This is a genomic window from Arthrobacter sp. PAMC 25486 (genome assembly GCF_000785535.1).
Lineage (GTDB): Bacteria > Actinomycetota > Actinomycetes > Actinomycetales > Micrococcaceae > Specibacter.
This window is the reverse complement of sequence record NZ_CP007595.1, coordinates 4085518-4143188: the sequence shown is the minus strand read 5'-3', so window position 1 is coordinate 4143188 and position 57671 is coordinate 4085518. Positions and strand designations below refer to the sequence as shown.

Here is a 57671-nt window from a genome sequence, read left to right as displayed (position 1 = left end):
GTTCCTGAACACGCTGAAGATCATCCGGCCCTCACTGCTGGCGCCGGGCATGCGCGGGCTCGTGGGCGGTGCGCTAGTGGTGCTCATGGTGGCCACGAGCGGTTCACTGGGCTACGGCGCCCTCCTGATCAATTCCGGGCGTAACGCCATTTCCAGTATTTTTCAGGCTGGCCCGGACATGGATCCCGTAGACGGACGCTACAACTTCCTGGTGATGGGCGGCGACGCCGGGGAGGACCGCAGCGGACGGCGGCCCGACTCCATCATCGTGGTCAGTGTTGATGCAAAATCCGGTGAGGCTGCCACCATCAGCATCCCGCGCAACCTGCAAAATGCGCAGTTCTCGACGGGTTCGCCGCTGTGGGGCGTGTATCCGGAAGGGTACAACTGTGGCGACGACTGCATCATCAACTCGCTGTACACGGACGTGACCAACAACCACGCCGACCTGTATCCGAACGAGCAGGATCCGGGCGCCTCCGCCATGATGGATGCCGCCGGCGGTGTGCTGGGGCTGGAGATCCAAGGCTATGTGCTCATTGACATGGCCGGCTTCGCCACACTCATTGACGCCTTGGGCGGGGTCAAGGTCAATGTGGGCGGCTGGGTGCCCATCAGCGGCAACGACGTCGGCAACGGCCTGCACCTGCCTCCCACGGGCTGGATTTCCCCAGGTGTGCAGACCTTGAACGGCTATCACGCACTGTGGTTTGCCCGCTCCCGAGAATGGGCCACCGACTACGCCCGCAGCGAGCGCCAGCAGTGCATCCAGTCCGCCATCCTGGCCCAGATGGACCCCGCCACCGTGCTGACCAAGTTCAACGCGATTGCCGCGGCCGGCTCCAAGCTCATGGAGTCAGACCTGCCGGCCGGGCAATTGGGCAGCTTCGCCTCCCTGGCACTGAAGGCCAAGTCCCACGACCTGGCCCGGCTGACCATCGGCCCGCCGGACTTCTCACAGGACATGCCCACGTACCCCGACTTTGAGGTCATCCACCAGCGTGTGCAGGAACTGCTGAACCCGGCGGCACCCGCACCGGCACCGGCGCCCGAGTCCGAGTCCGTTCCCGGTGAAACTCAGCCGGACGCGCCAGCACCCGAGGTGACCGAGGCCCCGGAGGTTCCGGCAGCGCCGTCGCCGGACCTTACGGCGGAGTATCTGCAACAATTGGCCATCAACGGGGACGATGCGACGTTGGGTCTCTTGCTGGCCAACAACGGCACGTGCTCACCGGGCTAACCGGTCCGGTCGGTGGCCCCAACCAGGATCTGCCCCAGCCCGGGGTTGCCCCCGTCCAGGGTTGCCCCCAACCAATAAATGGGGGGGGTGCCCGCCCTTTCATTTCACCAGCAGTTTGTCTTGGACCAGAAGGAACGATTCCAATGTTTGCACTGACCAACGTCACCCGCGACTACGCCTGGGGCTCTCCCACCGCCATCGCCACGCTGCTGGGGACCCCGCCCAGCGGCCGTCCCGAAGCTGAATTGTGGATGGGTGCGCACCCGGATTCGCCCTCTGTCGCCGGCACCCCCGAAGGTCCTGTGGCACTGGACCGGCTGATTGCCGAGCACCCCGACACCACACTGGGCGAAGAAGTGCATGCCGCCTTTGGTGCAAGGCTGCCGTTTCTGGCCAAGCTGCTCGCCGCCGAGACGGCCCTGTCCCTGCAGGTCCACCCCACCCGGGAGCGTGCCAGGGAACGTTTCGCCGAGGAGGAGGCTGCCGGGGTACCCCGCAGTGCGGCGAACCGCAATTACAAGGACGAGAACCACAAGCCGGAGATGATCCTGGCCCTGACACCGTTCGAGGCACTGTGCGGGTTCCGCCCATGCGCGGAAGCCGCGGAGCTGTTCCGCACCGTGGGCTCGGCCATTGCCGCCACGGGGGCACCCGTGCCGAAGCTGCTGGGCCGTGTTGAAATGACACTCAATTCACGCATGGCGGCCCCCATGGTGGTCCGCAAGGCCTTTGAAACATTGATTGGCGGCGGCACCGAAACCACCGAACTGGTGGAACTGGCCGCGCCTGCGTTGGTGGCCTCCGCCGCGGCAGGCGCCGAGCTCTCCCCCGCCCTGCTGAGCGTGATTGAACTGGCCAGGCAGTACCCCGGCGACTCGGGCGTCCTGGTGTCGCTGCTGCTCAACCGTGTCTCGTTGGCACCCGGCGATGCCATCTACCTGCCCGCCGGAAACATCCACGCCTATTTGAACGGGCTGGGCCTGGAGGTCATGGCGTCCTCGGACAACGTGATGCGCGGTGGGCTGACCGGCAAGCACGTGGACGTGCCCGAGCTGCTGGAAACAGTCGACTTCGCCCCGAGCGACGTCCCCGTGGTCCCCACCAGAACCACCGCTTTGGGCCAGCAGGTGTGGGAGCCGCCCTTCGCCGAGTTCGCCCTGCAAAGGGTGGAAATCGGCGCGTCCGACGACCCTGTTCCGCTCGTTCAAAACGGGCCGATGATTGTGCTTGCCATCTCCGGATCGGTGCTGCTGGATTCACCCCGCGGCGACCTGCAGCTGGGCCGGGGCGGTTCCGTCTTTGTCCCGGCCGTGGAAAACCCCGTCATGGTCCACCCGCATGCCGACGCGGCCGAGGAAACCTCCGTACTGTTCGCCATCACCTGTGGGGCATTTAACTCGTGAACACCATCTTGCAAACACCCGTCTGGGCCCGCTTCCAACGGCGCCTGGGCAAAACCGTCCACGAAAGGTCCGGCCCCGGCTGGAGTTTTCTGGCCGTGGAGGAAAAAACACCCCTGGGCATGTACCTTTACGCGCCGTACGGACCGTGTGCCGACAATGTCGCTGCATTGGACGGCGCCCTGGCTGCCCTGACCGAGCTGGCGAAGGCCAAGAAGGCGCACTATGTGCGGGTGGAACCGGTGGCCGCAGGCTTGGGATCGGATGCCGCACGCACCCTCGCCGCCAGGGGCCTGGTGAAAGCCCCCACGGATGTCCAGCCGCACCTGAGTTGGAAGGTTGACCTGTCCCAGGATGAGGGCGAGCTGCTCAAGGGGATGCGCAGCACCAGCCGGAACCTGTACCGGAACATCCACAAAAAGGGTGTCACCTTCGATATTTCCACCGATCCGGCGGAGCTGCCGATCCTGTTGGGCTTCCTGGAAAAAGTCTCCGGCCGTGCAGAATTCACCGCCCAGTCCAGCAACTACCTGACGCGGGCGGCTGAGGTGCTCATGCCGGAAGGTGCGGCGAAGCTGTTCATCGCCCGCCTCGACGGGGCGCCCATCGCAGCAGCGTTGTCCTATGACACCGCCGATACCCGCGTCTACGCACATGCGGCCGCCGACGACGCACACCGCAAACTCAACGCCGGGATCCCGCTCTTGGTGACGATGATGCTGGATGCCAAGGCGGACGGCATCACCGAGTTCGACATGTGGGGTGTCAGCCCCGAAGACGAACCCGACCACGCCTGGGCAGGTTTCTCCCGTTTCAAGCGTTCCTTTGGCGGGGCAGAAGTGGAGTATCCGGGCACCTGGGACCTGCCGGTGAACACACTCATGTACAACACCTATGGGGCCAGCCGCAAGGCGCGGACGCTCCTGCGCGGTGCCCTGAAAACTGCACGCACCACGGTTGGAAGCCTTCGGGGCAAGCTAGGCAGGGGCTAGTTTCTGATCGGTCGCCTGGTCCCGCTGCAGGGCCCGCCGCTAGAACGGGGCCAGGTTGCACGGCGCGGCACCTCGCTCGCCGGCACGGGCCTGCCAACAGCGGACCTTCTGATCGAGACTGCAGATATGGCGATGATTTAGCTGAAATCATCGCCATATCTGCGGTTTGGAACCCCACCAGCACTCAAACCGGGTCCGGTATCGCCATATCTGCTATTTGGAACCCGGCCAGGGGGTCAGCTGCCCGGGGCGGCTCCGTCCGGCGGTCAGCGGCGGGCGTAGGTTTCCCACTTGGCGGCCTGGTGCTCGCCCTCAACGAAGCGGATGGTGCCTGACTTGGAGCGCATCACGATCGACTGGGTCAGCACCCGGCCCTTGTCGTAGCGCACACCCTTGAGCAGGTCGCCGTCGGTGATGCCGGTGGCGGCGAAGTAGCAGTTGTCGCTCGTGACCAAATCGTTGGTGGAGAGGACCCGGTCGAGGTCGTGTCCGGCGTCGATCGCTTTCTGCTTTTCGTCATCGTCGGTGGGCCAGAGCCGGCCCTGGATGACGCCTCCGAGGGTCTTGATGGCGCAGGCTGCCACGATTCCCTCGGGTGTGCCGCCGATGCCCATCAGCGCGTCTACGCCGGTGCCGGTGCGGACGGCCGCAATGGCGCCGGCCACGTCGCCGTCGAGGATGATCTTGGTGCGGGCGCCGGCCTCGCGGATTTCCGCGATGAGAGGCTGGTGGCGGTCACGATCCAGCACCATGACGGTCAGCTGGTTGATTTTCACGCCCTTGGCCTTGGCGATCAGGTGCAGGTTCTGCTTCACCGGCAGGCGCAGGTCCACCATGTCGGCCGCCTCGGGGCCGGTCACCAGTTTTTCCATGTAGAACACGGCGGAGGGGTCGAACATGGTGCCGCGTTCGGCCACGGCCAGCACGGCAATCGCGTTGTTGATGCCCATGGCGGTCAGGCGGGTGCCATCGATGGGGTCCACGGCGACGTCGCATTCGGGGCCGGAGCCGTCGCCCACAACTTCGCCGTTGAACAGCATGGGGGCTTCATCCTTTTCGCCCTCACCAATGACCACGACACCGTTGAAGTGCACTGTTGACAAGAGGGAGCGCATGGCATCCACGGCTGCGCCGTCGGCCAGGTTTTTCTCGCCGAAGCCCACCCAGTGCCCGCCGGCAATGGCGGCAGCTTCGGTGACACGCACCAGTTCAAGGGCCAGGTTGCGGTCTGGTTCGTCATCACCCACGGCCAGGGACCGGGACAATTGCGAATAATCAAGTTGTGCTTTTTCAGCCACGTATAAACCCCATTGTTCAGGTAGGTACAGTTTCTATGTGCGCAGCGGTGCGCACCACTGACGTTATTACCTACTTGGACAATCATAGGCGAGAGCACCGCCGAATACGGCGTGAGCTGCGCCACCAGCAGGGGCCGGGGTAATTTTGCCGCCGGCAAATCTGGGAAGATGGTCAGGTGAGCGACTCTAACCCCACCCCTGCCGTGAAGCCCGTTATTGCTGCCGGCGCCGCCAAGCGGGCCAACGCCTCCGTGATGGGCATGTTGCTGGCCATGCTCTCAACCGTGGCCATTGTGCTGACAGTTGTATGGCTCAACCCGGAGCCCAAGGCGGACACCTACCGTACGAACATCGATGTGGCCACGGTGGCAGGACATGCCGCCGACACGGCAGGGTTCCACCCCGTTGCCCCGGAGCTGCCCGAGGGCTGGTCGGCGAACTACGCGCGGTGGAATCCCCCGGGCGCCGATGGTGTGGCGTATTGGGACGTCGGTTATGTGACAGCCAATGACACATTCATTGCCCTGCGAGAATCCATTACGGCCAACCCCACATGGGTTGCCGTCCAGGCCCAGCAGGCCCCGGTCACGGGCACCCGCACCATCGACGGCCATGATTGGGAACTGCGTGATGCGCCCAAGGGTGAGCGCAGCCTGGTGCTGACCAGCGGAGAAACGACTATCGTTCTGACAGGCGCAGCCGACTTTACGGACTTTGACATTCTGGCCGGCGGGTCAAGCGCCCTGCTCGGTGAAAACAGCACCCCAACAGCAAAGGACAGCAAATAATGAGCGGCGGAGAAGACGGCAACATCAACGCAATTTCGGCTCATCCCCATACCCCGGCGGAGGCCTGGGCCACACTGATGGCCGGCAACACCCGGTTTGTGGAAGGCACTTCCAACCACCCCAACCAGGATGCCGCGCGCCGTGCGTCCCTGCTGTCCACCCAGCACCCCTTTGTCATGATCTTTGGCTGCTCGGACTCGCGCCTGGCCGCCGAAATCATCTTTGACCTTGGACTGGGCGACGCCTTCGTGGTCCGCACCGCCGGCCACGTTGTTGACAACACGGCGCTCGGCTCGCTGGAGTACGGCGTGGAATACCTCGACGTGCCGCTGATTGTGGTCCTGGGCCATGACAGCTGCGGGGCCGTCACGGCCACCAAGTCCGCCGTCGCCACCGGCAAAATGCCCGCCGGATTCGTCCGCGACCTCGTCGAGCGCATCACCCCCTCGGTGCTGGCCTCACTGCGCAAGGATTCGGACAGCTCCGTCAACGACATGGTGGAGGAGCACGTGAAGCAGACGGCCGCCCGCCTCGTGGAAAACTCCCCCATCATCGCCAACGCCGTCGCCCGTCAGCGCACCGCCGTGGTGGGCCTGACCTACCGCCTTAACGACGGCACCGCAGACCTCGTATACAGCAACGGCCACATCGGGGCCTGAGCAGCTCAAACTTTGGCAAGCCCGACGGCGGAACTTGAGTCCCGCCGTCGGGCTTGCCTTGTTTATGGCCGGGAGGGCTAAAACCGGGCCGCCGGTTTTCGGTCCCGGGCGCGGCGGCGATATGGTGGAAGCATGACTGATACTGCCGCGGGCACCGCACAAGAATTCCGTATTGAACATGACACGATGGGCGAGGTCCGGGTTCCGGTCAACGCCTTGTACAGCGCCCAGACCCAGCGCGCCGTCGAGAACTTCCCGATTTCGGGCATGACACTGGAGTCGGCCCACATTGGCGCACTGGCGCGCATCAAGAAGGCTGCCGCCACCACCAACGCCGAATTGGGTGTGCTCGACGCCGAGTTGGCCCGCGCCATCGAGGGTGCAGCCGATCTCGTGGCTTCCGGCCGGTTCGACGGCGACTTCCCCATCGACGTGTTCCAGACCGGTTCCGGAACCTCCTCGAACATGAACATGAACGAGGTCCTGGCAACCCTGGCCAACCGCGCGCTCGTTGCTGCCGGCTCGGAGAAGGTGGTCCACCCGAACGACCACGTCAACGCCTCGCAGTCCTCCAACGACGTGTTCCCCACCTCGGTCCACGTGGCAGCCACCTCCGCCCTGATCAATGACCTGATCCCGGCACTGGCCTACCTGGCCGAGTCGCTGGAGCGCAAGGAAGCCGAGTTCGCCACCGTGGTGAAGTCCGGGCGCACCCACTTGATGGATGCCACCCCCGTCACGCTCGGCCAGGAATTTGGTGGCTACGCTGCGCAGATCCGCTACGGCATCGAGCGCGTCGAATCTTCCATTGCCCGCGTGGCAGAGGTCCCCCTGGGCGGCACCGCCGTCGGCACCGGCATCAACACCCCGGCCGGCTTCCCGCAGCGCGTCATCGCCCTGCTCGCCCAGGACACCGGCCTGCCGCTGACCGAAGCCCGCAACCACTTCGAGGCCCAGGCCAACCGCGACGGCCTCATCGAAGCCTCCGGCCAGCTGCGCACCATCGCGTACTCGATCATGAAGATCAACAACGACCTGCGCTGGTTGGGCTCCGGCCCCAACACCGGCCTGGGCGAGATCAACATCCCCGACCTGCAGCCCGGCTCCTCGATCATGCCCGGCAAGGTCAACCCGGTCATCGCCGAGGCAGCCATCATGGTGGCCGCCCAGGTCATCGGCAACGACACCACGATCGCACTGTCCTCCACGAACGGCGCGTTCGAGCTGAACGTGGGCATCCCGGTCATGGCCTCGAACCTGCTGCAGTCCATCCGCCTGCTCACCAACACGAGCCGCGTCATGGCCGACAAGATGATCGACGGCCTCACCGCCAACGTCGAGCGCGCCCGCTTCCTGGCCGAGGCCTCACCGTCGATCGTGACGCCGCTGAACAAGTACATCGGCTACGAAAACGGCTCCAAGATCGCCAAGCACGCCATCGCCGAGGGCCTGACCATCCGTGAAGCCGTGCTGGCCCTGGGCTTCGTGGACCGCGGCGAAATCACGTTGGAGCAGCTGGATTCCGGGCTCGACGTGCTCGCGATGACCCGCGCCCCGAAATAACCTGCGGCCGCGTCCGGATAAGAGCGCTGCCGAGGGTCCCGCTGCGAGCTTGCGAGCAGTGAGCGGCAGCGAACCGTGAGCTAAGGCGACTTTCGAGGGTTGAAAGTCGCCTAGTGCGTATCCGGTTAGCTCAGGTTGACTGGATGTCCATCCGAAGTTGCGCCAACCATGGACGTTTCAGGAGCGCCAGAATGGGTTCTGCGACGAATAAGACTGATTCGAGCTCGCTTGACGGCTGCCGCTGACCCAACCTGAGCAAACCGGATACGCATTAGTCGCCTTATCTCACGCCTCGCGGAGCTTCTGCCACAGTACGACGGCGGGAGGACACCTTTTTTGACAAAAAGGCGGCCTCCCGCCGTCGTACTTTAAGGTCGCGGGGGTAGTTGTTACCAATCGCCCACGGTCTACCGGGTGCGAAGGGTAACAACTACCCCCGCGCTTGCCGTTGTAGGTGCGAATGGTAACAACTACCCCCGCACCGGCTTGTGCAGCACCACAGCGCGTGTGAGGAAGACCACCTCCACATAATTTTGCACTCCGGCAGAAATAGTGCAAACTTTTACTTTGTGACTGATAGTGCAAACTCCTGCCGGGCCAAAGGCCTGCGTGCCCGCAAGCGCGAGGCGACCCGTTCCGCCATTACTGCCGCGGCGCGGCTTTTTACTGCGCAAAAGGGCCTGAACGGCTTCACCATCGAGCAATTGTGTGAAGAAGTTGGGGTGTCCCGGCGGACGTTCTTCAACTACTTCCCGTCCAAGGAAGACGCCATCATCGGCCATCTGCTGGACGAGTTCCCGGCAGATGCCACCGCCGACTTCCTGGCCGGCGGGGGCCCGGACGTGGACCGCGGCCCACTGGGGCTCAGCGTTACACTCCTGGCGGACCTGCACACCCTGACCTGCGCCATGGTTGAGGAACTGAATTTCACCCGGGAACATTTTCATGAGTTGCTCGCGGCCATGAAGAAGGAACCGGCGCTCATGATGAAGGTCATGGGCAGCGCCCATACTCGCGAGCTGGAATTTTCCGAGCTGATTGCCCTGCGTGAGGCGCTCCCCCCTGATGATCCCGTGGCGGGCATGGCGGCCGCGCTGTTCGGCATGTGCTCCCAGCGCGCCAGCAAGGTGTTCTTCTCGGAGGAAAATACCGCCCCGTATGGGGATCTGCTGGCTGCCAATCTTCTCTCGGCCCAAAAACTTTTCAACTTTTCACACTTAACCTTTGAAGGGACTCCATGAGCACCGCACTCAAGGCAGGCGAACCGCTCCTGCTGACCCAGAAGAGAATCTGGATCATCTTCTCCGCCTTGATTGCGGGAATGATGCTCTCGAGCCTCGACCAGACCATCGTCTCCACCGCCATGCCCACCATCGTGGGAAAGCTTGGCGGAGTGGAGCACCAGACCTGGATCACCACCGCCTACCTGCTGGCCGTCACCATTGTGATGCCGGTGTACGGCAAGTTCGGTGACATCCTGGGCCGACGGAACCTGTTCCTGGCCGCCATTGCCATCTTCACGCTCGCCTCCATCGGCTGCGCCTTCGCCACCGACTTCTGGGGCTTCGTGATCTTCCGTGCCATCCAGGGCCTGGGCGGCGGCGGTTTAATGATCCTCTCGCAGGCCATCATCGCCGACATTGTTCCCGCCAATGAGCGCGGCAAGTACATGGGCCCCCTGGGCGCCATCTTCGGCCTCTCCGCCGTTGCCGGCCCCCTCCTGGGCGGCTACTTCGTTGACCACCTGACGTGGGAATGGGCCTTCTACATCAACATCCCGATCGGCATCATCGCCTTCGTGATCGCCTACTTCACCCTCACCCTGCCTTCGAAGAAGGTGGAGCAGAAGATTGACGTCATGGGCGTGGTCTTCCTGTCCGTCGCCACCACGTGTTTGATCTTCTTCACCGACTTTGGCGGCAAGACCGACGGCTGGACTTCCCTGACCACCTGGGCGTGGGGTGCCGGTTTGCTCGCGTCCGTCGCACTGTTCATCTTCACCGAGGCCCGCGCCGAAGACCCCATCATCCCGCTCTCACTGTTCAAGAACCCGATCTTCCTGAACTCCACAGCCATTGGCTTTGTGCTGGGCATGGGCATGTTCGCCGCCCTGGCGTTCGTGCCCACGTTCTTGCAGATGTCCTCCGGCACGTCCGCCGCAGAATCCGGGCTGCTCATGCTGCCCATGATGGTGGGCCTGATGGGCACGTCCATCTGGTCCGGTATCCGCATGACGAAGACCGGCAAGTACAAGGCGTTCCCCATCGCGGGTTCGGTGCTGACCATCATCGCCATGCTCTGGATGACCACCCTGTCCGCCGACACCCCGATCTGGGTCATTTGCGCGCAACTGTTCGTCTTCGGCGCCGGCCTGGGCCTGATCATGCAGATCGTGGTCATCGTGGTGCAGAACTCCGTTCCAGCCAACCAGTTGGGTACGGCCACGAGCACGAACAACTACTTCCGCGAGGTCGGCTCGGCCCTGGGCGTGGCAGTGTTTGGTGCCATGTTCACCACCCGCCTGGCCAACTCCCTGACCGAGGTCTTCACGGCTTCCGGCGCCAGCCCCGAGCAGGCCGGCAGTGCCATGGCGTCCCTCGACCCGCAGGCCATGGCGAAACTGCCCCCGGCCGTCAAGGACGGCATCATCAACGCCTACGCCGATTCCCTGGCACCGGTGTTCTGGTACCTGATCCCGTTCATGGTGCTCGCCCTGGTGCTGGCCATCTTCATGAAGGTCATCCCGCTCTCGGACACCGCCGGAATGGTGGCCCGCGGTGAGGCCGTCGGCGGCGAGGAAGCCCTCCGCCTCGAGGCCGAGCGTACAGCCGGCAAGGCGGGAACTTCTGCGGAAGCCGCTTCCGGGACCGCCACCGAATCTTCCGCCCAGGGCACGGACACGCTCCTGCTGCCCAAGGATGCGGCCGAGGAAACCCCGGACACACCGTAAGATTGCGCCGAAAAGGCGCGTGCCGCCGTCGTACTGCTCCACGTACGACGGCGGCACGCGCCTTTTGTGCTTAACCCGCCATCCACGGTGGTTTCGGATGGCGGTTGCGGTTGAGGCCGGTGCTGGGCGAACCGCCGAATGCGCACCCGCTGTCCCGTGTGTTTGACTCGTCAGTGGGCCACACGGCCCGGATAAGGGGGCCCATGGACTACGACAACCTGGAACTCGTGGTGGGTGCGGTACTTGTACTGGTGCCCATCGTGGCCGTTTCAGCAATCGGCATGTGGTGCCTGAGGCAAGCACAGCGGCGCATGCCGTGGTTCTTTTTTCTGGCGCCGCTGGGCTCGATTATTTACGCCTGGCTGGCGGGCGGGCTCGCCGTGAAAGTGTTCCCGCCACCCTATGACGAGTATTTCGCCTCCGGGAGCGGCCTGGACCTGCGGGGCATGATCATCATCCTCGGAGCCATGCTGGGCGGCGGTGCCGGGGTAGTGACGGCAGCGGTGATTTGCGCGGGGAACCTTATCCTCAGCCTGGTGCAGCAGCGCAGGGAGGCCAGGACACGGCTTCCGGGCCGCATCCCCGGCGTGCACTGACCCTGGCTCAGCGTTGGAAGTGGGGTTCGCCGTCAAACGTGAGGGCGCGGTGGATGCAGTCGAGGTGGCCGGGGCGCAGGGGCGGCAGCTCGTCGATGGCGAACCAGCCGACGGCGAGGGATTCGTCGTCGTTCACGCGGGCGGTGCCGCTAACCCGCCTGGCAATGAATTCGATGTTCAGGAAGTCGCAGACGTCGCCGTTGGGGAACGTCACCGGGCCCACGGCGGCGACGCCCAGCAGGTGCTCAATCCGTGCGACGACGGCCGTCTCCTCGAAGATTTCGCGCAGCATGCCGGGGCCGGGCTCCTCCCCCGGGTCCAGGATGCCGGTGATGAGCGCCCAGCCGCCGGTGTCGGAGCGTTCGCCGAGCAGGACCCGGCCGGCGTCGTCGAACACCACAGCGCGCACGCCCGGGAGCCAGAGCGGGTCGTGGCCGATCTTTTCGCGCAGCTTGAGAATGAAGTCCGGTGATCCCATGGTTTCAGCTTATCGGGCCGCGGAACCACGGACCGCTGCTGTTTCCCAACACCACGAAGTAGCCCGCAGTAGACCCCAACCGCTCCCCCAACTCGTCCCTCGATGGGGCCCTCGCGGTCGTGGCCCGGCGACAATATGCGTTTTGACGCTATCGTCGCCGTCTACTGCGGGCTAGTTTGGGTGTTGCCGTGTCTAGCCGAAGGGGATGACGCCGATGCCGATGGCCACGGCCAGCATGACCAGCGAGACCACCAGTGCCCGCCACAGCACCTTCTTGTGGTGGTCGCCCAGGTCAACGCGGGAGAGCGAGACGAGCAGCAGGATGGCGGGCACCAGCGGGCTTTGCATGTGGACCGGCTGGCCGGCGATGGAGGCGCGGGCCATGGCGGCCGGGTCAATGCCAAAGTGTGCTGCCGTTTCACTGAGCACCGGCAGCACGCCGAAGTAGAACGCGTCGTTGCTCATGAAGAACGTCATGGGGATGCTCAGCAGGCCGGTAATGACGGCCATGTAGGGGCCCATGGAGGTGGGGATGACGCTGACCAGCCAGGCGGCCATGGCGTCCACCATGCCGGTGCCACTGAGCACGCCGGTGAGCACGGCGGCGGCCATCACCATGGACACGACGGCGACGATGCTGCCGGCGTGCGAAACCAGCGCCTTGGCCTGGTCCTTGACCTTGGGAAAGTTGACCACGAGGGCGATGGCCGAACCGATCATGAACACATACGGCAGGGGCAGGACATCCATGACCAGCACCACCATGAGCGTCACGGTCAGGACCAGGTTGAACCAAAAGAGTTTGGGCCGCAGGGTGTCCCTATTCGGGTCCAGCTGCGAATCGGCGAGCGAGGCGTTGACGCTCTCCGCATCATCGTTGGCCACGGCCAGGACTTGCTGATCGAAACGTTCCTGTGCGGCGGAGCGGGGCTTCACCTCCAGCAGCAGGGCAGCGGATCCCGCGGGTGATCCCGCGCCGGCCGCACCGGACCCGCCCGCGGCCTGGCCCGCAGCAGCCCTGCCGGCCCGCGCCTTGGTGCCGGTGCCGCCCGAGGGGGTGCCGCCGTCGTGCTTGGCAGTGGCATCTGCAGCGGAGGGGGCATCCCCGGCCCACAGGCGCCCGGCCAGCGCCAGGCGGCGGCGTTCGCGGATGCCCAGGTGCCAGGCGAAGAAGAAGATGACAATCATGCCGGCAATCAGTGACGGGATCATGGGGACGAAGACTTCGCTGGGCGAGACCTTCAGTGCGGCGGCGGCGCGGGCGGTGGGGCCGCCCCACGGCAGGATGTTCATGGTGCCGTTGGCCAGGCCGGCCACGCAGGTCAGCACCACCGGGCTCAGGCCCAGGCGCAGGTAGATGGGCAGCATGGCCGCCGTGGTCAGGATGAAGGTGGTGGATCCGTCGCCGTCGAGTGAGACGACGGCGGCCAGCACCGCGGTGCCGACAACCACCTTGGCGGGGTCGTTGCCCAGGGTGCGCAGGATCAGTTTCACGAGCGGGTCGAAGAGGCCGACGTCGATCATCATGCCGAAGAAGACGATCGCGAACATGAGCAGGGCTGCCGTTGAAGTCAGGGACTTCATGGAGTCCATGACCATGTCGCCAATGCCAAGGCCGGCCCCGGCGAACAGTCCGAAGATGGTGGGGACAACTATGAGCGCCACCACGGGCGTCAGTTTCTTTGTCATGATGAGCGCCATGAACACCGCTATCATGGCGAATCCGAGGATTACCAACATGTGAACTCCTTTGTACAGAGGCCGCATATGTGACCCGCTTCAATGACCGTATAGTGAGCTGGATCACTGCTGGGGTTAAGTCCACTTGACCCAACTAGTGCCCATTGAATAGCTTTAGCCCATATAACCCATCCATTTTGGGGTGGGCACACGAGACTCGGCACGACGGCCGGGCACAGAGGAGTCCTTCGTTGAAGCAGGCACGTTCCGGCCCCAGGCTGCGTTTCTCCACACGCGTGCTGCTGGTGCAACTGGCCGTGGTGTTCGCGGTAGTGCTCCTCACGGCCGGGACGTTTGCCGCCCTCACTTATCAGTGGCTCGGCGAGCAGGCCGAGGCGCGGGCACTCTCCGTGGCACGCACCGTGGCCTCCTCGGAGGACGTGCGACGCGAAACTGCCGTCCTGGCCGCCGGGCCGGAATCGGCCCTGACGCCCGCCAACCTGGCCGGCGGTACGCTGCAGCAAGATGCGGAGTCGGCCCGGGAGCGCACCGGCGCCCTGTTCGTCGTGGTCACTGACGACGCCGGCCTGCGGCTTGCGCATCCCAACCCGGCCCTGTTGGGGCAAAAGGTGTCTACGGACCCCTCGGTTGCCTTGGGCGGGGGCGAGGACACCTCCCAGGAGCACGGCACCTTGGGCCGTTCGGCCCGGGCCAAGGTGCCGGTGTACGCGCCGGGCGCGGGTTCGGGTACGGGCGCGGGTACGGGCGTGGGCGTGGTCGGGGAAGTGAGCGTGGGCTTTTCCACTGACGACATCGTTGCCGGGATGCTGCGCAATGTTGTGCCTGTTGCCCTGATTGCTGGGTTGTCACTGGCGCTGGGGGCACTGGCATCAGCGCTGATCGGGGCGCGGCTGCGGCGGCTCACACTCGGGCTGGAACCGGAGGAGATTGCCGGGCTGGCGCAGGACCAGGAGGCCGTGCTGCGCGGTGTTGATGAAGGCGTGATCGGGGTGGCGGAGAGTGGCACCATCACCGTTTTCAATGAAGGGGCCCGCCGTCTGCTGGCCCCCGGATCCACTGGCGAATACGGTGGCCTGCCCCTGGCGGAAAGCGGCCTGCCCGCATTTCTCGCCGCCGCAGCGCAGACGGCAGAAGGGGAATACGGCCCGTCCGAGCATGTGCTGGGCGATCGGGTGGTGATTGTCACGGCCCGTCCCGTGCGGCTCGACGGCGGTGTGCACGGACTGGGCAGGGTCATCATGGTCAGGGACCGGACCGAGGTGCAGGCACTCACCCGCCAGCTCGACGCCGTCAACGCGCTCGGCACGGCCCTGCGGGCGCAGCGGCACGAATTCGCCAACCGGCTCCACACCGTGGCGGGCCTGCTGGACCTTGACCGGGGTGCCGAGGCCCGCAGCTACCTTGCTGAGATCATGGACAACGGACCGCTCCAATACCCAACCCGGGACCTGGGCCTTCTCTCCGACCCGTATCTGGAGGCCTTTGTCGGCGCCAAGAGCATAGAGGCGCATGAACGCGGCGTCGACGTGCGGCTCGGTGCCCACACCTTGATCCGGGGACACATCACTGACCCGCAGGACGTCACAGCGGTGCTGGGCAACCTCATGGACAACGCCATCAGGGCGGCGGTGGCGGCGGGTACGTCCCCGCACAAATGGGTGGAAGTGGAGCTCCTGGATGAACACACGGCCGCGGGCGGAACGCTGCACGTGGTGGTGGCCGATTCCGGCGACGGGCTGCCGGAAACTGCAGGGAGCCCCGGAGGGTCCGGCACTTCCGGGATCCCCGCCGCCCACCTCCGGGAACTGATTTTCACGGCCGGCTATTCAACGGCCGCCGCCGAGCCGCCGGAGGCCGCCGCCGTGGCCGGCCACGGGGTCGGCCTGGCGCTCATCCGGCATTTGGCCCGCCGCCGCGGCGGTGAGGTGTGGGTTGCCGATGCGGGCCGGCCCCAGTCCCACGGCGCAGTGTTTTGCGCCCGACTGCCTGGCGTTGTTGCACTTTCGCACCCTTTCAAGGAGAAACCATGACCGATGATTTCAGTGTCCTCATCATTGAGGACGACTTTCATGTGGGACGCCTGCATGCCGGCTATGTTGACGCGGTGCCGGGTTTCCGGGCGCTGCCGCCGGCTCCCACGGCCGCCCAGGGGCACAAGGCCATCCACGCGGAACGCCCAGATCTGGTCCTGCTCGACGTGTACCTCCCCGATGCCTCCGGCCTGGACCTACTGCGGAGCATCGACGTGGATGCGATGATGCTCAGTGCCGCCTCCGATCCTGCGACCATCCGGACGGCGTTGCGCCGCGGAGCGTTGGCGTACCTGATCAAGCCGTTCTCCGCCGGCCTGTTGGAATCGCGGCTGCGCGGCTACGCCCGGTACCGGCGCCTGCTGTCCGAAACCGGCTCCGTTGGCCAGGACCGGCTTGAAACTGCCTGGCAGGCCCTGCACCCCACCAACCCTGCAGCCGGTCCCAGCGCCGTGTCCGCCACGGAAACTGCGGTTTTGGCGGCCTTGGGCACCCGCGGTGATCAGTCGACCGCGGATGTCGCGGCCGCCGTCGGAATTTCCCGGACCACCGCCCAGCGGTATCTTTCCGGCCTGGCCGACGACGGGGCTGTCGCCATCTCCCTGCGCTACGGCAGCACCGGCCGGCCCGAGCACCGTTATAGCGTGGCCCCGCGGTAGCATTACCGGGCGCGTCCCCGGCCGGGGCCATCTGCCGGGCCATCCCCTCAAGCCGGGAGCAACAGCATGACTGCCAGCGTCCCGGCCAGCATGGACGGTCCGAATGGGATGGCTGATTTGGCGGTGGCGCGGCGGCTGATGATGAGCACCACGCCCCACAGCCCGCCCACCACGAATCCGGCGGCCATGCCGAACACCACATGCTGCCAGCCAAGGAAACCCAGGAACAAGCCCAGCACGCCGGCCAGCTTCACATCCCCGAAGCCCATACCTGCCGGATACACCGCCCACAAAGCCCAGTACAGGGCGGCCATGACCAGTGCACCGCCGGCAGCCACGGCAGCGTATTTGGGCGAACCGGCCGTGAGCGACGCGGCCAGCAGCAGCGCCCCGGCAATGGGGTACGCCGGCAGGACGTAGCGGTTGGGCAGGGTGTGGGTGCGGATGTCGATGACGCTCAGGGACACGGAGAGCCACAGCAGGTAGAAGCACGCCACCACGGCAAGCAGCAGTGCTGGAATGCTGCTCTCCCAGAACTCCATCAGTCGCGTGACCATAGCGCGATGCTACCAGCGCCCGGGCACTATTTCGCGGCCCCGGGACTAAGCTGTGGATATGAGCGCATCCCCCTACACCGCCGACACTTTCCGGCACATCGCCCGTTCCTCACCGTGGCGCTGGCAGACGGTTCGCTTTGAGCTGCACCGGAAGTTTCCCACCGCGTACGACGGCGGTCCCGGCCGTTCGTGGGTGCCGGCGGCTGGCGCCGTGGCCGGCCCCGGCAACGCCGCACGGGCGGGTGCCGGGGCGGCATCGCTTGCGGAGGAAGCCGACCCCACGTTGTCCCTGAATTGTTGGGTGCGCCGTCCCGGTGCCCTGCGTGTGGAGACCCTTGACGGGAAGCTGCTGGCCAGCACCACCAAGATCAACGAGTCGCGGGATTCACTGTTTATCAGCGGCAACCGCAAGCCGTGGTTGTTGCCGCCGTCGCTGGTCAACCCGGTGAAGGACGCCGACGGTTTCGTGGTGCGACGCCCCGAGGCACTCTATGGCGAACCGGCCTACGGTTCCGGGAGGGCTGCCGCCTCGCTTGATCCGGTAGAGCTGGCCGGTGACCGCCCCGTTCCGCTGGAAGCACCGTTTGCCAACGTCGCCGAGATTGAGGACATCGCTGTGGTGTCCCACCATGGGCGGACCGCGGTGGAGGCTGTGCTGACACCCAATTCCAGCTATCACCCGCTGTTTCCCGACGCGCCCTTGTTGTTTCAGGGCCGCACGGCGGTGCGCATCGACCTTGAGACGGGAATCTGCGTGGCGTCCCAGTCCCTGGATGGCGACACCGCCGGCGCGGGGCACTGGATGGTGCTGCTGGGCGTCGACGAGTACATGCTCGACGACCTCTTTGAGGAAGTGAGCATGGGCCTGACAGATGTGCGGGCCCACATCCCGTGGGATCTGGGCCCCAACGCCTGAGCTCACTTCCTGCCACACCCTCTGTGTGGCAGGAGCGTGGCAGGCTAGATTTCGGCCCGTTCCAGCATCTCAGTGACCAGCGCGGCGATCGGCGAACGCTCCGACCGGGTCAGCGTCACGTGGCCAAAGAGGGGGTGCCCCTTGAGCGTTTCCACCACGGCCGCCACCCCGTCGTGCCTGCCAACACGGAGGTTGTCGCGCTGGGCAACGTCGTGGGTCAGCACAATCTTCGAACGCTGGCCGATCCGGCTCATGACCGTCAGCAGGACATTCTTCTCGAGGGACTGGGCCTCGTCCACAATGACAAAGGAATCATGCAGGGAGCGCCCCCGGATGTGTGTCAGCGGCAGGACTTCAAGCATGCCGCGCTCCATAATTTCATCCATGAGCGTCTCGGAAACCACCGAGCCAAGGGTGTCAAAGACGGCCTGCGCCCACGGGTTCATCTTCTCGCTTTCGGATCCCGGCAGGTAGCCCAGCTCCTGCCCGCCCACGGCGTACAGCGGCCGGAACACCACCACCTTGCGGTGCTCGTTGCGTTCCAGCACGGCCTCCAGCCCTGCGCACAGGGCCAGCGCGCTCTTGCCGGTGCCGGCCCTGCCTCCCAGTGAGACGATGCCGACTTCCGGGTCAGAGAGCAGGTCGAGGGCAAGGCGTTGTTCAGCCGAGCGGCCGTGCAGGCCAAACACCTCCCTGTCCCCGCGCACCAGCCGCACCTGCTGGTCTGCGCCCACCCTGCCCAGTGCTGAGCCCCTGTTGCTGCTGATGATCAGCGAGGTGTTGACGGGCAGCACCGCAGCGTCCGGAATCGGCACGGGCTCGTGGTTGTACAGGGCGGTGATCTCAGCCTCCGTGGCATCCACTTCCGCCACGCCCGTCCACCCGGAATCCGGCACGAGCTCGTTCCGGTACTCCTGTGCCACCAGCCCCAGCGCGGAAGCCTTGACCCGCATGGGCACGTCCTTGGACACGACGGTCACCTCGTGACCGTCCCGGGCCAGGTTCTTCGCCACGGCAAGAATGCGCGAGTCGTTGTCCATGCCGCGCATGCCCGCCGGAAGCACCTCAAGCGAAACGTGGTTGAGCTCCACACGCAAAGTACCGCCGTCGTGCCCCAGGGGAACAGGCGAGGCCAGCCCACCATGCTCGCGACTCAAATCATCCAGCAGGCGCAGGGCGACGCGGGCAAAATAGCCCAGCTCGGGATCGTGGCGCTTGGCCTCCAACTCCGAGACGACAACGATGGGCAGAACCACATGGTGTTCGGCAAAGCGGGTGATGGCGCGCGGGTCAGAGAGCAAAACGGAGGTGTCAAGGACGTAAGTGCGCAATTTCGCGCCTGCTTGCTGATTGGGGGCTTGCTGGTTGGGGGAATGCTGCTCGGTGTGCAATGTTTCAACCACGTCGGCTCCAGCCCTTCCGGCCGCTGGGAACAACCGGAACTCTTCTCGGTACGTCGGGCGGAGTTGCCCTCCGTTATGCCCAAACTACGCCGGTTTTCGGGGCTGCGTGGGCGCCACGCCACAACCGTCTGTGAACGTTGGATGAACGTGATGCGACGCTACAAGATGACGCGGGTGGAGCCCAGGCGGCGCGGACTTCTGCGCAGCCAGCCGTTGAAGACCACCGACAGCACCAGCACTCCCACAGCGATCCACAGTGCGTTCAGGTTCAGCGCAAGGTAGGCCAGCCCGCCAATGATCGAGCCCGTGGTGAGCGAGAGCCACAGCAGCAGGTACCGCCGCCACAGCCGTTTTTCTCCGCCGGTCAGCGCATTGGCAATGTGCTGGCCCATCTTCACCAGCGTGCCGGTCATGTACGTCAGGCCGATGCTGACCTCGCCGTCGCGCTCAAAAATGACGTTCTCGGCCCCCATCGCCACCGCCATCATGGCCGGGGCCAGCCAGCTTCCCACACCCAAATCAAAGAGTACGACGGCGGACGCGAGTGCCAGCGTCACGTACAGTAATACCGCCATCCGTTTGCGGGACGGGACGAGCCGTCGCAGGATCGCGGCGCTGACAACGCCGAAAAAGAACGCTGCGACCAGGCCAAACGCGAGGGCGAAGCCCATCCAGTTCCCCTCGGCCAGGGCCGTGCCGCCGCGGGTGGAGTTCCCGCTCATGAAGGAGACAAAGTAGCCGCCCAAGTGGATGAAGCCTACGGCATCAACGAATCCGGCCGCGCTGGAGAGCACACAGGCAAGGATCATCTCGGAGCGGAGGTGGCTTTGCAATGCGGCGTGGGCCTAGCTACCGAAGCGGCGGCTGCGCCCGGCGTAGTCGCGCAGGGCCCGGAGGAAGTCGATTTTTCGGAAGGCCGGCCAGAGGGCCTCACAAAAGTAAAACTCACTGTAGGCGCTTTGCCACATCAAGAATCCCGAGAGGCGCTGTTCCCCGGAGGTGCGGATTACCAGGTCCGGATCTGGCTGGCCGCGCGTGTACAGGAACTTGGAGATGTCATCGACGGTAAGGCTGTCGGCAACGTCTGCCATGGTGCGCCCCGCGGAGTCCGCGTCATGCAGGAGTTCGCGGACGGCGTCGACAATTTCACGCCGGCCGCCATAGCCGATCGCCATGTTGACGTGGATGCGCTCCTTGGCCGGGACGCGGGCTGTCAGCGATGACAGCCGTGCAGCCAGATAGTCCGGGAGCAGCTCCGGGGCGCCCATGGCGTGGACGCTGATGTCTGTGTCGGCGTCGAGCAAATCAAGGGTGTTGGCGATGATGCCCATGAGCTCGTCAAGTTCTTCGGCCGAGCGGCTCATGTTGTCGGTGGAGAGCATGTACAACGTGACAACCTTGATGCCCAAGTCCTGGCACCAGCCCAGAAACTCCAAGATTTTGTCGGCCCCGGCCTGGTGTCCCTGGCTTGTGGGGGCGTTGAACTGTTTGGCCCAGCGTCGGTTGCCGTCAACCATGACCCCGATGTGGGCGGGGACGCTGGACAGGTCAAGGGATCTGGCCAGGCGGCGTTCATAGAAGTTGTACAACAGCTTTGGCATCCGCACGGAGGCGGTGGACAACCGCATATAAGTGCACCGGACCTTTGCGAATAATGGCCCTGCGGCCGTACGAATGTTGCTAGCTCAAGAGTACCCGCACGGGCAGGGAATTCTTATCAGGCTGATCCCGGCACCTTGCTACCTGAAAGTAACTTATTTACGGTTGCGCTAGGCTTTCACCATGACCAGCCCCCTTGAACTCAAGCCGACATGGCGCGGCTGGCTGCACGCAGGCACAGCACCCCTGGTGCTCATTGCGGGCACCCTCCTGGTGGCATTTGCCCCCAGTACGGGTGCCAAAGTCAGCTGCGCCATCTACGCCATTACCGGTGTCTTGCTTTTTGGCACAAGTGCGCTTTATCACCGTGGGAACTGGTCACCCACTGCCAAGGCCACGCTCAAGCGCCTGGACCACAGCAACATCATGATGGTCATTGCCGGCTCTTACACGCCGCTCTCCTACCTGATGCTTCCCCGGCCCACGGCTACCTTGCTGCTGTGGATGATCTGGTCCGGCGCCATCGCCGGGGTCATCTTCCGCGTGGTGTGGGTGGGCGCCCCACGCTGGCTGTACGTGCCGATCTACGTCCTGTTGGGCATCACGGCGTTGTTCTTCCTGCCGCAGTTCTGGGCGGCCGGCGCTCTCCCCACCGTCCTGATCTGTCTGGGCGGCGCCTTGTACATTGCCGGAGCCGTCATCTACGGAATCAAGAAGCCCAACTTCAGCCACCGCCACTTTGGCTTCCACGAGATGTTCCATGCACTGACCGTGGCCGCCTTCGCCACGCACTTCCTGGCGATCGTGCTCGTCGTCTTCGGCTGACTGACTGGCTAACTATTGGGCTGGACCGCTGGCTGTCTGGCTGCCTGGCTGTCCAGCTGTCTGGCTGTCTGGCTGTCTGGCTGTCTGGCTGTCTGGCTGTCCAAACTTTGGGCCTGCGGACGGGTTGCTGTCAACCGTGCGCCACTCATGGAGCGGCGCACGGTTGAGGCCAAACCGTGCGCCGGTGCAAATCAGTTGCGGCGACTCGGGCCCTGAGACTGTCCCGCTCCGGGTGTCTTCATCGAGCGCTGCCTGGAGCCTTACGGTGCAGCTATTTTAGGCCTGCAAGCTGCGGCTCCAGAGAGCTTTGGTGGGCAGAGGAACACAACAGAAGCCCAACGTTCACGTAACACTTGGGCAGGCGGCACAGCCGCCGTGGTCTCATCAGATGCCCCAAACCACTCCTCCCGCAGCACCTCAATTCAAAATCTACGAGGGCGCTGCGCCGTCCGAAGTTTGGGCTGATGTGAGAACTGTTTTCACTGCTGCGTTCTCTGCTGCCCCCTACTTAGAGGATCCGGCCGAGCTGGACACCATTGCCAGTTGGGGCCCTGAACAACTGGCGCAGCGGGGCGGAAGGCTTGTGGTTGCCTACATGGCCGGAGTGGTGGCGGGTATCGCCCTGTCCCATGGAATTGTTGACGACCAGCCATGGCAAAAGATTCTGTGGGAAACAACTGGGCCCGGCCGTGACGTCCGAGCCATGTCCACTCCGCCGGAAAATCTGGTGGTCATTCAAGAACTTGCTGTGTCGGCGGAGCATCGCGGCCGAGGCATCGCCAAGGAATGCATGCGCAGGCTGCTGGCCGACCGCCCTGAAACGCACGCGGTCTTGGGCGTCTACGGCCAAGCCGACGCAGCTTACGCAATGTACCGCAAGTGGGACTTCCAAGAACTCGGCACGGTGGAACCACGTGACGGCTCAACCACCGTGCGCGTATTGGGATCGCCGTTGCCTTGGCCGGCCCGCAGAGGAAACCACCGAACGCCCTGACAGCAGCGATAGCTCGCCACCAGGCGCTGTCACACGCCTGGTGGCGTCCGCCAAAACGCACCGGGATCTGCAGGAGCGTCCGCCAAAATACCCCGTTATCTGCAGGAGCGTCCTGAAAAATACCCCGTTATCTGCAGGAGCGTCTTGAAAAACACGCCGTTATCTGCAGGAGCGTTTGAAGGTTGGGGTTTGAACGCGGAGTTTGACGCAGGGGCTAGAAGCGGATGGCGTCGATGACCTTGACACGGATGGCCACGAGCGCCGGAATGGCGCCCGCGAGGGCACCCACCAGCACGGCCGCGCCGAGGCCGAGCAGCGCGGCCTCCACAGGGAATGCCGGGTAGATGTCCAGCCCCGGCGCCACCTTGGATTCCACCCAGGGGTTCTTCACGACGGCCACGGCCAGCATGACGCCGAGCGCACCCGCAACCGTGGTGGCGACGACGGACTCCATCATGACGCCGGTGAAGATGCGTCCCGAGGTGGCACCAAAACTGCGTCTGATGCCGATCTCACGCACCCTGTACTTCACCGTGACCATGGAGATGTTCAACAGCCCCACCGCACCCAGCAGCAGGATCAGGGCCGCAATGCCGCCCACCATTAGCTGGATCATGGCGAACGGGTCGCCGTAGGCCGCGTAGTCGCTGCGGTAAACACTGACGGACGATTCGGGCAGCTGTTGGGCAAGGTCGGTATTGAGCACCTGCATCAGCTCATCCGCGGTCCCGGCGGGAACCCAAATCCGCAGTTCTTGGCCCATGCCGCCACCCCAAGGATCGTCGCTGATGCCGACGGCTGCCGCCGACTCGGTCAGCATGTACGCCCGCGCCATCTCTTCGGGGTACCGGTTGGGCATAACCCCGATCATGACCGCGGTGGTCCTGTTGGCACCCAAAACGGTGAGCTGCGGGTTGGTGGTGAGGTCGGGCCGTCCCGCGGCCGCATAAAATGCTTCATTGACGACGACGGCGGGAGCCAGCCGGTCGGCGTCGTCCGCTGCAAACCAGCCGCCTTGGGAGACGTCGACCCGGGTGATGTCACCGTAGGACGGGTCCACCACCGCCAACTCAACGGTCTGAACTCCGTCGGGGAACTGGAAGCGCCCCTGCGCCTGTTTGTACTGAGAGGCGTGGGTGAAGCCAAACCGTTCGATGGTGGCGTCGAGGATTTTGGAGGTCTCGGCCTGGTCCACGGCCTGACTGCCGTCGCCGCCGGGGTAGATGGACACGGACAGGGTGGCCTCGCGTCCGCCGTTGCGCTCGGAGTCCAGGCGCATGCCTTCCCGGGCAAGATTCCCCACGCCCACCACCGTGGTCAGGACGGCCACCGAAAGGGCGACGCCCACGAGGGCCAGCAGCACACGGGTCTTGTGGATGCGCAGCTCTGACCACGCCTCCACCATGGTGGAGATGAACGCCGTCATGCGCCCACCCCCGCCAGCATCGGATCGGCCAGGGCGCCGTCGGTGGCCGTGAGCACACCCGCGTCCAGCCGGTAGCGGGTGCGGGCACGCGCTGCAACATTGTGGTCGTGCGTGATGGTCACCAGGGCCGCGCCGGATTCAGTGGCAATGGTGTCCAGCAGGTCCATGACGGCCTGCCCGGTTTCCACGTCCAGGGCACCGGTGGGCTCATCGGCGAGGATCAGCCGCGGCCGCCGCACGAGGGCGCGGGCAATGGCCACGCGCTGCTGCTCGCCGCCGGAGAGCATGTGCGGCTGCGTGGCGGCGCGGGCGGCAAGTCCCACCCGGTCAAGCATGTCCATGGCGATCGTGTTGCGGCGCCAAAACTCCTTCCCGCTGCCGTACATGAGCGGTGTCATGACGTTTTCCAGGGCGGTGCGGCCCGGGAGGAGGTTGAATTGCTGGAACACGAAGCCGATGCTGGCCCCGCGCAGCTTGGCGCGCGCGTTGTTACGCAGCTTCGTCACGGGTGTTCCCTCAAAGTGCATGGTTCCGGTGCTGGGGGAATCCAGCAGGCCCAGGATGTTCAACAGCGTTGACTTGCCGCAGCCGGAGCGGCCCACGATTGCTGTGTGGTCGCCCACCCGGATCTGCAGGTCGATGCCGCGCAGGATGTGCAGTTCCTCATCATCGGGCAGGAGAACTGTCCGGGTGACGTTGTTCAGGTCAACCAGGGGTGGGTTTGCGCCGTCGGAGTCGTGGGTCCGCTGTGCGGCTGCCGCGCCCTCCCTGTCTTCAGGAAATATGCCAGTCATGGCTATCCGCCCATCATGCCGAAGCCGGCCATCTGCCCGTCAGGCAGCACGGCATCCACGCCAGGGACGAATTCGAGCACCGGTTCACCTTCGGCCAGGCCCTCGACAATCTCAACCTGCTCGCCGTCGTTCAGGCCAAGGACCACCTTGCGTTCCTCGGACGTTCCGCTGCCATCGGCCGCGGGGATCCACACGAGGCCGTTCTGGACGCTGCCCTTCACGGCCGTCAGCGGCAGGGTCAGCACATTCTGCGACTCCCCCGCGACCAGTGTGATCGTGGCACCGAGTCCTGGAAAGACGGTTACATCCGCTGGCACGGCGCAGCTGACCTGGCCGGATCCTTCGCCCTGCGCCACCGGAGCCACGGCGCCCATGCCGGGATCGGAATTCCGCCCGCTGTCGGCGGTTGTTTCCTTGTTGCTGAGCTGTACGTTTTGGCAGGCGAACGGTGCCGGGCCGTTCGTGACGGTTCCCGTGGCCGTGGCGGGCTTGCCCAGCAGGCGGAACTGCTGCGCCGTGGTCAGGGATCCCGTGATGGAAAAGCTGCCCGGGGCGACGGTTCCGGCGTTCTCGCCGACGCTGACTTCCTGATCCAGCAGCACCGTCAAGGTGCCGAGTGTGCCGGCGGCCGGGGCGAGTACATCGGTGTAGCTGTAGACCGGGGCAGGGGGTGCGGACTGCGCGGTCGGTGCATCCTTGCCGTCTTCGGAGTCAGGCTCCGGCACAAAGGCCGTGGGTTCAGGGGCAACTTCGGCGCGGACCTGGAACAGCCTGTCACCGGAGGCAACCTGGGCGCCCTCTTCCACGAAGAAGTACACTACTTTCCCGGCTGCCGTCGACCGGACCGGCACGGCGGCGTCGCTCTGTACGGCCCCGGTCAGCTCCACCGTGTTCGTCACGGTGCCGCGGGCGGTTTCAATGACGGGCACCTGGATGCTGGCTCCGGGAACCATATGTTCGCCCTGGTCTTTCAGCCCGTCAAAGAAGGCCAGTTTGACCAGTGCTGCGGCGATGATGCTGAAGAGCAACAACCACAAAATTGGAAAAACAATTCGGCGCAAAACTCGCATGCTTGATTCCTTCCGGATTTTCCCCACAAGTCCCCGGACGGAGAAGTGCATCTGATCAATCTAGTCGATAAACACCGTCGCGGAGGGTAAGCAGCAACACAATTAGCGCAACAATTGCCGCAACTCCGTCACGGTCGCCACGGGGCGGGCGCACACCATGTTCCGGCAGACGTAGGCCAACGGCTCCGTTCCGGCCTCGAAACGTTCGGCCAGCAACCGTCCTTCAAGCAGCGTCACGGGCGCAGCGCCGAGCCCGTCCCACACCGCCACAACCAGGCCGGGTTTCGACGCGGCCCACGCCTGACGCACCAGGACGTCCCGCTCCGCACCAGCTGGCCCAACAATGGCAATCTCCAGGGGACCTGCAGCCAGTGCCAGCGCAGCACCGAGCAGCCCGCCGGCCGAGCGCGGCGCCCGCCGGGCAAGCTCCGGAACACTCGCCAGCATGGCCGCCGCCATGGCCCGGTGCCGCCCGGAACCCGTGTAGGCCGACCACGAGATGAAGGCCTCCGCCAGCATGGCCACCCCGCTTGCCGTTGCATTGTCGAAAGGATCGGCGGTGCGCGAACCAGGCACGGCCCCGTCCGAACCATCCGTGACTCCCCGGTTCAGGACCACGCCGTCGGCGATGAACTCCTGCTCGATGGCCCGGACAAGTTCCCCGGCAAACTCAAACCAGCGGGCATCCCCCGTGGCCGCATACAGACTCAAATAGCCGTTGGCACTGGCAGCATAATCCTCCAGCAGGCCCTTGATGCCGCGTGTCTGCCCGGCGTGGGACACCCGGTGCAGCAGCTGCCCGTCCCAATGCACCGACCGCAAATACTCACCCAGTTCGACGGCGGCCGCCAGCCACTCCGGCTCCTGGCGCACCATGGCGGCTTCGGCAAGCGCGGCCATGAGCATGGCGTTCCAGGCCGCCACGACCTTCTCGTCCCGGGCGGGCATGATTCTGCGGGCCCGCATGGCCAGCAGGGCCGGCTTGATGCGCGCCCACTGGGCTTGTTCTGCCGCGGAAAGTTCCCGGCCCGGATGCAACGGACTGGCCTGCCCCGCACCGATCCCCATGAATCCGGCCACCTGGGCCGCGAGTTCCCGGTCAGCGGCTTCCAGCTCGGCAACCGTCCACTGGTAGCTGGCACCCTCATGGTGCACGCCGTCAATGACGGTGTCGGCATCCAGCGACGACGCAAACGCCCCGCCCGGCAACCGCATCTCCGCCATGAGCCAGCCGATGGTCGCAGCCACGGCGTCCGCTGCCTCGGCGGCACCCAGCGGCGCGGGACCGCCGGTGGAGGTGCCGCCGTCGGGCATGTCCTGGGAGGTCTCACCGGCCAGCCGGATCCAGTGCACCAGCACGCGCAACAGCCCGGCGTTGTCATACAGCATTTTCTCGTAGTGCGGCTCGGACCAGTCCGCCGTGACCGAGTAGCGGGCAAATCCGCCACCCAACCGGTCAAACAGGGCCGATCGCACCATGGCGCCCAGCGTCCGGCCGGCCAAACCGCGCGCCTCTGACGACGGGACGGCGGCGGCGTGCCGCAGCAGGAACTCGAGCCCGGGCGTGGGCGGAAACTTCGGAGCCTGCCCCAACCCGCCATGCACGGGATCCTCGGCCCGCAGCATGGCGGCAACAGCCAGCCGGGCCGCCTCCGTCCAGCTGTTTTCCGGCCCTGCCTGAAGTTCGACGGCGGATGGTGCCTGCACTGTTTGGGCCGCCGTTGTGCGCACCTGCCACAGCGGCTGTGCCAGCGTCTCGGCGAGGGAAGCGGCTGTTTGGAGCACCTGATCCCGTCGCTCACGCCAGGCCTCGGTGACAGCCTCAAGCACCTGCCGGAATGAGGGGCGGCCGGTGCCGGGGCGGGGCGGAAAATATGTGCCGGCGTAAAACGCGTTCCCGTCGGGTGTCAGGAAAACGGTCATGGGCCAGCCGCCCTCGCCGCTCAGGGCCTGGGTGGCCGCCATGTAGGCGTCGTCCACGTCGGGGCGTTCCTCACGGTCCACCTTGATGGAGACAAAGTGCTCGTTCAGGTATGCGGCAATGGCGGGATCCTGGAAGGACTCCCCCGCCATGACATGACACCAATGGCACGCAGCGTAGCCCACGGAAAGAAAAATGGGAACATCGCGTGCCATGGCGTCGGCAAAGGCCGCCCCGTCATAGGGCTGCCAATCGACAGGGTTTGTTGCATGCTGGCGGAGGTAGGCACTGGGCTCACCCGCCAGCCTGTTCATGCCCTGGGCTGCTTGGGACCCTGCGCGGAGCCGTCCGACTCCGTGTCCACAGCGGTGGCTGTCGGGTCAGCGGTAGTCTGGGGACCGGCGTCGTGCAGGTAGCTGGCTTCCCTCATGGCTTGCTCGCTCATCATGGGAATGCCCATGTGCTCGGCATTGGGGCCATGTGAACCGCCGGCCTGGCCCTCCTCAATCTGGGCCCGGTAGCGGACGCGGCGGATGCGCTTGACCATGTCACGGATGAGGAAAACCATGACCAGCACAATGCCGAAGGTCACGACAAAGCCCAGCAGGCCGGGCGTGATCTGGTCCTCGGTCAGGCCGGGGCGCAGGCCAGGCTGGGTAGGAATGGCGGGGTCGGTGGCGGCCAGCAAAATCAGTTTGAGCACAATTCGTCTTTCGTTTTCATCCCCCGCAGCTCGGTGCTTGCGGGAAAACGTCCACTATCTATCGTAGGCCAGCGAACAGGTCGTTCTCGGGTCCGGTGGTGGGCACCCGGGATTCAATCAGCGAATAGTCCTCCCACGGCCACACTTTCCGTTGCATGGCCGGGCTCACGGCGAAGAAGAAGCCGTTGGGATCAACCTGGGTGGCATGCGCGCGCAGGGCGTCGTCGCGGGTCTCAAAGTAGTCCCCGCAGTCAATCTGTGTGGTGGTGGGGTGCTTGCTCGTGGGCGGGGTGTGTCCCTCCGGGTCAGCCTCGAGCCAGGCGGCCAGGCGTTCCGCGTAGGGCGAGGCCAGGCCGGCATCCTGCAGGGCGTAGTGCAGGGCCCGGAAACGCTGCGGGTTGAACGCCAGATCGTAGTACAACTTGGACGGCTCCCATGCCTCGCCGGTGCCGGGGTACTGCTCCGGGTCGCCGGCCGCGTTGAAGGCCTCGACGGAAACCTTGTGCGACATGATGTGGTCGGGATGCGGGTAGCCGCCGTTTTCGTCATAAGAGACGATCACGTGCGGCCGGAAGCGCCGGACCAGGCGGACCAGCGGTGCGGCGGCCACGTCCAGGGGCTTGGCGGCGAAGCAGTTGGCCGGCAGGGCCGGGAGGGGGTCGCCTTCGGGCAGGCCCGAGTCGGTGAATCCGAGCCATTGGTGCTTGATGCCCAGAATCTTGGCCGCCTTGGCCATTTCCAGCCGTCGTGCACCGCCCATGTCACGGGCGGAATGCGGGTCCCCGATGAGGGCCGGGTTCTGGATGTCCCCGCGTTCGCCGCCGGTGCAGGTGGCAACCATCACCTCAACGCCGGAGGCAACGTAGGAGGCCATCATGGCAGCACCCTTGCTTGCCTCATCGTCCGGGTGGGCATGAACCGCCAAAAGACGCAACGGCTGCGCTTCCGAGTGCTCGTTGATGTTCACGTCAGGGTACCTTCGATTCTGGTGAAGCTGGCTGTCAAGGAAACTGCGGAGGAAAAACAGGGGCCCAATCAAGGCTAAACTTGTCACTAGTCCAGCGCCTCGTTCACTGGGGCGGCCAGACCGCGGATGTCCGCGGAACAGATACAAGTGGATGCAGTGACAACTTCTGATTCTCCAGCAGCTCCCAGCCTAGCCAATCGATACGGCACACCCAAGCGGAGCGTGTCCAAAAGAACGCAAAAAATTCTGCTGCTCGTTGCCGCGGTGTTGTCAGTGTCCTGGGTGCTGTGGTCGGTGATGGGTGGGAACACGGGTGTCAGCCAGAAACTGCTGAGCTACAACGTGGTGGACGGCACCATGACAACCGTGGACCTGGCCGTCACCAAGTCCCCCGACGCCACCGCCAAATGCGCCCTGAAGGCCATGAACGACAGCTACGCCGTGGTGGGTTGGAACGTCATCACCATAGGCCCCAACGGCGAGGATGCGGGCTCCGAAAATGGTCGCACCACCACCGTCCGTGGCGAACTCCGAACGGACGCCCTGGCCGTGACGGGCGTGGTTGAAAATTGCTGGATCGTGAACCCCGCGTAACACTCAACGTGTCCATTCTTGGGTTTATCCGCCTTATTGACTAAACTAGAGCCTATTACCATCTGCCCCGCTTGGTCAGTCTTTGAATTTTCAGCATGTGGATTGTGTACTTTATGCAAGTGCACCGTCTGGATCATTCATTGGACCGCCTGCTGCGGGGCCTTTGCTTTTGTACATTCAAGGAGAACTACGTGCCTACCACTAACAGTGCGCCTTCTGCATGGCTGACGCAGGAAGCCTTTGACCGCCTGCAGGTCGAGCTGACCCAGCTTTCCGGTCCCGGCCGTGCCGACATTGTCAGCAAGATCGAACAGGCCCGCCAAGAAGGCGACCTTAAGGAGAACGGCGGCTACCACGCAGCCAAGGATGAGCAGGGCAAGATCGAGGCCCGCATCCGTCAGCTCAGCGAAATGCTGCGCAGCGCCCGCGTGGGCGAGGCGCCTGCCGACGATGGCGTTGTGGAGCAGGGCATGGTCATTGTTGCCACGATCGCGGGCGACAAAACCACCTTCCTGCTCGGCAGCCGCGAAGTTGGCGCAGGCGAGCTGGAAGTATACAGCGAACGCTCCGCACTCGGCGAAGCCATCATGGGACGCAAGGTTGGCGACAAGCTCAGCTACCTGGCCCCGAACGGCCGCGACATCGCCGTGGAGATCATCTCCGCCAAGCCCTACCAAGGCTAACTAAGCAGGGCCCACACATCCGAGGCCCGCTGCGAGCTTGTGGGCAGTGGCAGGGTGTGGGGAGCTGACCCGCAGAAAACGGCGAAAATACACGGTTTTGACGTGATTTTCGCCGTTTTCTGCGGGTTAGTTGTTTAAGTTCGACGGCGGGGCGCGCCTTCCAGCGCACCTCCGCCTTCGTTGGTGGTGCACCACGCAGTGGGAGCCGCTGGGTGGGCCCGCAGCTCCGAGGGCCCCGGTGGCTGGGGACTAGTGGACCACGATCGGCTGGAAGCCTTCGGCCCGCAGCGCCGTCAGTACCAGTTCGCAGTGCTCATGGCCCTTGGTTTCCAGGTTCACGGTGATCGAGACGTCGCCCATGGAGATGGAACCGCCCACACGCGTGTGGTCCACACCGGTGACGTTGGCATCGTTCTCGGCAATGATCCGGGAAATGGTGGCGAGCGAGCCGGGACGGTCGTTGAGCATGATGCGCACGGTCATGAAACGCCCGGCCGCTGCCAGGCCTCGCTGGATGACCTTGAGCATCAGCATGGGATCAATGTTGCCGCCCGAGAGGATGACCGCAGTGGTGCCCGGGTTTTCAATCTTGCCTTCCATGAGCGCGGCAACACCCACGGCACCGGCCGGCTCCACCACCATTTTGGAACGCTCGAGCAGGAAAATCAAGGCGCGGGCCAAGGAGTCTTCGCTGACCGTGATGACATCGTCCACGAGTTCGCGGATGATGGAGAACGGCAACTGTCCGGGACGGCCCACGGCAATGCCGTCGGCCATGGTCGATACCTTTTTCAGCGGCACCAAGGCGTCGGCAGCCAGTGAGGGCGGGTAGGCTGCGGCGTTTTCGGCCTGCACGCCAATGACCCGAATTTCGCGGCCAAGCTCCTTGGCACGCGCCTTCACGGCCACCGCAACACCGGCCAACAGCCCGCCACCACCAACACCCATGATGATGGTGTCTACGTTGGGCACCTGGTCCAGGATTTCCAGGCCAATGGTGCCCTGCCCGGCAACAACGTCGACATTGTTGAACGGGTGCACAAATACGGCGCCGGTTTCGTTGGCATAGCGCTCCGCCTCGGCCAGCGACTCGTCCACGTTGTAGCCGTGCAGCACCACCTCGGCGCCGTGCCCGCGCGTGGCAGCAAGCTTGGGCAGGGCCACACCCACGGGCATGTAGATCCGCGCCTTGATGCCCAGCGCCTTGGCCGCAACGGCCACACCTTGGGCATGGTTGCCTGCCGAGGCCGCCACCACGCCGCGTGCGCGCTCCTCCGGGGACAGCCTGGCCATCCTCACATAGGCGCCGCGCACCTTGAACGAGCCCGCGCGCTGCAGGTTCTCGCACTTGAAAAACACGTCCGAGCCGGTCATGCGCCCCAACGCCCGTGAACTCTCAATCGGGGTAACCGCAATAATCTCCTCCAACAGCTCCCTGGCCTTTTCAATGTCGGCAAGGGTTACGGGGAGATCGCTGGTTGCGTTCACGGTACTTTTCTCTTTCTCTATCAAACGTGGGTCTGGGCGCTGTCCGCCCAATGGTGGCGGCAGAATTTAGTTGCCTGGCTGTTGATGTTCGACGCCGGAACCCGGCTGGGCATCCCCGCCGGCTTGGGTGGCACCCGGGCCGGCGACGGCAGCGTCGGTGGCGGCAGCACCGCCGTCGGGCACCACCTGTGGCAGGCCGTAGATATCCGGCAGCTCCGGATCATTTTCCCAGCCGCGGGAGGCGACATAACGGATGAAGGAGTTGGCCACGGCGAGCATGGGGACGGCGAACAGGGCACCGAGGATGCCGGCAATGCCGGAGCCGGCGGCCACGGCCAGGATCACGGCGACGGGGTGGAGGGAGACCGCCCGGCCCATGATGAAGGGCTGCAGGGCGTGGCTTTCAAGCTGCTGGACCAGCAGCACGATGCCGAGCATGACCAGTGCGTTGACCCAGCCGTTGGCCACGAGTGCCAGCAGCACGGCCACGGCGCCGGTGACCAGGGCACCCACCACGGGAATGAACGAGCCCACAAAGACCAGGACGCCGAGGGGAAGCGCCAGCGGCACCTGGATGATGGCCGCACCAACACCGATACCCACGGCATCAACGGCGGCAACGAGAATCTGGACGCGTGCGTAGTTGCCCAGGGACGTCCAACCCTTGCGGGCGGCACCGTCGACGGCGGGACGGGCGCGGCGCGGGAAGAACTTGACCAGGAAAGCCCAGATATCCTGGCCTTCGAGGAGGAAGAACAGCAGGATGAACAGGGTCAGCAGCAGCCCCACCGTGAAATGGCCGAGGCCGGTGCCCACACCCAATGCGCCGGAAAGGATGGTGCCGGTGTTGTTCTGCAGTGCGGCCAGGGCCTCGTCGAGGTACTTGGTCATTTGATCGTTGCTGAGCCCCAACGGCCCGCTGGTCAGCCAGTCCTGGATCTGGATCAGGCCCTTGACGGCTTGCTGGCTCAGGTCGCTGAAGCCAACCACCAGCTGCCTGCCCACCAAGACCAGGGCACCCACCACCAGGACAATGAGACCCACCTCGGCGATGGCAACACTGAGGCCCTGCGGCACGCCCCACTGCTTGAGTTTCTTGACTATCGGACGCAGCAGGGTCGCCAGGATGGTGGCGATCATGATGGGGATGAGCAGTATGGTGATCTTGCTCAGAAGCCAGATCACCATGGCGGCAACGAGGAGCACAATGGCCACCCGCCACGACCACGCTCCTGCCACACGCATGCCGTTGGGCACCGCGGAAGATTCGTCTAGGATACTGCGCTCTTGGCGCTGCTGGTCGGACGTCATAAACCAATAATTCCCCATGTGGCAAAAATACGTTAAACGGTGTCCATTTCCGCGCGGCGGATCGGCCCGAAAGTGTACCTACAACGTGGCTTGGATGCCCCAATTCATGGTGAAGGAGGCTCCGGACTCCAGCCAGCGCAGCCCGTCGCCGGAGTTGAAGGCATTCGCCGGTCCCGTCATGGGTTCCATGGCGACCGCCAGGGAACGGCCCGGGAACGTGTCCGTGATGTAGACGTGGACATAGCTGACGCTGTCGTCGTGCCACAGGCTGACGCTGCGCCCGTCGGGTGCCGACAACGTGTGCTGCCCCTCGCCGTCGTGCATCAACAGGTCAGTGAAGGCGGTGTCCATGAGCGAGTCGGGGACGGGCTTGCCGGCGCGCAGGTCAAAGCGGCCGTCGACGGGGACGGTGGCTGTGGGGATCATCCGCTCATCGGCTTGCAGGGCGCTGGCGCCGTTGAGCTGGATGCGCAGGTCTTCCGGCGCCACGTCCCCGAGGGTGAAGTAGGGGTGCGCGCCGAGGACGAAGGGGGCGCGGGCGGCGGAGTCGTTGATGAGTGTCTGGGCCACGCGCAGGTGCCCTTCGGTATCCAGCTCGTAGCGGACCTGGTGGCGCATGAGGAAGGGGTAGCCGTGCTGCGGATGGATGACAGCCTCCAGCAACACCCGCGCTTCGCCCTGCTCCAGCACGTGGTAGCCGGTGTTGCGCAACAGCCCGTGGATGGCGTTGTTGAGTGGAACTTCGGTGATGTCCAGCTGTTGGGGTTCGCCCTCAAGGTGCCAGAGCCCGCCATCCACGCGGTTGGCGAACGGGGCGAGGGTGATGCCGGCAGCACCCGGGGCAACCTGGCCCTCCGGGTAGGACTCAACCAGCGCAACACCGTCCCGTTCATACTGGCGCAGTCCCGCGGCAAGCGAGGTGACGATCGCGTGCGCACTGCCGCGCTGCAAGGTGAACTGTTGTCCGGTGGCCGCGGAGTGCCCCGCGGGGGCGTCAGGAGTGGTCATGGGCAATACAGTACCGCTTAACAAAGGCGCACGTGGCGGGTGTTTCGGTGGATTGCTTGCAAAGCCCCGAACAGAAAAGTAAGATTTTGTTTGAATCTGTTAATTTTTCATTGGTCCAAGGGTTAGGAGTCCGTGCATGCTGGCACCGGAACGTCAGGCACGCATTCTCAAGGAACTGCAGCTTCATGAGGCGGTGCGCGTGGCAGAGATCGCCATAGTCCTCAACGTCAGTGAGATGACCGTGCGCAGGGACATTGAAGCCCTGGACAACAACGGCTTGCTGCACAAGATCCATGGCGGCGCCATGCGGCTCGCCCGGCTCAGCGCCCTTGAACCGGGCTTCCTGCTCAATGCCGACAAACAGCTTGAGGGCAAGGCGGCCATCGCCGCCCACGCGCTCACACTGATCCATCCCGGCATGACCCTTGCGCTCACGGGCGGCACCACCACATACCAGCTAGCCGCCCTGCTGGCCACGGACCTGGACCGCCTGCACCACCTGACGGTGGTCACCAACTCGCTGAAGGCTGCCGAGCTGCTGTACCGCCAGCAGGGCGACAGCGGGTTGAAGGTCATCGTCACCGGTGGTGAGCGCACACCCTCGGAGGCACTTGTCGGCCCGGTGGCGCGCATGGTCCTGAACCACCTGAACACCGATGTGTGCTTCATGGGTGTTCACGGGATCGACGCCGAGCGAGGCCTGAGCAGTCCGAACCTGCTTGAGGCGGAGACCAATGCGGCGTTCATCGAGGCCAGCTCACGCCTGATTGTCCTTGCCGACAGCACCAAGTTCCATGTTCGCTCGTTGGCGTCCATCGCCTCGCTGGACGCGGTGGACACCATCATCACCGACGCGTCGGTCAATGCCGCCACGAGCGAACTTTTCACCTCCCGCATCCCCCACTTCATCGCTGCGCCCACCGCAACCACCCCCGCGGCAACGGCCGCCCCCATCAGGAAGACCTCATGACACGCGCAACCTCAACACGCCTGGCCGATGGCCGCGAACTTATTTATTTTGACGACGGCGGGACGGCCAAGGCCCATTCCACCGTGGACACCCGTCCCCTGGATACCCGTTCGGAGGAGCATACCGGCGAGCTGCGCTTCGATGCGCTGACGGGCGACTGGGTGGCCATTGCCGCGCACCGACAGACCCGTACCTACCTGCCGCCGGCAGACCAGTGCCCGCTGTGCCCCACCACAGGGAACAACCGCTCCGAAATCCCCGCAGCGGACTACGATGTGGCAGTTTTTGAAAACCGTTTCCCGTCTTTGGGCCCCGCCGTGGGTGCCATTCCGGAGTCACCGGTGTGGGGCACCAAGGGCCGCGCGTTTGGCCGCTGCGAAGTGGTTGCCTTCACCCCCGAGCACATGGGCTCCTTCGGCGGGCTGTCCACCGAACGTGCACGCACCGTCATCGACGCCTGGGCGCACCGCACCGAGGCGCTCAGCGCCCTGCCCGGCGTCAAGCAGGTGTTCCCCTTTGAGAACCGCGGCCAGGACATCGGCGTCACCCTGCACCACCCGCACGGACAGATTTACGCGTACTCCTATGTGCCCCCGCGCAGCCAGGTCATGGCGAGTGCGGCCCGCAAGTTCTACGACCAGCACAACGGCGAAGCAACGCTATTGGGCGACATCGTCGCGAATGAGTCGGCATCCGGTGAGCGCATGGTCGCCCAGGGCAAGCACTTCAGTGCGTATGTCCCTTTCGCAGCACACATGCCGCTGGAAATTCATCTCACACCGCACCGCCACGTGCCGGACTTTGCCGCGCTGAACGATGAGGAGCGTGATGAGCTGGCTGTGATGTACCTGGACCTTCTGCGCGCCGTGGACAACATCTATGACACGCCCACGCCATACATTGCCGCTTGGCATCAGGCCCCGCTGGATCCCTTCCTGCGCCCGGCCGGCCGCTTCCATCTGGAGCTCACCTCACCACGCAGGGCAGCCGACAAACTGAAGTTCCTGGCCGGTTCCGAGGCCGCCATGGGCGCCTTCATCAACGACACCACCCCCGAGCAGACCGCGGCCATGCTGCGCGGCACGCCCTCTACTCCGAAAGCAGGTCTGGCGTGAGCGCCTCCATCGATGCAGCCCAGGTGGCTGCCGACTTTGAAAGCACCTTTGGTGCAGCGCCCGACGGCGTCTGGGCGGCACCCGGGCGGGTAAACCTCATCGGTGAGCACACCGACTACAACGAGGGCTTTGTGCTGCCGTTCGCCATCGACCGCGCCGCAGCGGTGGCCATCCGCCTGCGCGATGACTCCACGGCTCGGCTGGTCTCCAGCTACGGCAACCAGGGCGTTGTCACCGTCGATGTGGACACCCTGTCCCACGACACCATGAACGGCTGGACGGCCTATCCGCTGGGCGTTGTGTGGGTCATGCGCCAGATGGGCGTCACCATCGGTGGCTTTGACCTGTACCTGCATTCAACGGTCCCCACCGGTGCGGGCTTATCTTCCTCCGCCGCCATCGAGTGTGCCGTGGCCACTGCCTTCAACGAGTTGGAGTCAGCCGGGCTAAGCCTGAACGAGCTGGTCCTGGTGGGCCAGCGCGCGGAGAACGAGGTGGTTGGCGCCCCCACGGGCATCCTTGACCAGTCGGCCTCCCTGCTGTCCACCGACGGCCACGCCGTGTTCCTGGACTGCCGCACGCAGAAGTCCACACTGGTGCCGCTGGATCTGGCGGCCGCCGGGCTGCTGATCCTCGTCGTCGACACGAAGGTCACGCACGCGCACGCCACCGGCGGTTATGCCGCCCGCCGCGCCTCATGCGAGCTGGGAGCCCAAGTGTTGGGCGTTGCGGCGCTGCGCGACCTTGCCGCGGCCGACCTTCACGAGGCTGCCGGTCTGCTCGATGAGGAGACGTTCCGCCGCGTGCGCCACATCGTGACCGAGAACCAGCGCGTCCTTGACACTGTGGCTGTGTTGGACGACGCCGGACCCGTCGCCATTGGCGAACTCCTCACCGCAAGCCATGCCTCCATGCGCGACGACTTTGAGATTTCCTGCCCCGAGCTGGATCTCGCCGTCGACACCGCGTTGGCGCAGGGCGCCCTGGGTGCCCGCATGACGGGCGGCGGCTTTGGCGGATCGGCCATTGCGCTCATCCCGGTGGCCGATGCGGCTGCGGTGGGTGCCGCCGTCGAGCAGGCCTTCGCCGCGGCAGGATTCACGGCACCGGACATCTTCGCCGTCTCCCCCGCCCCGGGAGCCCGCAGGATCTCCTAACCTTCCGCCGAGATGTGCGATCGCGCCCTCCCGCCCCTGCCGAGATGTGCGATCGCGCCCTCCCACCCCTGCCGAGATGTGCGATCGCGCCCTCCCACCCCTGCCGAGATGTGCGATGACGCCCTCCATCACCGGTGGAGGGACCGGAAGGCCACGTGGATCCCGCCTTCGCAAAATTGTTGATGCACCACGAAAGGGTCCCCCTACGCTCGACCAGCAATGGTCGAGCGTAGGGGGACCCTTTCGTGGTGCTGTGGCTACGCGCCCAGGTGGTCCGAGTGGGCCTGGCGGGCTGCTGTGATCTGCGCCAGGATCTCTTCGGAATCCTTGTGCTTGTCGCGGTACTTCGGTTCCATGGCCGAGATGGTCTTTTCCTCAACCATGAGCATGCCGTAGACGCGCTCACGCTCGCCCTTGTCTGCCGTGTAGTCCAGGTCAAGGTAGTTCTGGGCATGGCGGCGGGCGTTGTTCAGCACCGTCTGGGCCTTGCCCGATTTGCTGACAAGGGAGGCGACGATGGTCAGCGTCAAAACTCCGATGATCACGATCAACGAAAGTGAGGTGCTGATCTCGAAGACCGGGACGGGCTCGCCACCATTGACGAACGGCAGGTTGTTCTCATGCAGGGCATGCAGGACCAGCTTGACGCCGATGAAGGCCAGGATGGCGGCCAGGCCGTAGGCCAGGTAGATCAAGCGGTCAAGGAGGCCGTCCAACAGGAAGTACAGCTGGCGCAGGCCCATCAGGGAGAACGCGGTTGCCGTGAACACGATGTATACGTTCTGGGTCAGGCCAAAGATGGCCGGGATGGAGTCCAGCGCGAACAGCAGGTCGGTGCCGCCAATGGCGACCATGACCAGCAACATCGGGGTGAGGACCTTCTTGCCGTCGATCTTTGTGACAAGCTTGTCGCCGTCGTAGTGCTCTGAGGTGTTGAACAGCTTCTTGGCGAGCTTGATGATGAAGTTGTCCGCGTCGTCGCCCTCGCTGTCTTCTTCCTTGAGCAGGTTCCCTGCGGTGATGAGCAGGATGATGCCGAAGATGTAGAACATCCAGGACCAGGTGTTGATCAGTGCGGCGCCGGCGAAAATGAACGCGGTGCGGGCGATCAGTGCAAAGACGATGCCGAAGAGCAGCACCTTCTGCTGGTCCTCGCGGGGCACCTTGAAGCTGGCCATGATGACAAGGAAGACGAAGAGGTTGTCAACGCTCAGGGCCTTCTCGGTGATGTAGCCGGCGAAGTACTCCCCGCCCATCGTGGCACCGCCCAAGACCCAGACCACGATGCCGAAGACGAGAGCCAGGCCCACATAGATGGAGGACCAAATTGCTGCTTCCTTCAGCGTGGGGATGTGCGCCTTCCGGATGTGGAAGAAGTAATCAAAGGCCAGGAGGCCCAAAATGACCACAATGGTAATGCCCCAAATCAGAGGGGAGACGTTCATGAGCTGCTTTCGTTAGGTGCGAACAAGGTTTGGTGCGGTAAATATGAACAACGCCCGGTCCCAAACGGGGCCGGGCGTTGTGCCGTAGCTTATTTAATCGTTGCCGCGCAAAATCGCGAGCAGGCGCAGGATCTCCACATACAGCCACACCAGGGTCACCGTCAGTCCAAAGGCTGCAGTCCAGGAGTACTTCGTGGGCAGGCCTCGCTGCACGCCCTGTTCGATCGAGGTGAAGTCCACAATGAGCGAGAACGCGGCCAGGCCGATGGCCAGCAGGCCAATGACGAAGCCAAACGGGATGCTGGTGCCCGGGATTTCCATGCCGCGCATGCCCCACGGGTTGCTCGTAGCGCCGAACATCATCATGCCAAAGTTGATCAGCGAGAACAGCGCATAACCGCCGAGGGCGATCATGAAGAAGCGGGTCATCTTGGGGGTGGCCCGGACCTTGGCGTTGCGGAACAACACCAAGGTGACAAGGAAGACGCTCAGCGTGCCCAGGACTGCCTGGATCACAATGCCCGGGTACATGCCCTCGAGTAAACCGGACAGCCCGCCAAGGAACATGCCCTCAAAGAGTGCATAACCAAGGATCAGTGCGGGCGAGGGCTCCTTCTTGAAGGAGTTCACCAGGCCCAGCACCAAGCCAATGATCACGCCCGGCCACATCAGAACGGGGAACATCCAGCCCAGGGCGGCACCAACCAGCACCAGCGCCAAGGTGAAGACGGTCTTCATGATGACGTCGTCGTACGTCATGCGCCCTGTCTGTGACGCGCCGGCTGCCGGCTTGTTGTACAGGTCCTGCAGTTGCTTGGCCGAGAACTGGGCCTGTGCGGACATGGTGTCGGCGCCAGCATTGACATAGCCACGCTGGTTCGCAGGCGTGTCCTTGAAATTCTTGTTGTTGGCAAATACCGGGTTTCCACCAAGTGCCATGATGCTGCTTCCTCCAAAATAGGGGGTAATTCGGTTATGTAACTCTACCAAGTACGACGACCGCAACAGCCGAAATGTTCCCAGAAGTCAACATTGTCAGCTATTTCCCAGCAAACGTTCACTCAATGTTCGCTTCACTCCCGGAAACGGCCCGATCCGCTGGACGCGGCTGGCTGGAATTGCGGGGTAGTTATTGCGATATGTACCCGATAAGGACATCCGGGCCGCCGTAATCACGATTTTGGTACCCCCGGTGGGACTCGAACCCACACTGTGTCGATTTTAAGTCGATTTTCTCTGCCATTGGAATACGGGGGCGTGGCCGTGGATCAACTTCGGCTCATGTAAACACTACTGGATGCTGCGGCTTGTGAAGAAACCGGGCTCAGAGTGCGTTGAAAGGCTCCGAGTACTTGAAGCGACCGTGAGTTCCAGGCGCATACGCGTCAAGCGCCAACGCCATGAAGTGCGATCCCCACGAAGGATCCGGGGAGATGATGCCCAAGGAATCGGCCGGTACAAACCCGAACCGCGGGTAATAGTCGGTGCTGCCCAGTAGAACCAGTATTGACTCCCCCATGGTATTTGCGGCGGCGATGCTCGCTTTCATCAAGGCGGACCCAACGCCCTGGTTCTGATATGCCGGCAAGACGGCAATCGGCCCGAGACCAAGGGACGGCGTCTCGCCAATCCAACCGCGCGTGGTGATGACATGCCCAAGGATCTCGTCCCTGTCCCCTTCCGCCACCAGGGAAAGTTGCGGCAGGTATTCCCTCGAGGCGAAGAGTTCCCGTAACAGTTTCGCCTCAACAGGTTCCGGAAAGGCTGCCTCCACGGCCGCCAATATTTCGGGGCGGTCCTCGGCACGCTCACGACGAATGATCATGGGTCCAGTTTAGTCGCCTTCGCCCTCTCGGAACCGGTCCCGATCCCCGCGAGATGTGAGATGACGCCCTGTCGGAGCGGGCGTGATCTCACATCTCGGCGGACGGGAGCGGGCGTGATCTCACATCTCGGCGGACGGGAGCGGGCGTGATCTCACATCTCGGCGGACGGGAGCGGGCGTGATCTCACATCTCGGCGGGCCGGCGGGCCGGGGGAACAACGTACGACGGCGGCCCTCCCCAAAGGGGGGAGGGCCGCCGTCGCGCTTGGGTCAGGAAAGAAAGCTACTTCGCAGCAGCGTCTTCCTTGGCGCCATTCTTTTCTTCAGTCTTGGCTTCCGCGGCGGGCGCCGGGGCTGCAGCAGCAGGCTTCGACTTCGGGGTGGCAGCGGCAACGAACGTGGTGCGCGGTGCCTGCAGGTTCTCCAGCTGGGCCAGGTCGCGGCCGGCCAGCATGGTGACGAACCAGTCCATGATGACGCGGAACTTGCGCTCCACGGTGGGCATGGCCAGGCCGTGGTAGCCGCGGTGTGCCAGCCACGCCAGGGGGCCCTTGAGCTGGATGCCCATGATCTTGGCAACACCCTGCCACTCACCGAATCCGGCAACAGCACCAAGGTTCTTGTGCTTGTAGCCCTTCAACGGCTTGTTGAAACGGCTGGCCCACAGGTTCTTGGCGAGGCGCTTGGCCTGGCGAAGTGCGTGCTGGGCGTTGGGGACGCAGGTGCCGTCCGGCAGGCCGCCGGTGACATCCGGGACAGCCGCAACGTCGCCGGCAGCCCAGGCGTTCGGGATGACGCCGAATTCGCCGTTGACCTGCAGGTTCACGTTGACCGAGACGCGGCCGCGGGGTTCGATCGGGAAGTCGGTGGAGCGGACCATGGGGTTGGCCATGACGCCGGCGGTCCAGATCAGGGTGTCTGCATCAAATTCCTGGGCTACGGACTTGTCCGGCAGGTTGATGAGCTTGAGGTTGCTCTCCTCGGCGTTGTCCAGCGAGGTGTTCAGCAGGACTTCAACGCCGCGGCTGCGAAGGTGCTCGACAACCCAGACGGCCTGCTTCTCGGTGACCTCGGGCATGATGCGGCCCATGGCTTCTACCAGTACGAAGCGCAGTTCGGACTGCTCGACGCGGTTGTTGAGCTTGACGGCTGCGCGGGCCATGTCCTCGAGCTCGGCAATGGTCTCGATGCCGGCAAAACCGCCGCCGACGACGACGAAAGTCAAGGCGCGCTTGCGCACCGCGGGGTCGGTCTCGGTGGAGGCCTGCTCGATGAGAGAAAGAACCTGGTTGCGCAGCGCAACGGCTTCTTCAATGGTCTTCAGGCCGATGCCTGATTCGGCCAGGCCCTTGATCGGGAAGGTGCGCGTGATGGCACCTGCGGCCACGACGACGTCGTGGTAGGTCAGCTCGAATGGCTCGCCGCCGTCGGCCGGGGCCACAACGGCCTTGCGGTTCTCGTGGTCAATTGCCGTGACGGAACCCTGGATGAGCTCGGTCTGCTTCAGGTGCTTGCGGTGCGAAACAACAGCGTGGCGTGCTTCGATGTTGCCGCCTGCAACCTCGGGCAGGAACGGCTGGTAAGTCATGTAGGGCAGGGGATCAACAAGGGTGACGATGCCACCGGACTTTGCGATCTTCTTCTGCAGGTTAAAGGCCGTGTACAGGCCGACGTAACCGCCGCCAACTACAAGGACGCGCGGTCGTGCTGAAAAGGTGGGAGTGATTGCCATAACTCCATACTACATCGTTTGTGAAAACATTCACTAGCCGATTACACGACGGCGTAACGCAACTTTTCGAAGCGCGCGCCACCATAGTTTGGGAACAGCAGGTGCCGCGCGGGCTCGCCAGGGACGCGCTGGCCCGGGGCACGCCTGGCGCCGAACTAGTGCTTGTGGCCGGGCTTCGTTGCGCGGTGCTCGCGCCTGCCCGGACCAGCGGCAGCGGGCAGCGTTTCCTTGGCAGGTCCGTCGGTGTGCGCCTCGTCGGTGGCAGCGGAACCGCCCGCCCCGTCAGACCCGCTACTGGCACCAGGGCCGTCAGCACTGTCGGAGATGTCGGAACTGCCGTCGGCCTCGCTGGCACCGGCGATCTTGCGCCGCGCCACCAAGAGGTGTGTCGTTCCGCCGGCAGCAATCAGCCCAAGTAATCCCAAGGAGCTGAGCACGAGCGTCTGCGGCAGGGCATTTGAACCCTGATCGGACGGGATGGGGCTGGGAGCTGCGCGGTCAATCAAGGAGGGCGCGGGCTGAGGCACAACGGCGCCGGCCTCGCCGTCTTCTGGCGGTGGCGACTCTTCGCCGCGGCGGTGGACCCTGATCCATTCGGCGATGCTGCCCAGCGGGTTGGCATCAACCACCGGCACGTCGGCATTGACTGCAGCATCTGCATCAAGAATTCCGTAGCCGTATATGGCATTGGGAACACCGTCGCCTGCCGGTTTCGCGGTGGAGATGATCCTGTTGATGACCTGGGCTGCGCTCATATCCGGGTATTTGGAGCGGATCAAGGCCGCAACGCCGGAAACGATGGGGGCCGCGCCGCTGGTGCCGCTCCATTGGGCGTAGCCGCCGCCGGGCAGTCCCCCGGCCAGGTCCTCGGCCGGTGCGCTGACGCCGATGCTGATCCCCTGGGACGATGAATCAACACTGGCCGAACCGTCGCGGTCCAGTCCGCCCACGGCCAAAACGCCCGGGATGGTGGCGGGGGCGCCAACTTGTTCGCTGCCTGACTTCCGGTTGCCGGCAGCAGCAACGATAACAACGTCCTTGGCTTCGGCGTAGGCAAAGGCGTCGTCCCAGCTCTGCGGCCACGCGGTGGAGGTGCTGCCCAGGGACATGTTGATGACCTTGGCGCCGTTGTCCACGGCCCACTTCACGGCGGCGGGAATCTGGTCGTCAATGTTTTTCCCTGCTGGGTTCTCGCTGCCCAACCACACCGAAACGCTGAGCAGTTCGGCCTTGGGTGCCACACCGATGACCCCATCCGGGCCCGCCCCGATGCCCGGTTTCTCCGACTCGGTCGGGGTGGCGCTGGCCTTCGCCGACGCGCTTGCGGAAGGCTTGGCGGTGGCGGTTTTGTGGCCGCGGCCGGCCAGCATGGTTGCCACCAGGGTGCCGTGCTCTGGTTCGGCTCCGATCCCCTTGGTGCCCCCGGGAGCACCGGCGCCGGAGATGTCGCTTCCGCCCACCACCGCGCCCTTCAGGTCCGGGTGCGACTTGTCGATGCCGCTGTCGATGATGGCAATTTTGACGCCTTCACCCTGGGAAGTTTCCCACGCTTTTTCAATCCCCGACTGGTCCAGCCAGTACTGCCGGTTCCTGATGTCATCGGCCGATGCTGCCGATGCCCCGACCAGCACGACCGACGCTGTGAGGGCAAGGGTCAGGAACGCGGCGGCGATGGATCGCAACCGTGGGGCAAACTCCATTAAGGCTCGATTCGGTGAGAGGGTCGGGTCAGCGATGTGCAGCACCCAGGGCAATTCCATCAAGAATATCGTGTTCACTGGTGGTTGCCGATTCCAGCCGTCCGCCGCCCAGTTGCACCAGCCGCCGCAGGACGGTCCGCCAGATCAGCGCACCCGCACCAATGACGTCGACGCGCCCGGGGTGCATGAAGCCAAGTTCGGCCCGTTTGGCGCGCGTCATGCGAAGCAATGATGTGGCCGCAGCGTCAATCTTTTCCAGAGGTACGACGGCGGCATGAATCACCTCGCTCTGATAGCTCGCCAACCCGAGGGCGTGGGCTGTGATGGTGGTGATGGACCCTGCCACGCCCACGATGCGCTCGACCTCGCCCAGCGGCAGGACGGCCAGGACTTCGTCCAGTTTCGCCCCGATGGCGACTTCTGCGGCGCTGATTTGGTCCTCCGTGGGCGGGTCACTTTGCAGGTAACGCTCGGTAAATCGGACGCAGCCCATGTTGGTGCTCAGTGCGCCGCTGACCCCGGAAGCGGTGCCCATGACAAATTCCGTGCTGCCGCCACCCAGGTCAACGACCAGGACCTTATGGTCTTCGTGCAAGGGCAAAACACTGACGGCACCGGCAAACGAGAGTGCCGCCTCCTCGTCGCCGCTGACAACTTCCGGCCCAATGCCGAGCCGCGACTGGATGCCGGCTACAAAGACGTCCCGGTTGCGGGCGTCACGGGTCGCGCTGGTGGCAACAAACCGCACCCGTTCGACGTCGGAGGCCTGGATCAGTTGCGCGTATTCGTCAACAGCGGCAAAGGTGCGTTCCAGTGCAGCCTCGCCCAGGACTCCGCTCACATCAACGCCTTCACCCAACCGGACGACACGCATGAGGCGGTGCACGTCCACAAGGTGGGTCCCGCCGTCGTCTGTGGTGGAAACGTCGGCAATGAGGAGGCGGATGGAATTGGTTCCACAGTCGATGGCTGCAACGCGCATATGGCTTAGTTCTCCTGCTGGTTCAGGTGCTTGACGTGGCGGCTGAGATCCTTGTTGGGCACGGGGGCCCCGTTGTCCCAGGCGCCCTCGCAATGGCAGGTTTCGGCGGTCCACCATGGCGCAACGGCGGCCAGCGCTTCGTCGCCGAGCGGGTTGACGCCGGGGCCTGCGGCCAGGGCATGGCCGATGAGTACATGCAGGCACTTGACGCGTGTGGGCATGCCGCCGGCAGAAATTCCGGCGATTTCCGGAACGGGGCCTGTGCCGGCACGCTCGCCAATGGCCTCACGGGCGTGGATGTAGCTCTCATGTGCTTTTTGGTAGGCGGCCGCGAGCTCGCTGTCGGTGCCGAGACGTTCGGTCATCTCGTTCATCATTCCGGCGGCTTCCAGGCGCGAGGCTGCTGCGGTGAGAATGGGGTGCGTCAGGTAATACGTGGTGGGAAAGGGGATGCCGTTGCTGAGCCGGGGTGCCGTGGCGGCCACGAGCGGATTGCCACAGATGCAGCGTGCCGGAATTTCGACGACGTCGCGCACCGGGCGGTTGAGCTGGCGGCTGAGTGTGTCCAGGTCGAGCTGGGTGGGGACGCGCCCGTCTGAGGTGGAGCTTGGCGTTACGGGCACGGAAGGCCTTTCATGAAACATTTTTATTGGTTGTTCAACCAGTCATTTTAGCGTGGATCGCGTGGCGGGGCGGCCAGCCTAGGGCGCCGGGGCTGGTTCCGGGGCTGGTTCTGCGTCCGGGTCCGGCACAGCTTCGGGGGCCGGCGCCGGTTCCGCTCCGGGTTCCGCTCCGGGTTCCGCTCCAGGTTCTGCTGGTGCCTCCGGTGTCTCCGCCCCGGGTGCCGCCCCGGGTGCCGGCTCGGCGGCAGGCGGCACAGGCGTCACTGCCGGGGCTTGGACCTGGGCTGATTTTTGCACGGCGTCCCAGAGGTTGTCCACCCAATGCGACTCTGAAATTTCCGTGGCATTCTTGGCGCTTGTGGCCAGGCTCGCGGCGGCTTGCGCCTCTTCCACCGAGTTTTCCAGGCCGTCAACACCGACGGCACCGTAAACCCAATAGCCGGTCTCGCCCGGCATGAGCATACTGACCCTGTCGCGAGCCTGTTTCTTGATGTAGGCCGGGTCGTCCCAGCGGGCCAGCTCAGTCTCGTGAAGGCCTTGCTGGGTTTCCTGGATGGCGATGTCCGCCTGCAACTGCGAAATTTCCGCACGTTGCTGCAGGAAGGTGTGCACATTGGGTGCCAGGAGGAGAGTAAAAACACCCAGTGTCAGGCCAAGCACCAACAACCGGCCGGAAAATGAGCGTGCCGGCACCGGACTGTTCCCGGCGGCTTGGACGACGCCTTCCTGGTGGCTGCGGCCATTGGGCCCGGAGGCCGGTTTGCGGACACGCTTTTCCCCGGAGGATCCGCCTGCCTTGGCCCCAGCTGTGGCGGGTGTACCGCCGGAGCCAGGTTCCGGCGTCGTGCTTGGGACAACTGGTTCATCGCCCGCTTTGCCCGCGGCGCTGCCGATTCCTGCGCTGAATCGCGCCTTGGGCACTGAGGGCCGTCGCGTGGCCATGCTACTCCTAAGATCCTGCTGCAAAAAAGAGACCCGTAGAAACGGCAAAGCCGCGGCAAGCCGCCAAGGTCTGTGATTAACCTTAGCCAGCTGCCGCGGCCTTTGCTGCTATTTAGCCCTTGAAACGCGGGAAGGCGCTGCGGCCTGCGTAGCGTGCGGCGTCGTCGAGCTCTTCTTCGATGCGCAGCAGCTGGTTGTACTTGGCAACACGCTCGGAGCGGGCCGGGGCACCGGTCTTGATCTGGCCTGCGTTGGTGGCAACGCAGATGTCAGCAATGGTGGTGTCCTCGGTTTCGCCGGAGCGGTGCGAGGTGATGGTGGTGAAACCGGCGCGCTGGGCCATGGACACGGCGTCCAGGGTCTCGGTCAGGGTGCCGATCTGGTTGACCTTGACCAGCAGTGAGTTGGCGGTCTGGGTTTCGACACCGCGGGCCAGGCGCTCGGGGTTGGTGACGAAGAGGTCATCGCCCACGATCTGCACCTTGTCGCCGATGGCGTCGGTCAGGGTCTTCCAGCCTTCCCAGTCATCTTCATCCAGGGGGTCCTCGATGGAGACCAACGGGTAGTCGGCAACGAGTTCGGCGTAGTAGGCGCTCATCTCGGCGGCAGTCAGTGACTTGCCTTCGAACTGGTAGGTGCCGTCCTTGAAGAACTCGGAGGAGGCAACGTCCAGGGCCAGGGCGATGTCCTTGCCTGCTACGAATCCTGCGCGCTCAATGGCGACCAGGATCAGGTCAAGAGCTGCACGGTTGGAGGGCAGGTTCGGTGCGAAGCCGCCTTCGTCGCCGAGGCCGGTGGAGAGGCCCTTTTCCTGCAGGACGGACTTGAGGTTGTGGTAAACCTCGACGCCCCAGCGCAGGCCTTCGGAGAAGGTCGCAGCACCGTGCGGGACAACCATGAATTCCTGGATGTCAACGTCGGAGTCGGCGTGTGAGCCGCCGTTGAGGATGTTCATCAGCGGCACGGGCAGAACGTGCGCGTTGGGTCCGCCCAGGTAACGGTACAGCGGCAGGCCGGCAGATTCTGCGGCGGCGCTGGCCACGGCCAGGGAAACGCCCAGGATGGCGTTGGCGCCCAGCTTGGCCTTGTTGGGGGTGCCGTCCAGTTCCAACATCATGGCATCGATCAGGCGCTGGTCGGTTGCATCGACGCCTTCAAGTTCAGGTGCGATAACTTCCAGAACAGCCTCGACTGCCTGCAAAACACCCTTGCCCTGGTAACGGTTCTTGTCGCCGTCACGGAGCTCCACTGCCTCGAAGGCACCGGTGGATGCGCCGGAGGGAACGCCTGCGCGGCCCATGGCGCCATCGGTCAGGAGAACTTCAACCTCAACGGTCGGGTTTCCACGGGAATCCAAGATTTCGCGTGCATGAATGGCTTCAATAAGTGCCATGTATTGCTCCTAATAGTCAGCTTTGTAGTGTAAATGTCGACCACGCTGTCGCCCCAATCCTATCCGACGGCGTGACGGGGCACTCATTACTACGCTCAGAGCGCGATTATGGCGGGTGCTGCGGCGTTTTTGCGGCTTGGCCCGACCACTGAGGTACCGGGGATTGACCTACGCGTCGGACGCTCCTTCACTAAAGTACGACGGCGGGAGGTCACCTTTCCGGGGATGGTGCGGAGCCGCCGTCGTCCACCAAGGATGCTCCCTTCCGGGGTGTTTCGACCTGACACAGAGGGCCCCCTCACCTTCCGGGGCGCATCAACCAACGCTCCCGCGTCCGATTTCGCTTCTGCGCCACCGACCGGGCCGGTGTGGCGCCCGCCGACAAGCTGCGCGACGTCGCGCCCCCGGAGGAAGTTTTCGACCTCCACCTTTGACACTAAAGAACATAGCGATATATCGTTAAGTATCGCGACATTCTAAACGCGAGAGTGACACAGTCAGCGGGCAGCCTCCAGTGCTGCTCCACCCGGGCCGGACGCGCCAACCAGATTAGGTTCCGCCTCTGCCGCCCACCAACACAACTTCACGAAGACTTCCCAGCGAAGCATCAGCATGAACAGGTACTACTCCTCATGAAAAACTTTACTTTTCCCCAAGAATCCAATGACTTTGACCGCCGCGGGCAGCGCAATCCACGAGCCCGACACCACCACGAACCCAACTCCCCCACAGGCGAGGGCGACTTTCCGGACCGTCACCGCGGCGGGCGTGATCGCGGCTTTGGCGAAGAAGGCCCCCGGGGCGGTGGCCGGACCGGTGGCCGCGGCTTTGGTCCAGGCGGCAGACGCGGCCCCGGCGGTCCAGGGTTTGGCCCCGGCTTTGGCCCCGGCGGTCCCGGGTTTGGCCCGGGCGGCGGTTTCGGCCCTGGCGGTCGCGGTGGACGGGTCCGCAAGGGCAATGTCCGCAGCGCCCTCCTATCCCTGTTGAGCCAGCACAGCTACAACGGCTACGGCATGATCCGGGCCATCGCCATCCACACCGACGGCGCCTGGCGCCCCAGCCCCGGCTCGGTCTACCCTGCACTCGCCGCCCTGCAGGCCGAGGGCCTGATCGAATCCTCCGAGGAGGGCAGGCGCACCGAATTCTCGCTCACCGAGGCCGGCAAGGCCTATGTTGCGCAGAACTCCGACGAAATGGCGCAAGTGTGGGCCGACGTCAACGAGGAGGCCGGCGCGGGAACCGAGCTGCGTGCAGGCATGCACAAACTCGGCGGCGCCGTTCAGCAGATCGCCATGGCGGGCACGGAGGAGCAGATCAAAAGTGCCACCGAGGCCCTGGACACCGCTCGCCGCACCATTTACCAGCTGCTGGCCGACTAGCGTCCCTGTTGGCTAGCGTCCCTGAAAATCGCGAACAGCCTGGCGAAGTGCCCGTTCGGCATCCAGTCCGCACTCATGCGCACCACGGACGACGTCGAACAGCAGCTTCCCGAGCTCGTCCTCCGTCGTGATCGTCCCGGGCTCGATGGTCCCGGCAATGTTCCCCGCGAGGGCAGGCACCCCAATGCCTGCCCTCGCGGCACGTTCCACCGACTTTTGCGCCATGGCCAGTGCCGGCAGCGACGCAGGAATCCCGGCAAAAGGGCTCTCGGCGACCGGCACGGCGGCACCCGTCGCCGCCCGTTCGTCCGCCTTGACGCGTTCCCACACGGCTTCGATTTCGGCGATCGTGGCGGGGAAGGAGCTCTGCAGGGTGCCGTCGGGATGGAAGACGTGGGGGCTGCGGCGGATCATTTTCTCGCTGAGCCCGCGAACCACATCGGCAAGGTCGAAGCTGCCGGACTCCTCCGCAAGGCGGGCGTGCAAAACCACCTGCAGCAGGATGTCGCCGAGTTCGTTGGCGATGTCACCACCGTGGCCGCTCTCGATGGCCTCAATGAGTTCGTACGACTCCTCCAGGAGATAGGTGGTGAGGGAGTCGTGGGTTAGCGCCGCAGTCCACGGGCAGTGTTCGCGGAGCGCGGCAATGACGGCAACAAGGCGGGCCACTTCCACTTCGGTGGAGGCGGCCCGCCTTGTTGCAGCCGGTGTTGGATTAGTTGCCAAGCTCGGATTCGTCCAGATCTGATGCGTCGAATGCCTCAAACTCGTCGTCGTCCTCGAACTCGTCCATGTCTTCCATGACGTCTTCGTAGTGCTCAATGATGAAGTCTGCCAACTGTTCGCGCGCCTCGATGGGCAGGAACGATGCGTGCACGGCGTTCAGCGTCAGTTCCAGCACGGTGTCGAGCCCGTAGCCGAACGTTTCCACGAGCAGGCCAAATTCACCTGTCAGGGTCACTCCGCTCATGAGCCGGTTGTCCGTGTTGACGGTGACGTTGAAGCCCAGCTGGTGCAGCAGGTCGATCGGGTGCTCGCCGATCGTGGTGCCAAACGCGGCGATCGCACCGGTCTGCAGGTTGGAGGACGGGCACAGCTCGAGCGGGATCTGGCGGTCACGCACCCACTGTGCCAAATCACCCAAGGTGAGGGTTCCGACGTCGTTCCCGTCAATTTCCTCCACATCAAGGTGGATGTCTTCGGCGATGCGCACGCCGTGGCCCAGGCGCAGGGCGCGGCCGTGGACCAGCGCATCCTGGATGCTTTCGAGCCCGGCACCCTCGCCGGCGTGGACGGTGGCGGGGAAGTTGTTCTCGGCCAGGTAGGTGAAGGCTTCCTTGAAGCGGGAGGGCAGGAAGCCGTTCTCGGCACCGGCAATGTCGAAGCCGACCACGCCGTTGTCGCGGTGGCGCACGGCGAGTTGGGCGATTTCTGAGCCGCGGTCGGCATGGCGCATGGCCGTGACGATCTGGCCGACCTCGATGTAACCGCCGGCCTCGTCGACCAGGTCCATGCCTTCCTCGAGGCCTTCCTGAACCGCCTCAACAACGTCGTCGAGTGAGAGCCCCTTGCTCAGGTGCTGCTCGGGCGCCCAGCGGACTTCGCCGTACACCACACCGTCTTCGGCGAGGTCTTCCACGAATTCCCGGGCCACCCGCACCAGGGCGTCGTGCGTCTGCATGACGGCGATCGTGTGGTCAAAGGTTTCAAGGTAGCGTTCCAGCGAACCCGAATCGGCCGATTCCAGGAACCAGGCGCGCAGCGCGTCAGGCTCGGTGGCCGGGAGCGTGTGGCCCGCCTCAGCGGCCAGCTCGATGATGGTTTCCGGGCGCAAACCGCCGTCCAGATGATCGTGCAGGGATACCTTTGGCAGCGATTTGAGGTCCACAACGGGGATGGACGGGGCTGCATGCTCTGAAGTTGGGTTAGTCACAATCCCACTCTAGGGATGTGTTTCATGCTGCGCTAGTTTGTGGGCCCGGTGGTGTCCCGCCGCGTGCCCGGAAACGCCGGCAGTGAGCGGCACCGGATGCTGGCCGTTGCGGTGAATTTCCCCCGGTTCTGCGGGGATTTCAGTGGAATGTTCGACGTCGGCCACGGCCTTGGGTGCCTCCCCCGCGTTCGCCACGGGCGCACCGGTTGTGCCCCCTGAGGCGAGTGGCCCGCCGCCGTCGGGGGATCCCTCCGGGTCGGTGCCGGTGTTGCGGACAAGGTCCGCCTGGACCTGTGCGGCATGGGTTGCCGCCATGAGCCCGGGTTCGGGGCGGGGTGCGATGCGCCCGCTCTTTTCCAGGAAGTGGTGCAAATACTTCATGGCATGGTCCACGATGAAGCCAATGAGGATGGCGAAGGTGATGGCGATGCCCACGCCCAGCAAGGGATTGTCGTGGACCCAGCGTCCGGCAAAGGTGCCCACAGCCACCGAGTAGCCTGCCCAGGTGACCACGGCTATGCCGTCGAGGAGGACAAAGCGGCGCCACGGGAAATAGGTGGCCCCGGCCGTGAAGTTCACTGCGATGCGGCCAACCGGGATGTACCTGGCGGTAAAGATCAGCATGGCCCCGCGTTTTTCCAGTTCCTTGCCGGCCCAGGCGAAGGCCCTGGCACCGCGCGGCCGCCGCATCCAGCGGAACCGTGTGGTGCCCAGTTTTCTGCCCATCAGGTATGCGATGTTGTCCCCGATGATGGCGCCCACCGAGGCGCCGAGGATTAACAGCCAAATGTTGGGTTCCCCACTGCGGGCGGCGATGGAGGCCAGGGCCACGATGGCGGTTTCACTGGGCAGGAAGAGGAAGAACCCGTCGATGAGGCAAAAGAGGCTCACCAGGGGAATGACCCACCATTGGCCGGCGGAATGTTCGATCAGAAAATTCAACTGGTCGATGATGTGCAAAAAGTCCACCCTGGGCGTTTCCTCTCAGATGGTGGTTGTCTATCATCAGTTTCCCACGTTGCCCAGTCATCGGACATCCATCCAAAGGACTAGATTTCCTTCCCGGTTCCTCCCCCCCTTCTGCCCACTTCTGCCGAGATGTGCGATCACGCCCAGCCACTTCTGCCGAGATGTGCGATCACGCCCTGCCGCCCCTGAAATAGCCTGGCCTGTGGATAACTCCCGACGTCCATCCGACATTTCAGCCAGACTTGAACCATGACAAATGCCCAGCCCTTGCCCGAAGGAATTCGGGGCCGTTCCTTCACACTGAACGAGTCTGATTCGTGCCATGTCACACGAAAGCGCACCAGATCCAGCGGCTACCACTCCCCCAGTCGTGGCATTCGCGTTCCTTGGGACATTGAACAGGATCACATCAGCCAGGTCCGCCCGATCTTGAACCTGACACAAGATGGGATCGCCAGCCACAGCACGGCCGCCCATATTTGGGGAATACCGCTGCCTCCCTGGCTTGCCGGTCGTTTCGACGTGCATATATCCCGGGACGCTTCCAAGAACCCGCCATCAAGGATCGGAACAGTTGGTCACCATGCCCGCTTCAAACCCGGAGAAATAGTCCAGGTTCTGGGCTTGTTCGTCACTTCCCCACTTCGCACCTGGCTGGATTTGGCGTCCATACTGGACCTTGATGATCTCGTGGCCGCGGGAGACTTTCTGGTGTGTGAGCACGATCGAATATTCGGCCCCAAACGCGTGGCGCTGGTCAAGATCGAAAAACTCAGGGAAGCCGTAAAGCATGAATCTGGCCGGCGCGGCATCGTCAAGGCGCGAGAGGCTGCGGACCTGATCAGGGTCGGCTCCGATTCACCACCTGAAACCAGGATCCGGCTCTCCTTGGAAAGAGCCGGCCTGCCGGAGATGACGCTCAACTTCGTTGTCGAGGATGAGAACGAAAACGATTGCTCCTGGCCGGATCTGGCAGTCCCGGAGTGGAAGATTGCCATCGAGTACGACGGCGAACACCATCTGGACCCGCATCAACAGGACATCGACGAGGCCCGCGACCAGCTGATGAAGGAACTTGGTTGGCTGCAGCTGAGAATCACCAAGGACATGTTGGACCGCGACGGTGACAAGGCCGTCGTCGCGCTGGTCAAAGAAGCGCTTCGACTCCAAGGATGGACAGGACGCTTGGAACCTCGGTGAAGGGCGAAGACGGAGGGCGCGAACTCCTATCTCGACGGAATGAAGGGGGCGTTATCGCACACCTCGACGGAAGGCGGAGGGCGCGAACTCATATCTCGGCGGAAAAGAGGGCGGCTAGGCGATGCGCTCGATGATCAGTTGGTTCGCCGGGCGGGAGCCTTCGGGGGCAATGGTCACGGCGTCGGCAAGTACTTCCCTGGCACCGGCAAACTTCTCCGGGGTGTCGGACAGCAGTGTCATGAGCGGCTCCCCCGCACGAACCAGCGCACCGGGTTTGGCATGCATCCGCACCCCCGCGCCGGCCTGGACGATGTCCTCCTTGCGGGCCCGCCCGGCACCGAGCCTCCAGGCCGCGACCCCCACGGCCATGGCATCCAGGCCAACCAGCACGCCGTCGGCCGGTGCGTAAATGACGTCAGATTCCCGGGCCACCGGCAGCGGCGCATCGGGGTCGCCGCCTTGGGCTGCGATCATGCGCCGCCACACATCCATGGCCCGCCCATCGCGCAGCGCTGCGGCCGGATCGGCCCCGCGAATGCCTGCCGCGTCCAGCATCTCCTGCGCCAGTGTCACAGTCAGCTCCACCACGTCCGGAGGGCCGCCGCCGGCCAGCACCTCTACCGACTCCTCCACTTCAATGGCGTTGCCGGCAGTCAGGCCCAGCGGCGTTGACATGTCGGTCAGCAGCGCCACCGTGTTGACTCCAGCATCCTGCCCCAGCGCCACCATGGTCTGCGCCAGCTCGCGCGCCCGCTCCACCGTTTTCATGAACGCTCCCGAGCCCACCTTCACATCAAGCACCAGGGCGCCCGTGCCCTCCGCGATCTTCTTGCTCATGATGGATGAGGCGATCAGCGGAATCGACTCAACCGTCCCCGTCACGTCGCGCAGGGCGTACAGCTTCTTGTCAGCGGGTGCCAAGTTTCCTCCCGCGGCACAGACGACGGCGCCCACCTCACCGAGTTGCCGCAGCATGGCCTCGTGGGTGACATCGGCTCGCCACCCGGGGATCGCTTCCAGCTTATCCAGGGTGCCCCCGGTGTGGCCCAGTCCCCTGCCGGACAGTTGTGGCACGGCTGCGCCAAATACGGCCACGAGGGGTGCCAGCGGCAGCGTGATCTTGTCCCCCACGCCGCCGGTTGAGTGCTTGTCGGTGGTTGGCATCGGAGCACCAGCAGAGTTGCGCAGGCCACTGAAGTCAAGGGTTTCGCCCGAGGCGACCATGGCCGCCGTCCACTGCGAAATCTCTGCCCGGTCCATGCCGTTGAGCAGGATGGCCATGTTCAGTGCCGCCATTTGTTCTTCGGCAATGTCGCCGCGGGTGTAGGCCGCGACGGTCCAGGCAATGTGGTCGGCACTGAGCCGGCCGCCGTCGCGCTTGATGCCGATGATGTCCACCGCGGCATAGGGTCCCTGGGCGTTCATGGCTGCTCCTTCGGGTTCTCGGTGTACTTCGGGCTGTTAGCGTCCTGTAGGTTGTTGGGTCCAAAGGCGTCGGGCAGGATCGCATCCATGGTCTTGGCTCCCGAGGAAGTCATGACAAGGGTGGCCGCCGTGCTGAATTCAAACAGCAGCTGCCGGCAGCGCCCGCACGGCATCAGGATGGCCCCGCTGCCGTCAACGCAGTAGAACTCGGTGATCAGCCCGCCACCGTTCATGCGGGCCGCGCCCACCAGGGTGCATTCCGCGCACAGCGTCAGCCCGTAGCTGGCATTTTCCACATTGCAGCCGGAGACGATGCTGCCGTCCTCAAGCCTGGCAGCGGCTCCTACAGGAAAATTGGAATACGGCGCGTACGCCTTGGTGAGTGCCACGGTGGCGGCTTGGCGCAGTGGTTCCCATCCGCCGTCGGGCGTCTCTTTGCTCAAAGTCACTCCTTAATATAGGGCTCACCGTCGGCGGCGGGCGCGAGTGCCCGGCCGACGAAGCCGGACACGGCCAGGATGGTCAGTGCGTAGGGCAGCATGGCCAGGAATTGGCCGTCGATGGGTGTGCCTGCGAGCGAGAGGATGCTTTGCAGGTTTCCAGCCACGCCGAACAGCAGTGCTGCCAGGGCTGCGCCGATGGGGTTCCAGCGGCCGAAGATCAGTGCGGCGAGGGCGATGAACCCCAGGCCGCCTGTCATGTCCTTGCTGAAACTGCTGACGGCAACGAGGGTGAAGTAGGCGCCGCCCACTCCGGCGACGGCGCCGCCGGCCAGCACGTTCAGCACGCGGGTGCGGTTGACGTTGATGCCCACGGTGTCGGCGGCCTTGGGGTGCTCACCCACGGCCCGCACGCGTAAACCCCAGCGGGTGCGGAACAGACCGAACCAGATGGCGGCAACCAGGATCAGCATGAAGTAGCCAATGATGGACTGGCGAAAAAGCGTGGGACCGATGATGGGGATCTCGGACAGCAGCGGGATGGGCAGGTTGGGCAGGTGGGCGGGCTGGTTGTAGATCGTGACGCCGTCGACCTTGGTCTTCATGATCTTCTCAAAGAGGAAGCCGGTCAGGCCGGACACCAGCACGTTCAGCACCACGCCGACAATGATCTGGTTCACCACATATTTGATGCTGAACACGGCCAGCAGCAGGGACACCAGGACACCGGCGGCGGCCGCAGCAAACAGGCCCGCGAACGCGTTGCCGGTGATGGAGGAAACCAGTGCGGCCGTGAAGGCACCCGCAAGCAGCTGGCCCTCAATGGCAATGTTGACCACACCGGCCCGTTCGGACAGCACACCTGACAGGGACCCAAAGACCAACGGGGTGGTGATGAGCATGGCACCGGTAAACAACCCCACCAGCGTGATGTTTTGCGTGGTGGTGCCGCCGATGATCCACACCATTAAGCCCACCACAAACACCACGGTGAACGTCATGATGACCCATTTGGCGATCCGTCCGGTGTCCTTGGTCTGACGCCAGGCGAAATAGGCGAGCGCCCCGCAGACCAGCGAGACGATCACGCCCACCGCCTTGGCCGGCACCACCAGGTTGGGCACCTGCCATGCGTCGGTATCCTGGGAGATGCGGAAAGTGGCGGTGCCGCTGGGGCCCAGGACAATGAAGACGACGACGGCGAACAGCGCCAGCACGCCGAGCAGGATCGGCATTTTCCAGCTGCGAATGGCGACGGCGTCAACCGTCTTGGTCGGTTCGCTTTTGGCGGTGATGCTCATGCTGCCACCCCTTCACGGCTAACTGCCTTGATCCGGAACATTGAGCGCACCAGCGGCGGGGCTGCAATGAACAGCACTATCAGTGACTGCACCACAGCGACGATGTCGATGGAGACATCGGCATTGACAGCCATGGACGTGCCGCCAGCCTTGAACGCACCGAACAGGAGTGCTGCAAAGAAGGTGCCCCACGGTGTGGAACGTCCCAGCAGGGCCACGGTAATGGCGTCGAAGCCGATGCTGCCGGCAATGTCGGCGTCCAGTGTTTTCTCCGTTCCGGCGAGCTGGGTGACGCCTGCCAAACCTGCCAATGCACCGGAGATGAGCATGACCGTGGTGTAGCCGCGGGACACCAGCATGCCTGCCGTCCGGGCGGCTCGCGGGTTGGCTCCAATGGCACGGTATTCAAATCCCAGTGTTGAGCGGTTCAGCAGCCAGGCCACCCCGATCACGGCCAGCACGGCCACAATCAGCCCGGCGTGCACACGGTAGTTGGGTCCCAGCAGCAGCGGGAACATGGCGGTTTC

The 57671-nt window shown here is 64.4% G+C and carries 53 protein-coding genes and 1 tRNA gene (2 of these 54 only partly in view); 21 read left to right on the top strand and 33 right to left on the bottom strand.

Translation table 11 applies throughout. From position 1 onward, the window contains the following. The 3 genes from art_RS18735 to art_RS18725 form a co-directional block, all read left to right on the top strand. Positions 1 to 1240 carry the 3' portion of an LCP family protein gene (locus art_RS18735; protein ID WP_038467344.1) on the top strand. Its footprint begins 347 nt before the window's first position, so 1240 of the gene's 1587 nt are visible here — the last part of the coding sequence; its start codon lies beyond the left edge, outside the window; the stop codon is at positions 1238 to 1240. 143 nt (positions 1241 to 1383) lie between these two features. Next, positions 1384 to 2643 (top strand): mannose-6-phosphate isomerase, class I, encoded by a 1260-nt coding sequence (manA, locus tag art_RS18730; RefSeq protein ID WP_038467341.1) that lies wholly within the window; start codon positions 1384 to 1386, stop codon positions 2641 to 2643. Next, positions 2640 to 3632: a peptidoglycan bridge formation glycyltransferase FemA/FemB family protein gene (locus art_RS18725; protein ID WP_038467339.1), complete on the top strand. Its 993-nt coding sequence runs from the start codon at positions 2640 to 2642 to the stop codon at positions 3630 to 3632. Before manA ends, art_RS18725 begins: the two co-directional genes overlap by 4 nt. A gap of 266 nt (positions 3633 to 3898) precedes the next feature. Here art_RS18725 and glpX read toward each other — a convergent pair whose 3' ends face one another. Next, on the bottom strand, positions 3899 to 4930 hold the full coding sequence (gene glpX, locus art_RS18720) for a class II fructose-bisphosphatase (protein ID WP_038467337.1): 1032 nt from the start codon (positions 4928 to 4930) through the stop codon (positions 3899 to 3901). A 176-nt stretch (positions 4931 to 5106) separates the two neighbouring features. On the opposite strand from glpX, the gene art_RS18715 reads away from it, so the two are divergent. The 6 genes from art_RS18715 (at position 5107) to art_RS18690 (ending at position 11486) form a co-directional block, all read left to right on the top strand. Next, a complete protein-coding gene (locus tag art_RS18715; protein ID WP_157875358.1) occupies positions 5107 to 5718 on the top strand; it encodes a DUF4245 domain-containing protein in 612 nt (203 codons plus the stop codon). After that, complete coding sequence (locus art_RS18710; protein WP_052136767.1) at positions 5718 to 6377, top strand: carbonic anhydrase; 660 nt, start codon at positions 5718 to 5720, stop codon at positions 6375 to 6377. The genes art_RS18715 and art_RS18710 overlap by 1 nt, the downstream gene beginning before the upstream one ends. Positions 6378 to 6509: 132 nt before the next feature. Continuing rightward, a complete protein-coding gene (locus art_RS18705) occupies positions 6510 to 7940 on the top strand; it encodes a class II fumarate hydratase (RefSeq protein WP_038467335.1) in 1431 nt (476 codons plus the stop codon). A 569-nt stretch (positions 7941 to 8509) separates the two neighbouring features. Continuing rightward, positions 8510 to 9181, top strand: coding sequence for a TetR/AcrR family transcriptional regulator (locus tag art_RS18700; protein ID WP_038470979.1), 672 nt, complete (start codon positions 8510 to 8512; stop codon positions 9179 to 9181). Then, positions 9178 to 10890: an MDR family MFS transporter gene (locus art_RS18695; RefSeq protein WP_052136765.1), complete on the top strand. Its 1713-nt coding sequence runs from the start codon at positions 9178 to 9180 to the stop codon at positions 10888 to 10890. Before art_RS18700 ends, art_RS18695 begins: the two co-directional genes overlap by 4 nt. Positions 10891 to 11093: 203 nt before the next feature. After that, entirely contained in the window at positions 11094 to 11486 is a 393-nt protein-coding gene (locus art_RS18690) for a hypothetical protein (RefSeq protein ID WP_038467334.1), read from the top strand. Between the two features lie 7 nt (positions 11487 to 11493). Here the strand turns inward: art_RS18690 and art_RS18685 are convergent, their stop codons facing one another. Continuing rightward, positions 11494 to 11964 carry an NUDIX domain-containing protein gene (locus art_RS18685; RefSeq protein ID WP_038467332.1) on the bottom strand — a complete coding sequence of 157 codons (471 nt, stop codon included), beginning with the start codon at positions 11962 to 11964 and terminating at the stop codon, positions 11494 to 11496. A 192-nt stretch (positions 11965 to 12156) separates the two neighbouring features. Continuing rightward, the gene (locus art_RS18680; RefSeq protein ID WP_038467330.1) at positions 12157 to 13704 is read right to left on the bottom strand and encodes a CitMHS family transporter; all 1548 of its coding nucleotides are present in this window, start codon (positions 13702 to 13704) and stop codon (positions 12157 to 12159) included. A gap of 191 nt (positions 13705 to 13895) precedes the next feature. Between art_RS18680 and art_RS18675 the strand changes: the two genes are divergently transcribed. Further along, complete coding sequence (locus tag art_RS18675; RefSeq protein WP_082000430.1) at positions 13896 to 15695, top strand: sensor histidine kinase; 1800 nt, start codon at positions 13896 to 13898, stop codon at positions 15693 to 15695. Next, positions 15692 to 16354 (top strand): response regulator, encoded by a 663-nt coding sequence (locus art_RS18670; RefSeq protein WP_038467328.1) that lies wholly within the window; start codon positions 15692 to 15694, stop codon positions 16352 to 16354. Before art_RS18675 ends, art_RS18670 begins: the two co-directional genes overlap by 4 nt. A gap of 47 nt (positions 16355 to 16401) precedes the next feature. Here art_RS18670 and art_RS18665 read toward each other — a convergent pair whose 3' ends face one another. Beyond that, positions 16402 to 16911 (bottom strand): A24 family peptidase, encoded by a 510-nt coding sequence (locus art_RS18665; protein ID WP_038467326.1) that lies wholly within the window; start codon positions 16909 to 16911, stop codon positions 16402 to 16404. 58 nt (positions 16912 to 16969) lie between these two features. On the opposite strand from art_RS18665, the gene art_RS18660 reads away from it, so the two are divergent. Then, on the top strand, positions 16970 to 17827 hold the full coding sequence (locus tag art_RS18660; protein WP_038467324.1) for a hypothetical protein: 858 nt from the start codon (positions 16970 to 16972) through the stop codon (positions 17825 to 17827). A 44-nt stretch (positions 17828 to 17871) separates the two neighbouring features. On the opposite strand, the gene art_RS18655 is transcribed toward art_RS18660, so the two are convergent. From art_RS18655 to art_RS18645, 3 genes are all read right to left on the bottom strand, one after another. Next, complete coding sequence (locus tag art_RS18655) at positions 17872 to 19158, bottom strand: PhoH family protein (protein WP_038470972.1); 1287 nt, start codon at positions 19156 to 19158, stop codon at positions 17872 to 17874. 230 nt (positions 19159 to 19388) lie between these two features. Then, a complete protein-coding gene (locus art_RS18650) occupies positions 19389 to 20024 on the bottom strand; it encodes a YoaK family protein (protein ID WP_216699565.1) in 636 nt (211 codons plus the stop codon). A gap of 51 nt (positions 20025 to 20075) precedes the next feature. Beyond that, positions 20076 to 20837: an isoprenyl transferase gene (locus art_RS18645; RefSeq protein WP_038470968.1), complete on the bottom strand. Its 762-nt coding sequence runs from the start codon at positions 20835 to 20837 to the stop codon at positions 20076 to 20078. Between the two features lie 175 nt (positions 20838 to 21012). On the opposite strand from art_RS18645, the gene art_RS18640 reads away from it, so the two are divergent. Both art_RS18640 and art_RS21305 read left to right on the top strand, forming a co-directional pair. Beyond that, on the top strand, positions 21013 to 21654 hold the full coding sequence (locus tag art_RS18640) for a hemolysin III family protein (protein ID WP_038467322.1): 642 nt from the start codon (positions 21013 to 21015) through the stop codon (positions 21652 to 21654). A gap of 388 nt (positions 21655 to 22042) precedes the next feature. Beyond that, entirely contained in the window at positions 22043 to 22648 is a 606-nt protein-coding gene (locus art_RS21305; protein ID WP_052136763.1) for a GNAT family N-acetyltransferase, read from the top strand. A 214-nt stretch (positions 22649 to 22862) separates the two neighbouring features. Here art_RS21305 and art_RS18630 read toward each other — a convergent pair whose 3' ends face one another. The 6 genes from art_RS18630 to mca form a co-directional block, all read right to left on the bottom strand. After that, on the bottom strand, positions 22863 to 24074 hold the full coding sequence (locus art_RS18630; RefSeq protein WP_038467320.1) for an ABC transporter permease: 1212 nt from the start codon (positions 24072 to 24074) through the stop codon (positions 22863 to 22865). After that, positions 24071 to 24868 carry an ABC transporter ATP-binding protein gene (locus art_RS18625; RefSeq protein WP_082000427.1) on the bottom strand — a complete coding sequence of 266 codons (798 nt, stop codon included), beginning with the start codon at positions 24866 to 24868 and terminating at the stop codon, positions 24071 to 24073. The genes art_RS18630 and art_RS18625 overlap by 4 nt, the downstream gene beginning before the upstream one ends. Before the next feature lie 2 nt (positions 24869 to 24870). Next, positions 24871 to 25938, bottom strand: coding sequence for an efflux RND transporter periplasmic adaptor subunit (locus art_RS18620; RefSeq protein ID WP_038467318.1), 1068 nt, complete (start codon positions 25936 to 25938; stop codon positions 24871 to 24873). A 102-nt stretch (positions 25939 to 26040) separates the two neighbouring features. Further along, positions 26041 to 28173 carry a thioredoxin domain-containing protein gene (locus tag art_RS18615; RefSeq protein WP_038467316.1) on the bottom strand — a complete coding sequence of 711 codons (2133 nt, stop codon included), beginning with the start codon at positions 28171 to 28173 and terminating at the stop codon, positions 26041 to 26043. Next, entirely contained in the window at positions 28170 to 28562 is a 393-nt protein-coding gene (locus art_RS21875) for a hypothetical protein (RefSeq protein WP_082000426.1), read from the bottom strand. Before art_RS21875 ends, art_RS18615 begins: the two co-directional genes overlap by 4 nt. 58 nt (positions 28563 to 28620) lie before the next feature. Next, positions 28621 to 29529 (bottom strand): mycothiol conjugate amidase Mca, encoded by a 909-nt coding sequence (gene mca, locus art_RS18605; protein WP_157875356.1) that lies wholly within the window; start codon positions 29527 to 29529, stop codon positions 28621 to 28623. A 222-nt stretch (positions 29530 to 29751) separates the two neighbouring features. Between mca and art_RS18600 the strand changes: the two genes are divergently transcribed. Together art_RS18600 and greA are read left to right on the top strand one after the other, a co-directional pair. Next, positions 29752 to 30123: a DUF4307 domain-containing protein gene (locus art_RS18600; RefSeq protein ID WP_157875355.1), complete on the top strand. Its 372-nt coding sequence runs from the start codon at positions 29752 to 29754 to the stop codon at positions 30121 to 30123. A 191-nt stretch (positions 30124 to 30314) separates the two neighbouring features. After that, entirely contained in the window at positions 30315 to 30806 is a 492-nt protein-coding gene (gene greA / locus art_RS18595) for a transcription elongation factor GreA (protein WP_038470957.1), read from the top strand. A 249-nt stretch (positions 30807 to 31055) separates the two neighbouring features. Here greA and ilvA read toward each other — a convergent pair whose 3' ends face one another. The 3 genes from ilvA to art_RS18580 all read right to left on the bottom strand — a co-directional run bounded on the left by ilvA (position 31056) and on the right by art_RS18580 (position 34613). After that, positions 31056 to 32294: a threonine ammonia-lyase gene (ilvA, locus tag art_RS18590; RefSeq protein WP_038467312.1), complete on the bottom strand. Its 1239-nt coding sequence runs from the start codon at positions 32292 to 32294 to the stop codon at positions 31056 to 31058. A 66-nt stretch (positions 32295 to 32360) separates the two neighbouring features. Continuing rightward, positions 32361 to 33605 carry an AI-2E family transporter gene (locus art_RS18585; protein ID WP_052136762.1) on the bottom strand — a complete coding sequence of 415 codons (1245 nt, stop codon included), beginning with the start codon at positions 33603 to 33605 and terminating at the stop codon, positions 32361 to 32363. Between the two features lie 78 nt (positions 33606 to 33683). After that, positions 33684 to 34613 carry an aldose 1-epimerase family protein gene (locus art_RS18580; RefSeq protein ID WP_038467310.1) on the bottom strand — a complete coding sequence of 310 codons (930 nt, stop codon included), beginning with the start codon at positions 34611 to 34613 and terminating at the stop codon, positions 33684 to 33686. Between the two features lie 136 nt (positions 34614 to 34749). On the opposite strand from art_RS18580, the gene art_RS18575 reads away from it, so the two are divergent. Genes art_RS18575 through galK form a run of 3 tightly spaced genes read left to right on the top strand, consistent with a single transcriptional unit; the run spans position 34750 to position 37855 of the window. Continuing rightward, positions 34750 to 35583 carry a DeoR/GlpR family DNA-binding transcription regulator gene (locus art_RS18575; protein WP_052136761.1) on the top strand — a complete coding sequence of 278 codons (834 nt, stop codon included), beginning with the start codon at positions 34750 to 34752 and terminating at the stop codon, positions 35581 to 35583. Continuing rightward, positions 35580 to 36698 carry a galactose-1-phosphate uridylyltransferase gene (gene galT / locus art_RS18570; protein WP_038467308.1) on the top strand — a complete coding sequence of 373 codons (1119 nt, stop codon included), beginning with the start codon at positions 35580 to 35582 and terminating at the stop codon, positions 36696 to 36698. The genes art_RS18575 and galT overlap by 4 nt, the downstream gene beginning before the upstream one ends. Continuing rightward, on the top strand, positions 36695 to 37855 hold the full coding sequence (galK, locus tag art_RS18565) for a galactokinase (RefSeq protein WP_038467306.1): 1161 nt from the start codon (positions 36695 to 36697) through the stop codon (positions 37853 to 37855). Before galT ends, galK begins: the two co-directional genes overlap by 4 nt. A 257-nt stretch (positions 37856 to 38112) precedes the next feature. Here the strand turns inward: galK and art_RS18560 are convergent, their stop codons facing one another. The 10 genes from art_RS18560 to eno all read right to left on the bottom strand — a co-directional run bounded on the left by art_RS18560 (position 38113) and on the right by eno (position 48497). Continuing rightward, positions 38113 to 39300, bottom strand: coding sequence for a TerC family protein (locus art_RS18560; protein ID WP_038467304.1), 1188 nt, complete (start codon positions 39298 to 39300; stop codon positions 38113 to 38115). A 93-nt stretch (positions 39301 to 39393) separates the two neighbouring features. Next, positions 39394 to 40239 carry a Bax inhibitor-1/YccA family protein gene (locus art_RS18555; RefSeq protein WP_038467302.1) on the bottom strand — a complete coding sequence of 282 codons (846 nt, stop codon included), beginning with the start codon at positions 40237 to 40239 and terminating at the stop codon, positions 39394 to 39396. Positions 40240 to 40481: 242 nt separating this feature from the next. Beyond that, a tRNA-Leu gene (locus tag art_RS18550) sits at positions 40482 to 40557 on the bottom strand. Positions 40558 to 40624: 67 nt separating this feature from the next. After that, positions 40625 to 41125: a GNAT family N-acetyltransferase gene (locus tag art_RS18545; RefSeq protein WP_038467300.1), complete on the bottom strand. Its 501-nt coding sequence runs from the start codon at positions 41123 to 41125 to the stop codon at positions 40625 to 40627. Between the two features lie 283 nt (positions 41126 to 41408). Further along, positions 41409 to 42857 (bottom strand): NAD(P)/FAD-dependent oxidoreductase, encoded by a 1449-nt coding sequence (locus tag art_RS18540; RefSeq protein WP_038467298.1) that lies wholly within the window; start codon positions 42855 to 42857, stop codon positions 41409 to 41411. 155 nt (positions 42858 to 43012) lie between these two features. Beyond that, positions 43013 to 44557 carry a S8 family serine peptidase gene (locus art_RS18535; protein WP_082000595.1) on the bottom strand — a complete coding sequence of 515 codons (1545 nt, stop codon included), beginning with the start codon at positions 44555 to 44557 and terminating at the stop codon, positions 43013 to 43015. 28 nt (positions 44558 to 44585) lie between these two features. Next, positions 44586 to 45539 carry a Ppx/GppA phosphatase family protein gene (locus art_RS18530; protein WP_038467296.1) on the bottom strand — a complete coding sequence of 318 codons (954 nt, stop codon included), beginning with the start codon at positions 45537 to 45539 and terminating at the stop codon, positions 44586 to 44588. A gap of 5 nt (positions 45540 to 45544) precedes the next feature. After that, entirely contained in the window at positions 45545 to 46162 is a 618-nt protein-coding gene (locus art_RS18525; RefSeq protein ID WP_253901407.1) for a DUF501 domain-containing protein, read from the bottom strand. Between the two features lie 78 nt (positions 46163 to 46240). After that, the gene (locus art_RS21300; RefSeq protein ID WP_052136759.1) at positions 46241 to 47104 is read right to left on the bottom strand and encodes a septum formation initiator family protein; all 864 of its coding nucleotides are present in this window, start codon (positions 47102 to 47104) and stop codon (positions 46241 to 46243) included. 112 nt (positions 47105 to 47216) lie between these two features. Then, positions 47217 to 48497, bottom strand: a complete 1281-nt coding sequence (eno, locus tag art_RS18515) for a phosphopyruvate hydratase (protein WP_038467294.1) — start codon at positions 48495 to 48497, stop codon at positions 47217 to 47219. A 632-nt stretch (positions 48498 to 49129) separates the two neighbouring features. Between eno and art_RS21295 the strand changes: the two genes are divergently transcribed. Then, positions 49130 to 49876 (top strand): PadR family transcriptional regulator, encoded by a 747-nt coding sequence (locus art_RS21295; RefSeq protein WP_082000425.1) that lies wholly within the window; start codon positions 49130 to 49132, stop codon positions 49874 to 49876. 12 nt (positions 49877 to 49888) lie between these two features. Here the strand turns inward: art_RS21295 and art_RS18505 are convergent, their stop codons facing one another. From art_RS18505 to art_RS21290, 3 genes are read right to left on the bottom strand one after another with little or no spacing between them, the layout of a single operon-like run. After that, the gene (locus tag art_RS18505) at positions 49889 to 50545 is read right to left on the bottom strand and encodes a MazG nucleotide pyrophosphohydrolase domain-containing protein (protein ID WP_052137015.1); all 657 of its coding nucleotides are present in this window, start codon (positions 50543 to 50545) and stop codon (positions 49889 to 49891) included. A 46-nt stretch (positions 50546 to 50591) separates the two neighbouring features. Further along, positions 50592 to 51809 carry an adenosine deaminase gene (locus art_RS18500; protein ID WP_052136758.1) on the bottom strand — a complete coding sequence of 406 codons (1218 nt, stop codon included), beginning with the start codon at positions 51807 to 51809 and terminating at the stop codon, positions 50592 to 50594. A gap of 9 nt (positions 51810 to 51818) precedes the next feature. After that, positions 51819 to 52778, bottom strand: coding sequence for a DedA family protein (locus tag art_RS21290; RefSeq protein WP_052136757.1), 960 nt, complete (start codon positions 52776 to 52778; stop codon positions 51819 to 51821). A 249-nt stretch (positions 52779 to 53027) separates the two neighbouring features. Between art_RS21290 and art_RS18490 the strand changes: the two genes are divergently transcribed. Further along, positions 53028 to 53978 (top strand): endonuclease domain-containing protein, encoded by a 951-nt coding sequence (locus art_RS18490; RefSeq protein ID WP_038467290.1) that lies wholly within the window; start codon positions 53028 to 53030, stop codon positions 53976 to 53978. 114 nt (positions 53979 to 54092) lie between these two features. Here the strand turns inward: art_RS18490 and art_RS18485 are convergent, their stop codons facing one another. The 4 genes in view from art_RS18485 to art_RS18470 are tightly spaced (at most 2 nt apart) and all read right to left on the bottom strand, a layout consistent with a single transcriptional unit that may run on beyond the window. Next, on the bottom strand, positions 54093 to 55403 hold the full coding sequence (locus art_RS18485) for a thymidine phosphorylase (RefSeq protein WP_038467288.1): 1311 nt from the start codon (positions 55401 to 55403) through the stop codon (positions 54093 to 54095). Next, positions 55400 to 55846 carry a cytidine deaminase gene (locus tag art_RS18480; RefSeq protein ID WP_173425246.1) on the bottom strand — a complete coding sequence of 149 codons (447 nt, stop codon included), beginning with the start codon at positions 55844 to 55846 and terminating at the stop codon, positions 55400 to 55402. Before art_RS18480 ends, art_RS18485 begins: the two co-directional genes overlap by 4 nt. 2 nt (positions 55847 to 55848) lie before the next feature. After that, positions 55849 to 57144, bottom strand: a complete 1296-nt coding sequence (locus art_RS18475) for an ABC transporter permease (RefSeq protein ID WP_038467286.1) — start codon at positions 57142 to 57144, stop codon at positions 55849 to 55851. Beyond that, positions 57141 to 57671: the end of an ABC transporter permease gene (locus art_RS18470; protein WP_038467284.1), read on the bottom strand. 747 nt of this gene lie beyond the right edge of the window; the window shows 531 of its 1278 coding nt (coding positions 748-1278); the start codon falls outside the window, past its right edge; it ends in the stop codon at positions 57141 to 57143. Before art_RS18470 ends, art_RS18475 begins: the two co-directional genes overlap by 4 nt.

What these genes read in the sequence shown, in the direction of transcription:
- manA (WP_038467341.1), top strand. Translation starts at nt 1,384, where the DNA reads ATGTTTGCACTGACCAACGTCACCCGCGACTACGCCTGGGGCTCTCCC.
- art_RS18710 (WP_052136767.1), top strand. Translation starts at nt 5,718, where the DNA reads ATGAGCGGCGGAGAAGACGGCAACATCAACGCAATTTCGGCTCATCCC.
- art_RS18705 (WP_038467335.1), top strand. Translation starts at nt 6,510, where the DNA reads ATGACTGATACTGCCGCGGGCACCGCACAAGAATTCCGTATTGAACAT.
- art_RS18695 (WP_052136765.1), top strand. Translation starts at nt 9,178, where the DNA reads ATGAGCACCGCACTCAAGGCAGGCGAACCGCTCCTGCTGACCCAGAAG.
- art_RS18690 (WP_038467334.1), top strand. Translation starts at nt 11,094, where the DNA reads ATGGACTACGACAACCTGGAACTCGTGGTGGGTGCGGTACTTGTACTG.
- art_RS18685 (WP_038467332.1), bottom strand. Translation starts at nt 11,964, where the DNA reads ATGGGATCACCGGACTTCATTCTCAAGCTGCGCGAAAAGATCGGCCAC.
- art_RS18680 (WP_038467330.1), bottom strand. Translation starts at nt 13,704, where the DNA reads ATGTTGGTAATCCTCGGATTCGCCATGATAGCGGTGTTCATGGCGCTC.
- art_RS18670 (WP_038467328.1), top strand. Translation starts at nt 15,692, where the DNA reads ATGACCGATGATTTCAGTGTCCTCATCATTGAGGACGACTTTCATGTG.
- art_RS18665 (WP_038467326.1), bottom strand. Translation starts at nt 16,911, where the DNA reads ATGGTCACGCGACTGATGGAGTTCTGGGAGAGCAGCATTCCAGCACTG.
- art_RS18660 (WP_038467324.1), top strand. Translation starts at nt 16,970, where the DNA reads ATGAGCGCATCCCCCTACACCGCCGACACTTTCCGGCACATCGCCCGT.
- art_RS18640 (WP_038467322.1), top strand. Translation starts at nt 21,013, where the DNA reads ATGACCAGCCCCCTTGAACTCAAGCCGACATGGCGCGGCTGGCTGCAC.
- art_RS21305 (WP_052136763.1), top strand. Translation starts at nt 22,043, where the DNA reads ATGCCCCAAACCACTCCTCCCGCAGCACCTCAATTCAAAATCTACGAG.
- art_RS18630 (WP_038467320.1), bottom strand. Translation starts at nt 24,074, where the DNA reads ATGACGGCGTTCATCTCCACCATGGTGGAGGCGTGGTCAGAGCTGCGC.
- art_RS18625 (WP_082000427.1), bottom strand. Translation starts at nt 24,868, where the DNA reads ATGACTGGCATATTTCCTGAAGACAGGGAGGGCGCGGCAGCCGCACAG.
- art_RS18620 (WP_038467318.1), bottom strand. Translation starts at nt 25,938, where the DNA reads ATGCGAGTTTTGCGCCGAATTGTTTTTCCAATTTTGTGGTTGTTGCTC.
- art_RS18615 (WP_038467316.1), bottom strand. Translation starts at nt 28,173, where the DNA reads ATGAACAGGCTGGCGGGTGAGCCCAGTGCCTACCTCCGCCAGCATGCA.
- art_RS18585 (WP_052136762.1), bottom strand. Translation starts at nt 33,605, where the DNA reads ATGACGTCCGACCAGCAGCGCCAAGAGCGCAGTATCCTAGACGAATCT.
- art_RS18580 (WP_038467310.1), bottom strand. Translation starts at nt 34,613, where the DNA reads ATGACCACTCCTGACGCCCCCGCGGGGCACTCCGCGGCCACCGGACAA.
- art_RS18575 (WP_052136761.1), top strand. Translation starts at nt 34,750, where the DNA reads ATGCTGGCACCGGAACGTCAGGCACGCATTCTCAAGGAACTGCAGCTT.
- galT (WP_038467308.1), top strand. Translation starts at nt 35,580, where the DNA reads ATGACACGCGCAACCTCAACACGCCTGGCCGATGGCCGCGAACTTATT.
- art_RS18560 (WP_038467304.1), bottom strand. Translation starts at nt 39,300, where the DNA reads ATGAACGTCTCCCCTCTGATTTGGGGCATTACCATTGTGGTCATTTTG.
- art_RS18555 (WP_038467302.1), bottom strand. Translation starts at nt 40,239, where the DNA reads ATGGCACTTGGTGGAAACCCGGTATTTGCCAACAACAAGAATTTCAAG.
- art_RS18545 (WP_038467300.1), bottom strand. Translation starts at nt 41,125, where the DNA reads ATGATCATTCGTCGTGAGCGTGCCGAGGACCGCCCCGAAATATTGGCG.
- art_RS18540 (WP_038467298.1), bottom strand. Translation starts at nt 42,857, where the DNA reads ATGGCAATCACTCCCACCTTTTCAGCACGACCGCGCGTCCTTGTAGTT.
- art_RS18535 (WP_082000595.1), bottom strand. Translation starts at nt 44,557, where the DNA reads ATGGAGTTTGCCCCACGGTTGCGATCCATCGCCGCCGCGTTCCTGACC.
- art_RS18530 (WP_038467296.1), bottom strand. Translation starts at nt 45,539, where the DNA reads ATGCGCGTTGCAGCCATCGACTGTGGAACCAATTCCATCCGCCTCCTC.
- art_RS21300 (WP_052136759.1), bottom strand. Translation starts at nt 47,104, where the DNA reads ATGGCCACGCGACGGCCCTCAGTGCCCAAGGCGCGATTCAGCGCAGGA.
- eno (WP_038467294.1), bottom strand. Translation starts at nt 48,497, where the DNA reads ATGGCACTTATTGAAGCCATTCATGCACGCGAAATCTTGGATTCCCGT.
- art_RS21295 (WP_082000425.1), top strand. Translation starts at nt 49,130, where the DNA reads ATGAAAAACTTTACTTTTCCCCAAGAATCCAATGACTTTGACCGCCGC.
- art_RS18490 (WP_038467290.1), top strand. Translation starts at nt 53,028, where the DNA reads ATGACAAATGCCCAGCCCTTGCCCGAAGGAATTCGGGGCCGTTCCTTC.
- art_RS18485 (WP_038467288.1), bottom strand. Translation starts at nt 55,403, where the DNA reads ATGAACGCCCAGGGACCCTATGCCGCGGTGGACATCATCGGCATCAAG.
- art_RS18475 (WP_038467286.1), bottom strand. Translation starts at nt 57,144, where the DNA reads ATGAGCATCACCGCCAAAAGCGAACCGACCAAGACGGTTGACGCCGTC.